Origin of the sequence: Acinetobacter sp. Gutcm_16 (assembly GCF_028649355.1) — a bacterium.
GTDB lineage: Bacteria > Pseudomonadota > Gammaproteobacteria > Pseudomonadales > Moraxellaceae > Acinetobacter > Acinetobacter johnsonii.
This window is the reverse complement of the sequence record NZ_JAQSUV010000024.1, coordinates 1-57,671: the sequence shown is the minus strand read 5'-3', so window position 1 is coordinate 57,671 and position 57,671 is coordinate 1. Positions and strand designations below refer to the sequence as shown.

Annotated in this window: 50 protein-coding genes and 2 pseudogenes (1 of these 52 running past the window's edge); 19 read left to right on the top strand and 33 right to left on the bottom strand. The window is 40.9% G+C overall.

Going from position 1 to position 57,671, the window contains the following annotated elements:
- Together PTT44_RS05455 and PTT44_RS05450 are read right to left on the bottom strand one after the other, a co-directional pair.
- Positions 1 to 589, bottom strand: partial view of a 2-hydroxychromene-2-carboxylate isomerase gene (locus PTT44_RS05455; protein WP_168159273.1) — the 5' portion only. It extends 8 nt beyond the left edge of the window; only the first 589 of its 597 coding nucleotides appear in the window; it begins with the start codon at positions 587 to 589; the stop codon falls past the left edge of the window.
- Between the two features lie 11 nt (positions 590 to 600).
- Positions 601 to 1,368, bottom strand: a complete 768-nt coding sequence (locus PTT44_RS05450) for an SDR family oxidoreductase (protein ID WP_168159274.1) — start codon at positions 1,366 to 1,368, stop codon at positions 601 to 603.
- Positions 1,369 to 1,463: 95 nt separating this feature from the next.
- Here PTT44_RS05450 and PTT44_RS05445 point away from each other — a divergent pair, with 95 nt between their 5' ends.
- Positions 1,464 to 2,027: a TetR/AcrR family transcriptional regulator gene (locus PTT44_RS05445; RefSeq protein ID WP_168159275.1), complete on the top strand. Its 564-nt coding sequence runs from the start codon at positions 1,464 to 1,466 to the stop codon at positions 2,025 to 2,027.
- Positions 2,028 to 2,143: 116 nt separating this feature from the next.
- Positions 2,144 to 2,848, top strand: coding sequence for a glutamine amidotransferase (locus PTT44_RS05440; RefSeq protein WP_168159276.1), 705 nt, complete (start codon positions 2,144 to 2,146; stop codon positions 2,846 to 2,848).
- 101 nt (positions 2,849 to 2,949) lie between these two features.
- Here PTT44_RS05440 and PTT44_RS05435 read toward each other — a convergent pair whose 3' ends face one another.
- The 4 genes and pseudogenes from PTT44_RS05435 to tkt form a co-directional block, all read right to left on the bottom strand.
- On the bottom strand, positions 2,950 to 3,546 hold the full coding sequence (locus PTT44_RS05435; RefSeq protein WP_168159277.1) for a YceI family protein: 597 nt from the start codon (positions 3,544 to 3,546) through the stop codon (positions 2,950 to 2,952).
- Positions 3,547 to 3,669: 123 nt separating this feature from the next.
- Positions 3,670 to 4,094 (bottom strand): annotated as a pseudogene (locus PTT44_RS05430) (GNAT family N-acetyltransferase).
- A gap of 138 nt (positions 4,095 to 4,232) precedes the next feature.
- Entirely contained in the window at positions 4,233 to 4,448 is a 216-nt protein-coding gene (locus PTT44_RS05425) for a hypothetical protein (RefSeq protein ID WP_004696769.1), read from the bottom strand.
- Positions 4,449 to 4,564: 116 nt separating this feature from the next.
- The gene (gene tkt / locus PTT44_RS05420) at positions 4,565 to 6,553 is read right to left on the bottom strand and encodes a transketolase (protein ID WP_168159278.1); all 1,989 of its coding nucleotides are present in this window, start codon (positions 6,551 to 6,553) and stop codon (positions 4,565 to 4,567) included.
- A 721-nt stretch (positions 6,554 to 7,274) separates the two neighbouring features.
- Here tkt and metK point away from each other — a divergent pair.
- Entirely contained in the window at positions 7,275 to 8,441 is a 1,167-nt protein-coding gene (gene metK, locus PTT44_RS05415) for a methionine adenosyltransferase (protein ID WP_004984924.1), read from the top strand.
- A gap of 95 nt (positions 8,442 to 8,536) precedes the next feature.
- On the opposite strand, the gene PTT44_RS05410 is transcribed toward metK, so the two are convergent.
- Positions 8,537 to 8,782: a hypothetical protein gene (locus PTT44_RS05410; protein ID WP_005401120.1), complete on the bottom strand. Its 246-nt coding sequence runs from the start codon at positions 8,780 to 8,782 to the stop codon at positions 8,537 to 8,539.
- 314 nt (positions 8,783 to 9,096) lie between these two features.
- Between PTT44_RS05410 and PTT44_RS05405 the strand changes: the two genes are divergently transcribed.
- Complete coding sequence (locus tag PTT44_RS05405) at positions 9,097 to 9,309, top strand: hypothetical protein (protein WP_168159279.1); 213 nt, start codon at positions 9,097 to 9,099, stop codon at positions 9,307 to 9,309.
- Here the strand turns inward: PTT44_RS05405 and PTT44_RS05400 are convergent.
- Complete coding sequence (locus PTT44_RS05400) at positions 9,271 to 9,912, bottom strand: LysE family transporter (RefSeq protein ID WP_168159280.1); 642 nt, start codon at positions 9,910 to 9,912, stop codon at positions 9,271 to 9,273. The genes PTT44_RS05405 and PTT44_RS05400 overlap by 39 nt on opposite strands.
- A 132-nt stretch (positions 9,913 to 10,044) precedes the next feature.
- Positions 10,045 to 10,626 (bottom strand): FxsA family protein, encoded by a 582-nt coding sequence (locus PTT44_RS05395; protein ID WP_168159281.1) that lies wholly within the window; start codon positions 10,624 to 10,626, stop codon positions 10,045 to 10,047.
- 122 nt (positions 10,627 to 10,748) lie between these two features.
- Here PTT44_RS05395 and ruvC point away from each other — a divergent pair, with 122 nt between their 5' ends.
- Entirely contained in the window at positions 10,749 to 11,294 is a 546-nt protein-coding gene (gene ruvC, locus PTT44_RS05390; RefSeq protein ID WP_004696760.1) for a crossover junction endodeoxyribonuclease RuvC, read from the top strand.
- A gap of 3 nt (positions 11,295 to 11,297) precedes the next feature.
- On the opposite strand, the gene PTT44_RS05385 is transcribed toward ruvC, so the two are convergent.
- The 7 genes from PTT44_RS05385 to PTT44_RS05355 all read right to left on the bottom strand — a co-directional run bounded on the left by PTT44_RS05385 (position 11,298) and on the right by PTT44_RS05355 (position 19,447).
- Positions 11,298 to 11,624 carry a hypothetical protein gene (locus tag PTT44_RS05385; protein ID WP_151836738.1) on the bottom strand — a complete coding sequence of 109 codons (327 nt, stop codon included), beginning with the start codon at positions 11,622 to 11,624 and terminating at the stop codon, positions 11,298 to 11,300.
- A 107-nt stretch (positions 11,625 to 11,731) separates the two neighbouring features.
- The gene (locus PTT44_RS05380; protein WP_252726139.1) at positions 11,732 to 12,412 is read right to left on the bottom strand and encodes a hypothetical protein; all 681 of its coding nucleotides are present in this window, start codon (positions 12,410 to 12,412) and stop codon (positions 11,732 to 11,734) included.
- Between the two features lie 303 nt (positions 12,413 to 12,715).
- A complete protein-coding gene (locus PTT44_RS05375) occupies positions 12,716 to 14,314 on the bottom strand; it encodes a bifunctional aspartate transaminase/aspartate 4-decarboxylase (RefSeq protein ID WP_168159282.1) in 1,599 nt (532 codons plus the stop codon).
- Positions 14,315 to 14,369: 55 nt separating this feature from the next.
- On the bottom strand, positions 14,370 to 16,055 hold the full coding sequence (gene aspT / locus PTT44_RS05370; RefSeq protein WP_168159283.1) for an aspartate-alanine antiporter: 1,686 nt from the start codon (positions 16,053 to 16,055) through the stop codon (positions 14,370 to 14,372).
- A gap of 528 nt (positions 16,056 to 16,583) precedes the next feature.
- On the bottom strand, positions 16,584 to 17,882 hold the full coding sequence (gene hemL / locus PTT44_RS05365) for a glutamate-1-semialdehyde 2,1-aminomutase (protein WP_004696756.1): 1,299 nt from the start codon (positions 17,880 to 17,882) through the stop codon (positions 16,584 to 16,586).
- Between the two features lie 42 nt (positions 17,883 to 17,924).
- The gene (thiE, locus tag PTT44_RS05360; RefSeq protein ID WP_168159284.1) at positions 17,925 to 18,545 is read right to left on the bottom strand and encodes a thiamine phosphate synthase; all 621 of its coding nucleotides are present in this window, start codon (positions 18,543 to 18,545) and stop codon (positions 17,925 to 17,927) included.
- Between the two features lie 518 nt (positions 18,546 to 19,063).
- On the bottom strand, positions 19,064 to 19,447 hold the full coding sequence (locus PTT44_RS05355) for a DUF962 domain-containing protein (RefSeq protein WP_168159285.1): 384 nt from the start codon (positions 19,445 to 19,447) through the stop codon (positions 19,064 to 19,066).
- A gap of 286 nt (positions 19,448 to 19,733) precedes the next feature.
- Here PTT44_RS05355 and PTT44_RS05350 point away from each other — a divergent pair, with 286 nt between their 5' ends.
- Both PTT44_RS05350 and PTT44_RS05345 read left to right on the top strand, forming a co-directional pair.
- Positions 19,734 to 21,194 carry a CYTH domain-containing protein gene (locus tag PTT44_RS05350; protein ID WP_168159286.1) on the top strand — a complete coding sequence of 487 codons (1,461 nt, stop codon included), beginning with the start codon at positions 19,734 to 19,736 and terminating at the stop codon, positions 21,192 to 21,194.
- Between the two features lie 398 nt (positions 21,195 to 21,592).
- Positions 21,593 to 23,053: a CYTH and CHAD domain-containing protein gene (locus PTT44_RS05345; protein WP_168159287.1), complete on the top strand. Its 1,461-nt coding sequence runs from the start codon at positions 21,593 to 21,595 to the stop codon at positions 23,051 to 23,053.
- Positions 23,054 to 23,123: 70 nt separating this feature from the next.
- Here the strand turns inward: PTT44_RS05345 and PTT44_RS05340 are convergent, their stop codons facing one another.
- Positions 23,124 to 23,756 (bottom strand): hypothetical protein, encoded by a 633-nt coding sequence (locus PTT44_RS05340; RefSeq protein WP_168159288.1) that lies wholly within the window; start codon positions 23,754 to 23,756, stop codon positions 23,124 to 23,126.
- A gap of 113 nt (positions 23,757 to 23,869) precedes the next feature.
- Here PTT44_RS05340 and PTT44_RS05335 point away from each other — a divergent pair, with 113 nt between their 5' ends.
- Both PTT44_RS05335 and PTT44_RS05330 read left to right on the top strand, forming a co-directional pair.
- Positions 23,870 to 24,265 carry a DUF3144 domain-containing protein gene (locus tag PTT44_RS05335; RefSeq protein ID WP_004696747.1) on the top strand — a complete coding sequence of 132 codons (396 nt, stop codon included), beginning with the start codon at positions 23,870 to 23,872 and terminating at the stop codon, positions 24,263 to 24,265.
- A gap of 121 nt (positions 24,266 to 24,386) precedes the next feature.
- The gene (locus PTT44_RS05330; protein WP_273795558.1) at positions 24,387 to 25,451 is read left to right on the top strand and encodes an amidohydrolase family protein; all 1,065 of its coding nucleotides are present in this window, start codon (positions 24,387 to 24,389) and stop codon (positions 25,449 to 25,451) included.
- Positions 25,452 to 25,541: 90 nt separating this feature from the next.
- Here the strand turns inward: PTT44_RS05330 and PTT44_RS05325 are convergent, their stop codons facing one another.
- The 3 genes from PTT44_RS05325 to PTT44_RS05315 all read right to left on the bottom strand — a co-directional run bounded on the left by PTT44_RS05325 (position 25,542) and on the right by PTT44_RS05315 (position 30,834).
- Positions 25,542 to 28,319: a M16 family metallopeptidase gene (locus PTT44_RS05325; RefSeq protein WP_168159290.1), complete on the bottom strand. Its 2,778-nt coding sequence runs from the start codon at positions 28,317 to 28,319 to the stop codon at positions 25,542 to 25,544.
- Between the two features lie 146 nt (positions 28,320 to 28,465).
- Positions 28,466 to 29,293: a PhzF family phenazine biosynthesis protein gene (locus PTT44_RS05320; protein WP_168159291.1), complete on the bottom strand. Its 828-nt coding sequence runs from the start codon at positions 29,291 to 29,293 to the stop codon at positions 28,466 to 28,468.
- Positions 29,294 to 29,445: 152 nt separating this feature from the next.
- The gene (locus PTT44_RS05315) at positions 29,446 to 30,834 is read right to left on the bottom strand and encodes an L-cystine transporter (RefSeq protein WP_168159292.1); all 1,389 of its coding nucleotides are present in this window, start codon (positions 30,832 to 30,834) and stop codon (positions 29,446 to 29,448) included.
- 159 nt (positions 30,835 to 30,993) lie between these two features.
- Here PTT44_RS05315 and PTT44_RS05310 point away from each other — a divergent pair, with 159 nt between their 5' ends.
- Together PTT44_RS05310 and PTT44_RS05305 are read left to right on the top strand one after the other, a co-directional pair.
- Positions 30,994 to 31,599 (top strand): flavin reductase family protein, encoded by a 606-nt coding sequence (locus PTT44_RS05310; RefSeq protein WP_168159293.1) that lies wholly within the window; start codon positions 30,994 to 30,996, stop codon positions 31,597 to 31,599.
- A 108-nt stretch (positions 31,600 to 31,707) separates the two neighbouring features.
- Positions 31,708 to 32,910 (top strand): YbfB/YjiJ family MFS transporter, encoded by a 1,203-nt coding sequence (locus PTT44_RS05305; RefSeq protein ID WP_216076743.1) that lies wholly within the window; start codon positions 31,708 to 31,710, stop codon positions 32,908 to 32,910.
- Between the two features lie 210 nt (positions 32,911 to 33,120).
- On the opposite strand, the gene PTT44_RS05300 is transcribed toward PTT44_RS05305, so the two are convergent.
- The 3 genes from PTT44_RS05300 to icd form a co-directional block, all read right to left on the bottom strand.
- The gene (locus tag PTT44_RS05300) at positions 33,121 to 33,672 is read right to left on the bottom strand and encodes a M23 family metallopeptidase (protein ID WP_168159294.1); all 552 of its coding nucleotides are present in this window, start codon (positions 33,670 to 33,672) and stop codon (positions 33,121 to 33,123) included.
- A 350-nt stretch (positions 33,673 to 34,022) separates the two neighbouring features.
- Complete coding sequence (locus PTT44_RS05295) at positions 34,023 to 34,196, bottom strand: hypothetical protein (protein WP_004696738.1); 174 nt, start codon at positions 34,194 to 34,196, stop codon at positions 34,023 to 34,025.
- Positions 34,197 to 34,479: 283 nt separating this feature from the next.
- Entirely contained in the window at positions 34,480 to 35,733 is a 1,254-nt protein-coding gene (icd, locus tag PTT44_RS05290; RefSeq protein WP_168159295.1) for an NADP-dependent isocitrate dehydrogenase, read from the bottom strand.
- A 197-nt stretch (positions 35,734 to 35,930) separates the two neighbouring features.
- On the opposite strand from icd, the gene PTT44_RS05285 reads away from it, so the two are divergent.
- A complete protein-coding gene (locus PTT44_RS05285; protein ID WP_168159296.1) occupies positions 35,931 to 36,719 on the top strand; it encodes a pseudouridine synthase in 789 nt (262 codons plus the stop codon).
- 35 nt (positions 36,720 to 36,754) lie between these two features.
- Here the strand turns inward: PTT44_RS05285 and PTT44_RS05280 are convergent, their stop codons facing one another.
- Positions 36,755 to 38,404: an LA2681 family HEPN domain-containing protein gene (locus tag PTT44_RS05280; RefSeq protein WP_168159297.1), complete on the bottom strand. Its 1,650-nt coding sequence runs from the start codon at positions 38,402 to 38,404 to the stop codon at positions 36,755 to 36,757.
- Positions 38,405 to 38,564: 160 nt separating this feature from the next.
- Positions 38,565 to 40,796, bottom strand: a complete 2,232-nt coding sequence (locus PTT44_RS05275) for an NADP-dependent isocitrate dehydrogenase (RefSeq protein ID WP_273795557.1) — start codon at positions 40,794 to 40,796, stop codon at positions 38,565 to 38,567.
- A 494-nt stretch (positions 40,797 to 41,290) separates the two neighbouring features.
- Between PTT44_RS05275 and uraH the strand changes: the two genes are divergently transcribed.
- On the top strand, positions 41,291 to 41,689 hold the full coding sequence (gene uraH, locus PTT44_RS05270; RefSeq protein ID WP_168159299.1) for a hydroxyisourate hydrolase: 399 nt from the start codon (positions 41,291 to 41,293) through the stop codon (positions 41,687 to 41,689).
- Positions 41,690 to 41,769: 80 nt separating this feature from the next.
- Here the strand turns inward: uraH and PTT44_RS05265 are convergent, their stop codons facing one another.
- Positions 41,770 to 43,473: a M61 family metallopeptidase gene (locus PTT44_RS05265; RefSeq protein WP_168159300.1), complete on the bottom strand. Its 1,704-nt coding sequence runs from the start codon at positions 43,471 to 43,473 to the stop codon at positions 41,770 to 41,772.
- 179 nt (positions 43,474 to 43,652) lie between these two features.
- Here PTT44_RS05265 and PTT44_RS05260 point away from each other — a divergent pair, with 179 nt between their 5' ends.
- The 3 genes from PTT44_RS05260 (at position 43,653) to slyD (ending at position 47,012) form a co-directional block, all read left to right on the top strand.
- Entirely contained in the window at positions 43,653 to 44,963 is a 1,311-nt protein-coding gene (locus PTT44_RS05260) for a D-alanyl-D-alanine carboxypeptidase PBP6B (protein WP_168159301.1), read from the top strand.
- A gap of 125 nt (positions 44,964 to 45,088) precedes the next feature.
- Entirely contained in the window at positions 45,089 to 46,390 is a 1,302-nt protein-coding gene (locus PTT44_RS05255) for an NAD(P)/FAD-dependent oxidoreductase (RefSeq protein WP_168159302.1), read from the top strand.
- A 139-nt stretch (positions 46,391 to 46,529) separates the two neighbouring features.
- Complete coding sequence (gene slyD / locus PTT44_RS05250; protein ID WP_004696728.1) at positions 46,530 to 47,012, top strand: peptidylprolyl isomerase; 483 nt, start codon at positions 46,530 to 46,532, stop codon at positions 47,010 to 47,012.
- A gap of 65 nt (positions 47,013 to 47,077) precedes the next feature.
- Here the strand turns inward: slyD and PTT44_RS05245 are convergent, their stop codons facing one another.
- Positions 47,078 to 47,260, bottom strand: coding sequence for a hypothetical protein (locus PTT44_RS05245; RefSeq protein ID WP_228716728.1), 183 nt, complete (start codon positions 47,258 to 47,260; stop codon positions 47,078 to 47,080).
- A 36-nt stretch (positions 47,261 to 47,296) separates the two neighbouring features.
- The gene (locus tag PTT44_RS05240; RefSeq protein ID WP_148825893.1) at positions 47,297 to 48,766 is read right to left on the bottom strand and encodes an NAD(P)H-hydrate dehydratase; all 1,470 of its coding nucleotides are present in this window, start codon (positions 48,764 to 48,766) and stop codon (positions 47,297 to 47,299) included.
- Between the two features lie 22 nt (positions 48,767 to 48,788).
- Here PTT44_RS05240 and queG point away from each other — a divergent pair, with 22 nt between their 5' ends.
- Together queG and bioB are read left to right on the top strand one after the other, a co-directional pair.
- Positions 48,789 to 49,883 carry a tRNA epoxyqueuosine(34) reductase QueG gene (queG, locus tag PTT44_RS05235; protein ID WP_168159303.1) on the top strand — a complete coding sequence of 365 codons (1,095 nt, stop codon included), beginning with the start codon at positions 48,789 to 48,791 and terminating at the stop codon, positions 49,881 to 49,883.
- Positions 49,884 to 50,184: 301 nt separating this feature from the next.
- Positions 50,185 to 51,174: a biotin synthase BioB gene (gene bioB / locus PTT44_RS05230; RefSeq protein WP_004981788.1), complete on the top strand. Its 990-nt coding sequence runs from the start codon at positions 50,185 to 50,187 to the stop codon at positions 51,172 to 51,174.
- A 67-nt stretch (positions 51,175 to 51,241) separates the two neighbouring features.
- On the opposite strand, the gene PTT44_RS05225 is transcribed toward bioB, so the two are convergent.
- A complete protein-coding gene (locus PTT44_RS05225; RefSeq protein WP_168159336.1) occupies positions 51,242 to 51,478 on the bottom strand; it encodes a hypothetical protein in 237 nt (78 codons plus the stop codon).
- Between the two features lie 603 nt (positions 51,479 to 52,081).
- Here PTT44_RS05225 and PTT44_RS05220 point away from each other — a divergent pair.
- The gene (locus tag PTT44_RS05220) at positions 52,082 to 53,719 is read left to right on the top strand and encodes a long-chain-fatty-acid--CoA ligase (RefSeq protein ID WP_168159304.1); all 1,638 of its coding nucleotides are present in this window, start codon (positions 52,082 to 52,084) and stop codon (positions 53,717 to 53,719) included.
- A gap of 68 nt (positions 53,720 to 53,787) precedes the next feature.
- Here PTT44_RS05220 and PTT44_RS16585 read toward each other — a convergent pair.
- The 4 genes and pseudogenes from PTT44_RS16585 to prpB form a co-directional block, all read right to left on the bottom strand.
- A pseudogene (locus PTT44_RS16585) lies at positions 53,788 to 54,721 on the bottom strand (alpha/beta hydrolase).
- 269 nt (positions 54,722 to 54,990) lie between these two features.
- On the bottom strand, positions 54,991 to 55,452 hold the full coding sequence (locus PTT44_RS05205) for a DUF2147 domain-containing protein (RefSeq protein WP_168159305.1): 462 nt from the start codon (positions 55,450 to 55,452) through the stop codon (positions 54,991 to 54,993).
- 185 nt (positions 55,453 to 55,637) lie between these two features.
- Positions 55,638 to 56,774 carry a bifunctional 2-methylcitrate synthase/citrate synthase gene (gene prpC, locus PTT44_RS05200; protein WP_058951806.1) on the bottom strand — a complete coding sequence of 379 codons (1,137 nt, stop codon included), beginning with the start codon at positions 56,772 to 56,774 and terminating at the stop codon, positions 55,638 to 55,640.
- A gap of 2 nt (positions 56,775 to 56,776) precedes the next feature.
- The gene (prpB, locus tag PTT44_RS05195) at positions 56,777 to 57,661 is read right to left on the bottom strand and encodes a methylisocitrate lyase (protein WP_062033198.1); all 885 of its coding nucleotides are present in this window, start codon (positions 57,659 to 57,661) and stop codon (positions 56,777 to 56,779) included.
- Positions 57,662 to 57,671: the final 10 nt, after the last annotated feature.

Below are 57,671 nucleotides of genomic sequence, written 5' to 3'. Positions count from 1 at the left end.
CTTTATTCAGTGCTTGCTCTACAAAATGTAAACGATCTTGGCCCCAATACATTTCATCACCCACAAAGAATGTCGGTGCGCCGAAAATGCCACGTAGAATGGCCTGTTCTGTTTCAGTGATCAGTTTTTGTTTCACCACATCCGACTGAACCATACTCATAATATCTTCTACAGAAAAGCCACTTGGTTTTAGCACTTCCGCCAAGACATTAGGTTCATTCAGATTTTGTGGTGTACCAAACATCGCATCGAATAAAAGTTTCAAAACTTGCTCAAACTTTTCTAGGTGCAACAATTGAACGCCTGTCAAAATGCGCATTAGGGTTAAAGTGTTCATCGGGAAATGCGGATTCATTTGCATTGGAATATGGTAATACTCCGCCCAGCGCTGCATATCTAAGATTGAATAAACCCCTTTGACAGGAATCTCTATCGGACTACGATTGCCTGTTGCTTTAAACACCCCGCCCAATAAAATAGGCTTATATACAATCTGAATCTCTTGCTGCTCTGCTATTTGCAGTAAACGATAGTAGGCCAAATAGCTATATGGGCTGCCTAAATCAAAATAAAATTCTACGCTTTTCATGCTTTGTCCTTTTACCACGTTTCCATCCAAGGTCTTAAATCTAACTCATGTGTCCATGCATCGCGCGGTTGCTGCGACAAATGCCAATAATTTTCTGCAATATGCACGGGATTTAATATGCCATCGTGTTCTTTGCGCGCGTACATGTCAGGAAAAGTGTCTTTAATAAAATCGGTATCAATTGCCCCATCCACCACCACGTGTGCCACATGAATATTTTTCGGACCGAGCTCACGTGCCATACTTTGCGCTAAGGCACGCAGTGCATGTTTCGCCCCAGCAAAAGCGGCAAAGTTTGCTGCACCTCTTATGCCTGCGGTTGCACCCGTGAAAATAATGCTACCGTGCTCACGCACGACCATACGCTTCGCCACTTCACGCCCTGTCAAAAATGCACCGAAACATGCCATCTCCCAAATTTTAAAATACTTACGTGCAGTTTCTTCTAAAATACTACATGGCACATTCGCTCCAATGTTAAACACTAAAACATCGATTTCACCAATATTGGCTTCAATTTCCTCTACCAAAGCGATGACTTGATCTTCTTTACGTGCATCAGACGCAAAGCCATATGCAATGCCACCTTCAGCTTCTATCTCTGCAATTAAGGGCTGGAGTTTTTCGGCATTTCTTCGCGTCATGCAGGCGATGTATCCACCACGTGCAAAACGTTTCGCAATTTCACCCCCTGTAGCATCTCCTGCGCCAATCACTAACGCGACTTTCTTTTTAGCATCAGCTTTTTGCAACTGCTGTTCTGGCTGTAGTCCATCCATAAATACACTCCCCCTTATAAAATAACGATCGTTATCATAACGATCACTATGTTATAGTTTTCAGCATCAGTCAATTTTATTTTGATGAAACTCCTATGCGCTATAAAACAGGCTATAAAGAAGAAAAACGTCAAGAGCTACTCAAAATCAGTGCTCAACTGGCCAAGAAACAAGGCTTTGCCAATACAGGTGTCGACGGTTTTATGAAAGCGGCTCAAATGACCAGCGGTGCTTTTTATTCGCATTTTTCATCGAAACATGAATTGTTTGAAGCACTGATCGAGTCCGAGTTACAACACAGCTTTCAAGCATGGCAAGCCAATCCGCATGACAATATCGAAGAGTGGATTGACTTCGAAATTGAACGTTATTTAGCGCTGTCTCATGTGCAACGTCCGGATCAAGGCTGTGTTATTCCCTCTCTTGCAGCCGAGGTAGCACGGAGTAGTGAAACAACAAAACTGTGTTTTCAACAGGAAATGCTTCGTGGTCACGCACTCTTTACACAACATCTAGGCAATGAAACACAAGCTTGGGCGGTACTGTGTCAACTGGTCGGTGCAATCGTCATGGCGCGCAGCATGGCGGATGAACATCTACAAAGAGAAATTTTAAGCTCAAGCAAATGGATGATTAAAAACATGCTACAGCTCAAGTAAAATCTTGGATTGAATTTATAGTTTTTTTCTACATCTTTTCTGATTTATTACCTTCAACTTCTACGCATTTCCCTGTACATTTTTACACTTCTTTAACCCCTGTGAACGAGCCAGCTATGACGACACTCCCCGATACCATATACGCGATTCAGCATCTTGCTTTTGAAGATTTGGGCGCATGGGAAGATGTGTTATATCAATTGGGTTATCGGGTACGATATTTTGAAGCCGGCAAAGATGATTTAGCTAAAGCATTGAACTACACAGGTCTAACCGTCATTTTAGGTGGGCCAATTGGGGTATATGAAACTGAAGACTACCCTTTCTTACAACAAGAAATAGACTTACTAAAAGTTCGTTTAGAAAAGAATTTACCCACTTTAGGCATTTGCTTAGGTGCACAGTTGATTGCACATGCACTCGGTGCAAAAGTATATGCAGGTCATAGCAAAGAAATTGGCTGGAGTCAGTTACAGCTCAATATCGTTGAACATAACCCATTACAAGCACTGGTAGGAACTGAAGTACTACATTGGCATGGAGACACCTTTGAACTCCCTGCTCAAGCTGAACTGTTGGCCAGCTCAGAAGTTTATCCCAACCAAGCTTTTCGTGTAGGCAAAACTATTCTAGGCTTACAGTTCCATCCTGAAGTCGCAGCAGACGGTTTAGAAAAATGGCTAATTGGGCATACTGCTGAACTTCGTCAAGCGAACATCAATATTCCAGCATTGCGTGCTGACAACCAACGCTGTGCAGCTCAACTAGAACATGTCTCTGGACAAGTTTTGGCAGCATATTTAAAAACCTTGGTTTCATAATTCAGCCATAATCCGCTCAATGCGTCTATTGCTCTAAATTTTAAGTTTACAGCAGACATAAAAAAGCACCTCTATGAAGGTGCTTTTTTTGGAGGTATGGCTTATTTTGCAACAGCTTTAGGCTGTGGAACTGATGCTTCAGTAGTGATATTCACAGTAATTATATCACCCACGTTAGGCACATATGCGCCTACACCAAAAGCAGAACGGTCAAATGAAGTGGTTGCGTTGAAACCAATTGACTGTGCCTTGGTCATTGGGTGCTCACCTTGTTTATTCAACACTGCATCTAAAACAACAGGCTTTGTCACATTTTTAATGGTTAAATCACCTGTGATTTTGTACTTATTCGCGCCAACAGCCTGTACTTTTGTACTTTTAAAGGTGATGGTTGGATATTTTGCTGCATCAAAGAAATCAGCCGCTTGTAAGTGTTCATCTAAAGCTTTTACGTTGGTGTTTAAGCTAGATAAAGGAATCGTTACATTCACCGATGAATTTGCAGGTTTTGCATTATCAACATTAATCACCCCCTGAATGTCGCTGAAGTTTGCAGATGGCGTTGAAAAACCAAAGTGACTCCATGTGAAAACTGTTGCTGTATGTGTAGGGTCAATTTGATATGCCACAGGTTTCGCCATAGCAAATGTAGTCGCAGTTGCAACAGCCAAACCGATTGTTAAAGCTTTAAAGTTCATGTTTTTATCTCACATTGGAATACTGCTTAGTCTATAGAGTTCTACAACGAATACATCTATAAAGATAAAACGATATGTTGCAACTTTAGAACGATATAATTGTTTTTAAATGTAGCAACTTACCTACACCCGATATTGAATGAAACCAGTCTTTTTCGCGACTTTATTATAAAGTTGCTGTGAGACTAAATTGTCTTGATGAGTGAGCCCAATAGACCCGATCACATGCTCGCTTTTCGGTATATATCTTAACGTGTTCGATTAAAGCTGTTGCACCCCCTAGCCCACGATAGTCCTCATGCGTAAACAAATCTTGTAAGTATGCGTAAGGCCTTAACGTCCAACAGCTATCATGCTCTATCACATGCACAATGCCTACAACCCGACTGCTATAAGTGCGGCAAACCATACATATGTTCACGCTTAGAATCAGTCAGTTTATGCCACGTATTTTCAGATATCTGCTCCAATAAATCAGCTTGATAAAATGCCTGATAAGCTTGCCACAATGTAACCCAGATCGACTGATCGATTTCTGTCAGTGGCACAATACGAATATTTGGTACTTACATTTTGTTCTCAAAGTGATATTTATTTTTGTAAGGCTTATATTTAAGCTGAAATCACCACAAAGAAAAAGCCTTATTGAATCGCTTCAATAAGGCTTCTTTTAGATGTGACAACCATCATAGTTTTTCAATTAGAATCCGATCAATTAACTTCATACCTGTCTGTTTTTCATGGTTTTTACGACGGATCTTAATTTGCTTATCTTCTGCTAAATCTTGCAATAACAGTTCAACAGCAACCATCGCCTCCAAAGGTAGATCTGGTCCAATCCACTTCTGTTCGCCCGCATCCATCAATACAACTTCATCATGAATTTGATCGTACAAGCTCATATCATCACCTAAAATTTATGCAGCTACTTCAGCAGCAGCTTGCATATTATATACATCATTCAAAATAAAAGACGCCCCTAAACTGGAGCGTCCTTCAAACAGTCAATTTTTAAAAATTAAGCTGTCAATTCTTTTACCGCAGCAACAACTGCTTCAGTGGTAATACCGAAGTATTGGTATAAGTCTTTCGCAGGTGCAGATTCACCATAAGTCGTCATACCAATTACACGACCATCTAAACCTACAAACTTCCACCAGTAGTCTACATGTGCTGCTTCAACAGCAACACGTGCACGAATGTTTGATGGAAGAACCGCTTCACGGTATGCTGCATCTTGCTTCACAAATTCTTCTGCACATGGCATAGACACGACACGCACACCTTCAAGTTGTGCATGCGCCTCCATTGCTAAAGATACTTCAGAACCCGTCGCAATAATAATCGCTTTTAATTCGCCTTTTTCTTCAGCCAATACATAACCACCTTTCGCTACATTTGCGATTTGTGCATCTGTACGTGTTTGGAATGGTAGGTTTTGACGAGAGAAGATCAACGCAGTTGGGCCTTCTGAGCGTACAAGTGCAGACTTCCAAGACACAGCTGCTTCAACCGTGTCACATGGACGCCAAGTATTTAAGTTTGGTGTACCACGTAAAGACGCAATTTGCTCTACAGGTTGGTGCGTTGGGCCATCTTCACCCAAACCAATTGAGTCATGGGTATATACATGGATTACACGTTGTTTCATCAACGCAGACATACGTACTGCATTACGCGCATATTCCATAAACATAAGGAATGTTGCAACGTAAGGAATGAAACCGCCGTGAAGCGCAACACCATTTGCAATGGCAGTCATACCAAACTCACGTACGCCATAGTGTACGTAGTTACCTGCAGGATTGTCCTGAACGCCTTGGCAACCTTTCCAAAGTGTTAAGTTAGAACCAGCCAAGTCCGCAGAACCGCCTAATAGTTCAGGCAATAATGGACCGAAAGCTTGCAATGTGTTTTGGCTTGCTTTACGCGTAGCAATGGTTTCAGCTTTTGCATTAGTGTCAGCAATAAACGCATCTGCTTGAGCAAGGAATTCAGCTGGCAATTCACCTGAAAGGCGACGTTTTAATTCAGCTGCTTCAGTTGGATATTTTGCTGCATATTGCGCAAATAATTCATTCCAAGCCGCTTCAGAAGCCGTCCCTTTTGCTTTTGCATCCCATGCTGCATAAACGTCAGCAGGAATTTCAAATGGACCTTCAGTCCAGCCCAATGCTTCACGTGTTAATGCGATTTCGTCATTACCTAACGGCGCACCGTGACAGTCTTCTTTACCTTGCTTATTTGGTGAACCTAGACCAATAATCGTTTTACAGATGATGATCGTTGGTTTTTTCGTTTCAGCTTTTGCTTGCAAAGTCGCAGCACGTAATGTATCTGCATCATGACCATCAGCTTTAAGTACTTGCCAACCATAAGCCAAGAAACGTTGCTCTGTATCGTCAGAGAACCAACCTTCTACTTCACCATCAATCGAAATACCGTTGTCGTCATAGTAAGCAATCAGTTTACCCAGACCTAGTGTACCTGCAAGTGAACATGCTTCGTGAGAAACACCTTCCATTAAACAGCCATCACCTAAGAAACAGTAAGTGAAATGGTCAACAACGTTCATCTCATCTTTGTTGAACTGCGCTGCTAAGGTTTTTTCAGCTAGTGCAAAACCAACTGCGTTTGCAATCCCCTGACCAAGCGGGCCAGTCGTAGTTTCAATACCTGGTGCATAACCTAATTCTGGGTGACCTGGCGTTTTAGAGTGCAGTTGACGGAATGCTTTTAAATCTTCAATTGATAAATCATAGCCCGTAAGGTGCAATAACGCATATTGCAACATAGAGCCATGACCATTTGATAGTACAAAACGGTCACGGTTCGCCCATTGAGGGTTAGTCGGGTTATGGTTGAAAAACTCACGCCATACCACATCAGCGATATCAGCCATCCCCATTGGCGCACCTGGATGTCCAGAGTTTGCTTTTTGCACAGCATCCATTGCCAATACACGAATTGCGTTTGCAATACGACGTTCGTTAAGCGGGGTTGTCATAGGTCAGAGTCCAAACAAATGATTTAAAGAGTAAGATGAATAGAATTCAAAGATAGGTGTATTGTCTTAAAAAAAGAGGAATGGGTAAAGCCTAATGGACAATATTTCGCTATTTATTCATCATCAATGTCTAATAAATGCGGGCATTGCCTAAAATCACAACAATTTCACTCAGAAATGCCTCTCTAGCTTTTCTCTGGGTCAAATTCTACACGATAGAATCACCAATTTTTTAAAAACAAAGCTCAGCCACCCTATTCATCAATCAGAACAAGCTGTTATCCTTGAGTATCAAATACTTCACAGGATACATTTGTATTTTTTACATACAATTAAACATTCATGGTGAATTTTATTCACTTTTTTAAATTATTCATGAATTACTACAGATTATCGATTATTTTCTGATGCTTATTTTGAGCATTTTTATTTACAAACTTAACACCCAAGCCAAAAAAAAACTCAAACAAACTATTGTTTTACAATTAGATATAACCAAAGCACAAAATCTCATGATACGGACCTATAGACTTTGAATCAGAACCCTGTACTTTATCATTTCGAACTAAAAATAAACGCTATATCAATTTTTTAGATGCTTATATCAGATAAAAAGTCGTTGAATTGAAATAAATTCAGTCATTTTGGTCGTGTAGAACTGGCTCAAACGGCTAAGTCGATGTACCATATTGCGTCTTTTAAATTAACTGTGATAGGACTTATGCGCGAGTACGCTGTATTTACCTCGGAATCTGTAAGCGAAGGCCATCCAGATAAAATGGCTGACCAAATCAGTGATGCTATCTTGGATGCGATCTTAAAAGAAGACCCATATGCGCGGGTTGCTTGTGAAACGCTTGTAAAAACGGGTGCGGTAGTACTTGCAGGTGAAATCACAACAACTGCAAATGTTGACTTCGAAGCGATTGTTCGTCAAACCGTAAATGGCATTGGTTACCACCATTCTGACCTTGGTTTTGATGGTTCAACATGTGCTGTGATCAATATGATTGGTAAACAGTCACCAGAGATTGCTCAAGGTGTTGACCGTCAAAAGCCTGAAGATCAAGGTGCAGGTGACCAAGGTTTAATGTTTGGTTATGCAAGCCGTGAAACTGACGTGCTTATGCCTGCTCCAATTTCATATGCACACCGTTTAATGGAAAAGCAAGCTGAACTACGTCGTAGTGGCGCTTTACCATGGTTACGCCCAGATGCAAAAAGCCAAGTGACTTTTGCTTATGAAAATGGCATGCCTGTTCGTTTAGATGCAGTCGTATTATCTACTCAGCACGATCCTGAAATTTCTCAAAGCAACTTAAAAGAAGCTGTGATTGAAGAAATCGTGAAAAAAGTGATCCCTGCTGAAATGTTCCATGCAGACACCAAATTCCACATCAATCCAACAGGAATGTTTGTGATTGGTGGTCCAGTAGGTGACTGTGGTTTAACAGGTCGTAAAATCATTGTAGACACTTACGGTGGCATGGCACGTCACGGTGGTGGTGCTTTCTCTGGTAAAGATCCATCTAAGGTTGACCGTTCTGCTGCATATGCAGGTCGTTATGTTGCGAAAAACATTGTAGCAGCAGGTCTTGCAGACAAATGTGAAATTCAAGTGTCTTATGCCATTGGTGTGGCTGAGCCAACGTCTATTTCGATCAATACCTTCAATACAGCCAAAGTATCTGAAGAGTTGATCATTGCGTTAGTCCGTGAACACTTCGACTTACGTCCATACGGTATCACTCGTATGCTTGACCTCATTCAACCGATGTATAAGCAAACTGCTGCTTATGGTCACTTCGGTCGTGAAGGTTCAGATACTGCATTTACTTGGGAAAAAACAGACAAAGTGGAAGCGCTTAAAGCTTCAGCTGGTCTATAAGTTTGATCCTAAAAGAAACCCGCTTAATGCGGGTTTTTTTATTTTAACTGATGGGCTATTTTCCATCAGTTCAGTCGTGAAGTCATTGAACCTCACTACTTAGGTTTGTTGTCATGATTGAGTACATCAAAGAGCGAAGTCACGGCAGCGGGTTCGCTGTTTCGGTCGGCCAAATAGACTTGTACAGATTTAACGATAATCGCTGCTGCAAGACATGCAACAATACAGAAAATCCAAAATCCAAAAGGACTTCGAATATTATGTGATCCACAGTTTGGACAGTCTTTATCTGTTGATGCGACAACTGTTTCACAACATGCGCAGTGGTATTGATAGAGCATGGCTTTACCCCCTTGTTTTTGTCCTTTCTTGTTTTTATTGTCCATCACCCTGCCTCACAGAATGTTAGATTCATTTATCTTATGTGAGTATTTGTTGAGACTCAAGCGCCATTCACCTGAAGTAATGTCAGCAACGGCTTACACTGAAAGATTAATCAATTGATTTAACGCATATTCCTCTTTATAACACCGAATCATGACAATTTCATTTTGTAACATAATAGTTTTTGACGTATTCCGTCATATTTGCTGAAAACCCTTTAGTTTTCTCGCGATTGTTTATTAAAATAAGATGCAACGATGAGGAAGAAAGAATGGTTCAGTTGATTAAAAAAGGCGGTTTACGCGAACGTGCCAACCGCAGTCGGAGCTATAAGGGCTCAGAAAATACCGAAGCGACATTGCAGCCCAACCGCTATGCGCAAAGTAAAAAAGACGAAGTGTCTATCTTGGAACAGACTCCATCATCTAAAGAGCTTAAAAATGACTTAGATGTAGATTGCGAAAGCATCGTACCAAAGCCATAAAGCAAAAATCAGAAACAACCCGCCAGAAAAAATGTCAATATAACTTCCTGAACGCTGATATGCCGCTTTAATTTTAGGTAATGATAAAAGCAGCATCAGCAGTGCAAAAGTCATAAAAGTTTGGATTGGAATAATGACCGCAAGTTGCATTTTTAAATAAGGACTTGCACTAGAACTTAAGGCTAGTGAAAACACACTACTGAAATAAATCAGCGTTTTCGGGTTAGACAAGTTCGTCAGTAAACCTGACATGAAATAATGGTTGGCCTTGGGTGTAGGCAGTTTTTGACCATCATCTAGCAAAGTTTCTTGCTGCATCGTGTTGAGGCCTGCTTTCAACATCAGCCACCCCATACGTGCAAGGAACACCCCACCAATCACCATCAATACCTGTTGAATCCATGGCATTTTTTCGATGAGTACGGTAAAACCTAACAAGGTTAAAACCACCCAAACTACAATGCCAACGGAAATACCTAAGATCGTTTTTAAAGTGTTTTTTTGTGTGGTCGAAGCTGAACTTTTGGCAATCAGTAAAACATCAGGACCAGGACTTAGCTGCGCAACAAAATGCAATGCGCAAATCGTGAAAAGCAATGACATAAAAAAGCGGCATAAATTTTAAAAAATAATTATATCGTTTGTTATATTTATTTTACATCATAAGCACTTAAAACATTTTCATAAAGATAAAAAAAGCCAAGTTAGAACTCGGCTTTAAAATTAGGCATGAAATTATTTATTCACATCTTTCATTTCAATTTTTTTCGCCTCTGGCGTAACTTCTCGTGCTTCACCATCAATAATACTCGAGTCACGATAAGCTGAACCGCCCTGCTGTTGCTGCATTTCTTGCATCTGGCGCATGATATCTGCAAATGGGTTTTGACCTTGAGCACCACCGCCCATGCCATTCATATCTCCCATCATGCCACCCATCATTTTTTCCATCATCGCTTGCTGACGTTTCATCATCACCTTCATCAGTGCACCTGTCATGGCTTTTTGCACCGCAGGAATAAGCAATAACACGGCAACCACGTCTGTCACCAAGCCAGGAATCAATAAAAGAAAACCCGCAATGATTTTTGGCAGATTGTTTGTTAATGCAGGATCTGCACCCATCTGGCCCGCTTGCATTTGCTGCATTTGTGGCATTAAACCTGCTGAATACTTACGAATCAGGCTCATACCAATAAAGAAAGCGGCAATAAACCAGAAGAACACGTACCACATGCTACCAACGAGGTCGCCCACGCCAATCCATACGAAGACTTCGAGAATGACACCAGCTAATATAAAAAGAAATAATTTCATGAAAATTAATCTAATCTCAACAAAATGAATAAGGTGCAAGAATCAAGTGCTCAATCTACATCAAGCTTTTTTGATACGCTTATGTAACAATATGGGCATATTATTTTTTTTAAAGGGCAAGCATGTCATTAATTATTGGTATTGACCCCGGTTCTCGCCTCACAGGCTACGGTATTATTCAAAAAGAAGGTCAAAAACTAATTTTTGTCGATGCTGGCACCATTCGTACCGAAGCTGCTGATATGCCTGAACGGCTAAAACGTATTTTTGCAGGGATTGATCGTATTGTAAAATTTCATGGCCCAACTGAAGCCGCAGTTGAGCAAGTATTTATGGCACAAAACCCTGACTCCGCACTGAAACTGGGGCAAGCACGTGGTGCTGCTATTGCTGCACTAGTCAACCTTGACCTACAAGTTGCTGAATACACGGCACGTCAGATTAAACAGTCGGTGGTCGGTTATGGCGCTGCGGACAAAGAACAAGTACAAATGATGGTGATGAAACTCCTAAACCTGAGCATCAAACCACAGCAAGATGCCGCCGATGCTCTCGCTGCTGCCATCTGTCATGCGCATGCTTCAGGCAGTATGACTAAGCTTGCTGTACTCAATGCTCTAGGTGGTATGGCACGCGGACGTAGCCGGAGTAGCTCTCGTCGACGCTAAGTGTTAAGTGACATAGTCTTTAAAGTCTTTACGCATTTCACGTACCGACGGTGCTTTGGGATAAGTTGCTATCAGCATTCTTCCCGAAATGCGTAAATTTTTCTTTTGAGCAGGATCGATACGTATAAAGACCAATTCTTCTGGCTCATTGCGATGGTTGATCTCACAAATCATAATGGTGTAGTTTTTTTCGATCACTTTATAACGACTAAATGCCTGCTGTACGATTTGCTTAAAATTTTTCTGTCCACCTGATGGTGCAAGTTGGGTATAAATCACCAACAGTATGCATGCACCAACCACCAAAGCCACCAGTAAGTATTTATCCATTCTTCCTCCCCACTTTTACCATTATTCGAAGTCTTTAAATTTTAGGCTTGATTGCGTTATATTGCGTTTTCTTACTACTCAATAGTTCTTATGCTACTTCAATATTCTTACTTGGAAGCATTTACTTTATTTTCTTCTATCTGAAAAGAATTAAATAATTTTAAAGAATCACGCTGAATTTTTTCCCAATGTGGCAGAAGCTCAGCATGGAAATCAATCTCTAAACTACTCGTGTTAAAGCCATAATTTGGTACATGACTATTTAATTCACACGCCGTAGCACCACTTGGATATGAAGCACACGCAATGACTACACCAATGCCTTTCCCTTTTTCTTCTTTCCAGTAAATTTTTTTAGAAATATTATCTTGCTCTCCCAAATCTATTTCATAAAGTGATAAACGTGAATTAAATTTCTTCTCCGAATTAATCTCACTTATGCTCATATCTTTTCGAGCACCCATTCGTTCACTTAAATAAAATTTCAACGAAGGCGTATAATCAAAAAGCGTTTTGTCGTCTCCCCACTCATCCTTCCAAATACTACGTTGTGATAAAGTGAAAGCGATGTCACTGATTTGAGGAAAGCCTAAAACCTTCTGAAGGATGCATTTCCGGCCATTTCGCAAGAAATGTGGCGTTACCGATTTGGTCATTACAATCTTTGGTATTATGTAGCTCTCTATAGCCTTTCTCCCAGTAACTGACATCTTGATATTCAACTCTTGCAAAAAATAAATATCGTCGATCAATACGCATTTTCTGATCGCCAAAACTTCCACACTCATATGGTTTTTCTTTTAAGCTCGGTACATCACTTGGTTCTAATACACTAACAATAACGCTCAAAATGACGATAATGATTGGTGACAATAGTATAAAAATCAAAAAATGTTTTATCTGAATAGGCTTTCTAAGAAAATCTAAAATCATAAGTCATCTTATTTAATTATTAATTTTTTTCATGTACTCCTAAAATTAACACAAAGTATTTGAGATATAGTATTTTTTATTCAAAATACCCATCATATAAAAAGCCCATCATATGAGATGGGCTTTTTTACAACTAGATTAATCTATACCTTTCAAGCTTATTTTTTCTTTTTAAAGTTTAGATATTCTTGATAAGACTCTTCCGCAAACCGTCGTAAGGAATCACCAATGGCTGCATATTGGAATTCATTCAGATTTGCCAAAGAAGCTCGTGCAGAAGGATGTTGTACACCAAAACCTGAGCCCGGAAGTAAAACGACCCCCGTTTCATCTGCTACACGGAAAAGTAACTCAGTCGGGTTTTTATTTTTCATAACCCAGTCTGCAAACTCGTCACCATACAGCGTCCGCGAAGTATTTTCCAAATTCACCAGCGTATAGTAATCGACGGCATTTGGATCTTGAGGAACATCAACACCCAGTTGTCGATACAGTGCTGCATCACGCTCACGAACCACAGATTTAACCGCTTTTTTATAGCTTTGGCGTGAATCCATTAAGTTAAATAGCGCAAATAATACCATTTGAACTTGTTGTGGTGTCGACAGTCCAGCGGTGTGATTTAGAGCGACATTACGACTATCTGCCACCAGACGATCAATAAACTTGATACTTGATGGATCAGTCGTTAGCGATGAATAACGCTCTTCTAGTTCTTTTTTATCTTTTTTAGATAATTCAGTAAGCTTCTTATCCAAAATATTATTGTTGGTCGTGGCGATGACACCTAGACGCCAGCCTGTCGCACCAAAGTATTTTGAGAACGAATAAACCAAAATGGTGTTGTCTGGACAAATGGCGAATAGTGATTTGAAATTATCGGCAAATGTTCCATAGACATCATCGGTCAGGATAATCAGATCAGGACGCTTTTTAACAATATCAGCCAAAATTGCCAAGCCTTCATCACTCATTTTGACCGAAGGTGGATTACTTGGATTCACCAAGAAGAAAGCTTTAATTGATGGATCTTCTAATTTTCGGAGCTCTGACTCTGGGTATTGCCATCCCTGATTTGGATCCGCCTCAATCAATACTTCTTCCAACTGATAATCATTGAGTTTTGGAATTTCTAAATAAGGGGTAAAAATTGGAGTGCCGATGGCAATTCGATCACCCTTAGCAATAATTTTATTCTCTTTAAGTGAGTTAAAGATATATGCCATTGCTGCTGTTCCGCCCTCTACGGCAAACAGATCTAAGCCATCCTTTGGCATACCTTGCACGCCCATTTCACGCAACACATACTCTTTAATGATGGTTTCACTCAAGCGCAACATGCGATCTGGAACAGGATAATTACAACCCAAAATACCTTCAACCATTTCCAATAAAAATGCATCAGGGTCTAAGCCCAACTGGTCTCTAACATAAGAAATCGCTTTTCCTAAAAACACTACGCCTGGTTTATCACGATTTTCAAGTATAAAGTTATCAAAGCGAGATTGCAGGCCTACAGGTCGTGGAAAACCACCGAGCCCTTCTGGCATATAAGAAAATGAAAACTCAGATTCGGTTGCAGAAAATAAACCCAGTTGGAAAAAAGCTCTACGAGGAACAGTTGCAAGGAAGTTTGGGTTTCCCCGGCCTGCGTTCAGCATCATACGGTCAGTTCGACTTTCTGCGAGCGCAATCAGTTTATCTTTTAATTCAAATGGGCTTAGTTTTGCGTATTTTGAGTAATCAACGTTCCCCATGGGAAGTCTCCTTTAATTATAGTGAAGCTAAAGATTTATTGTTAAACATCAATTTTTAAGCTAAACCCACAATCAGTGGACCCAGCAAGGTTAAAAAAACATTGGCCAATGCATAGGTAATTGCAAAGGGAACCGTAGGAATTGAATTGCCTGCTTTATCGAGCACGCCACCAAATGCAGGGTTTGCACTTCGTGAACCAGTTAAAGCACCAGCCATCACTGCGACATTGTCATAACGCAGAACATAACGTGCGAATAGCATCGAGAGAATCAGTGGCACAACGGTAACCACGACACCAATCATAAATAGTGATAAACCACTGTCTTTAATGGTTTGAATGGCTTGTAACCCCGACTGTAAGCCAACCGCAGCCACAAAACCTGCAAGACCTAAATCTTTAAGTAACTGCGAAGCTGCTAAAGGCATATTGCCATGAACTTGGTTTCGACTACGTAGCCAACCAAACAACAGACCTGATAAAAGTGCGCCACCGCCAGCACCAAGTGTCAGAGGAACATCACCGATACGCACAACAAATAAGCCAATCAGTAAGCCCACCACCAAACCAGCACCATGGAAGATCCAGTCTGTTTTTAAGCTCTCTGGTAAGGCCTTACCTGCTTCTTTGACTAAACGCTCAAGATCACTTTTGGTTCCGTATACAGTCACCACATCGCCTTGACGCAGGATGGTTTCATCACTTAAGAGCTGTGTTTCGTCCTGACGTTTAATGCCCAGCACATAAATGCCATGTTTAAGATAGTCAGGCGTATTGGCTTTGACATCACCTAATGTTCGATTGATGTATTTAGAGTTTCTTAAAATGACATCCGTCGTATCCATGACCATTTCCATACCCTGAGAAGATTGGAGTTCGGAGCCAATATTCTCTGCAATAGAAACGACACTTGCTCTGCGACCAACGATGAGAACTACATCATCCGTTTGCAAAGTAATTTCAGGCGATACATCGATAAACTGATCTTTACGTTTAAGCCGCTCAATGGTAATACCTGACTTTTGGGCTTCTAATTCTGCAATCGTTTGACCAGATGCTTGTTGAACTTTATAAATCCGTCCCACAATTTCTGGCATCGCCAGTTCCTGACCCGGTGCAAGTTCAAAAGCACCTTTTAAACGCTCAGACTGTGCTTTAAGTGCGTCATCATGAATTTCTCGCCCCATAAATTTCGGCAAGATATTCACACAAATAATAATCGCACCTAGAGAGCCAAAAATATAAGTCACAGCATAACCAATTGCGACATTGGCTTGCAGTCGTTGAATCTCTGCCATTGGCAAATCTAAGCGCGAGATAGCATCACCTGCCGTACCAATAATGGCAGATTGTGTCATCCCGCCTGCGGCTAAGCCCGCAGCCAAACCCTTGTCTAGATCGAATATTTTCGCCATAGCGAGGACGGTAATAAGCCCGCAAATGGCCATAAAGGCAGCCAGTAGAATTTCTTTAATCGACTGAGGTCCGAGAGATTTGAAAAATTGCGGACCACTTTCAAATCCAACTGCATAAATAAATAGTGCAAATAGAATGGCTTTCACACCATTGTCAACAGGTACACCTATCAGACTTAGAATCACTGCAACCAATAATGATCCAGCGACACCACCAAATTGGAACTTACCAAATTGAAATTGACCAATCCAAAAACCTATTGCCAATGACAAAAACAATAGAATTTCGGGACTATGTTTTAATTCACCTTGTAGCCACTCAATCATATTATGGACTCACTTTATTATTAGATTTATCATTAAAACTAAAGTTTATTTTTCCATTTGATAAAATACTCCTCAGAATATATAAATGCAAATATATTATTTTATCTATAAATAATGACAATTAACTATTTCAAAATAATTTAAAGATATATAGATTTTTTATTTTCGTATAACCAGACTAAAAGCATCGGAATTAATATTTCATACTGTAACAAAAATCATTTATTTTTATTTAACATAGTTTATTTAATCTTTATTTTCTTTTCAAAATTAATATAAATAACTGATTTAACTATTTTTATAAATCCTGTTTTTAATAGAATCGATCTCTTTAATTTGTGATCCGTGTCACAATTATGAATTCAACATATCTCAGCTTTATTTGAACCTATTGATAAGTTTAATGAACTATAAATTCGGTAGCTACTAACAATAAGTAGCGCTTAATTTTCATATTGAATTCCACAGTTAAAATGCTATAAAAAAAGCCCATCAAATGAGATGGGCTTTTTTAACAAGGACAAATACTTACTTCATACTTGCAAAAACTTCTTTCGCTGCTTGCAGGGTAAATTCAATGTCTTCATCAGAATGGGCAGCTGAAATAAAGCCAGCTTCAAAGGCAGATGGTGCAAGGTTCACACCACGGTCTAACATGCCATGGAAGAACTTACGGAATGCATCAATATCACACTTCAACATCGAGTCGAAGCTAGTAATGTCTTCTTGATCGGTAAAGTACAAACCAAACATACCCCCTACTTGTTGCGTTTTAAAAGCAATACCCGCTTCATCAGCCGCGGCTTGTAAACCCACAAGCAGTTTTTCTAGCTGCGCTGTCAATTTTTCATAAAAACCATCTTGGCGCAGGTGTTTAAACATCTCAATCCCTGCACGCATTGCAAGTGGATTCCCCGACAGTGTTCCAGCTTGGTAAACTTTACCCAGTGGAGCAATACACTCCATCACTTCTCGTTTCCCACCAAAAGCACCGACGGGCAAGCCTGCACCAATAATCTTACCTAAGGTGGTTAAATCAGGAGTCACGCCATAGTGAGCTTGCGCACCACCCAATCCAACACGGAAACCAGTCATCACTTCATCAATGATAAAAACAGAACCATGTTCATCACATACATCACGAATCGCTTGTAAGAAGCCTTCGATTGGTTTCACAAGGTTCATGTTCCCTGCCACAGGCTCCACAATCACGCCTGCAATCTCTGAACCAAACTTAGCAAAGCACTCTTTCAAAGTAGCAATATCGTTATATGGAAGAGTCAGTGTGTGTTTGGCAAAGTCGGCAGGAACACCTGCCGAAGTCGCTTCACCTTCGCCGCTGGTTAGCAAGCCAGAGCCTGCTTTTACTAGCAGTGAGTCTGAGTGACCGTGGTAACAGCCTTCAAATTTTACAATCTTGTCACGACCTGTATAACCACGTGCAAGACGAATGGCTGTCATGGTTGCTTCAGTACCTGAGTTGGTCATACGAACCAGCTCAATTGACGGCATAATTTCGCAAATAATGTCAGCTAAAGTTGTTTCATGTACGGTAGGTGCACCGAAACTTAAACCATCCACTGCAGCATTTTGAACTGCTTTAATAATTTCAGGATGTGCATGACCTAAAATCATTGGTCCCCATGAGCCCACATAGTCTACATAGCGCTTACCATCCACATCGTACAAGTATGCACCTTGTGCCTTTTCAATAAAGACAGGCGTTCCACCTACGCTATTAAATGCACGTACAGGTGAGTTCACTCCACCCGGAATATGTTTGCTTGCTTGTTTAAACAATTGTTCTTGCTTTGGAGATAAGCTCATGAAGTTACTCAACTCAAAAAATAAAAAAACATCTAAAAACACTTAAGCTTTAGATGCAAATAAATCAGCCCACTGTTCTATACGATCAGGAATCGCAGACATTGATAGCCCTAATATATCACTAATCACTGCGCAAAGGTCGGCACCAGCTTCGATCACTTCACCTGAATTTTCAACTGTTAAGCCACCAATCGCACAAATCGGCACATTCAATTTGGCTTTGGCTTCTTTTAAAGTCTCTAAGCCAATATTGCCAGCCTCTGGCTTGGTTTCAGTTGCGTAAATTGCACCAAAAGCGACGTAAGTTGCACCTTCAGCAATCGCCTTTTCAGCCAGCTCAATCGAGTTCAAACACGTACGACCAATCACCGCACCTTTTGGCAGGCGTGCGACAGCTTCGGCAACTTCGCCATCTCCTTGCCCTAAATGCACACCAACGCCGTATTTGACTGCCATTTCTAAGTCATCATTGATCACAAAAGGAACACGATACTCAGCGCACATCGCTTTCATATACTCGACTTCGTAAGCCTGTTCTTCTTTGGGTACTTTTTTTCGGCGATACTGTAAAATGGCTACTTCACGTGTTGCCATTGCACCTTCTAACTTAGCCAAAAGTAGCTCTAAAGGATCATCATTTGTAATTAAATATAAACCGCGCATTTAACTCTACCTTTGGGTTATGTCGTTCTATTATAAAGCTAAAGGCGACTAATGCTTTAATGAATTGGAACTGAAAATGCTTTGCTTTGCACAAAAATCCCGCGACCAAGCCTAGGCTATATAAAAATACCTATTTTCAGTGATAGTCGCCCCACCGCTTTCGCAGTTTAATGGATACAGAAAGCAACAAGAATAAAATAAAAATAACAACTTTATAACAAGAATAAGAGACACGCAGCGATCTGATACGGCTTTTTAGCTTTTTAAACCAGTGGTGTTTGAACAACATCATAAAAGCTAAAAAGCCGCATATTTTATTTAAAATCCACATAAAAAAAGCCTAGAGAAGGTCGCTCTAGGCTTGGAAAACTAAAAGCACTTTAAAGTTCAAAGCACTTATATATTATTTGGTGAAAATATAAACAACGATCTCATTATTAGAACATTAACTCATACTTTGCAACTGTTAATTTCAAGCTTTTCATAAAACTTTCATGATGAAGTCACAAAGTGCTTCACTAACTTGGAATTTTATCCAAAGCACGATCTTGTAAGCTTAAATTTCCACGGAAAACATCGGAAAACATGCGCCAGTCAGAAATAAAACTATACAAAGGCTGTTTAAAACTAGCTGGCTTATTTTTTTCAAAAACAAAATGACCTACCCACGCACAGACATAGCCAGAGACTAAGCCGTATATAAAATAACGCGGCTTGCGTTTAAGTATGGCTTTAGAGAAAAAGTACAGTGCAATCGAACTGCCCGCGACATGTAGCCGACGACTCATGATGTTGCGGTGCTCTGTTAGATAAAAACGATAAAACTGGTGATAGTCCTTAATCGGCAACTGAAAATTAGGTTCAGCGTCGTGTTCCTGTTTCGGTTCAACCTGAGCATTCATCTGTCATCATCCTGATGTTTTTCTATCAACATAGCTGAAAATATGCAATCTGCAAAGTGCAATCGCCTCTGGGAGCGCGTCCACTAAAAACAGAATTGTTTTTTGATCAATCTCGCACTGCAACTTTGTTTTATTGTGTCGTCAAGTCTTACAAACTGTCTCTTTTTCGCTACAATCCAGTGGTCCATTGGTGTGCCTTTAGCGCACATAAAAACAAACTACAGATCATGCATCTAAATACATAAAGGCTTGGCACTGACCTAGCCCCTCGAATTAGGAATTTTTCATGGTTGAAATTGAATTAAAATTTCAGATTAGCGAAGCACGACGTACCGCCCTTCTTAAAGCTTTAGATCCTAAAAAATCTGAAACGATTCAACTTCAAGCCAAGTATTTTGACACGCCTGATCGCCTCTTGGCCCAACACGGCGCTGCTTTGCGTCAGCGTCTTGAAGGTACTTGCTGGATTCAAACACTCAAAGCCGCAGGTAAAAGTCATTTACACCGTTTTGAACATAATCATAATTTGGGTGAGTTAGAGTCATCTCCTGAACTAGACTTAAGCATTTATGAAGTTATTCCAGAAGCTCAACAGATTTTAACCCAAGCTTTAGGAGTGGACGCGGCTGCGTTAAAGCTCACTTTTGAAACGGACATCCAACGTACCTATCGCGTCATTGAGTTTGAAGATGCTGAAATTGAAGTCTGTTTGGATGTTGGTGTGGTTCGTGCATCTGGTCGAGAACAGACCATCCATGAGGTAGAGTTTGAACTCAAATCAGGCTCTGTTCAGTCACTTTTGGCTTTTAGTTTTGAATGGGTGAAGAAGTATCAACTGTGGTTAGATGTCCGCAGCAAAGCCGAAATGGGTAACTTACTGGCACTTGAGCAAACAGTGAGTCCAGCACGTTTTGAAAAAGAGTTTGTCCTATCGAAAAAAGAAAGTGCTGCACATAACCTGAGTTTGTTGATTGGTCAGCAAATGCAGCATTTACTACCGAATATTGCTGCAATTTCAGCAGGTGTTGCTGAGCAAAACCATATTGATCAGGCACAAACCGCTTTAGAGCACTTACAACTGACCTTAGCTTTGTTTAAAGACTGGAATAGTAATATTTCTGATAAATGGGCGATGCAACTTGCTGCATTTAAGCATCAGTTTGATCATTTACAACATTTGCAGCATATGCAAAGCACTCTAGGCGCTTTTCTTCAAAACCCAACCACTACTGAAAATCTAGCCAAAGACATTTTATATGCTCAAGAAAAGCTTGGAAATTTAGTTAAATCGACGCAGAACGTGCATCATTATCTTGAATTATTGACCTTTAGTTTAAGTTCACATGATCAGGTACAAAAGCAGGATTTAAAAAGCTATGCACACAATACCCTACAAAACCAATATCGACAGCTACAAGAAAGCTTAAATGCTGCAGATATTAGTCACTTTGAAAGCTTAGATGTATTGGCGCAGAAAATTAAGGAATTAAAGTTTAGCTTTCCTATTTTAACGTCAATTTATGATGTGAAAAATTTGCAGAAATACAGTAAAGCGTTGAATGATGCCCAACAAGCTGCACATGAATATCAAATCTTGGCGACTTCAGCTGCATACATTCAACAGACCGAACTTGAAGCCAGTGATTGGTTTGTTTTGGGTTGGCTCACGGCAAAGCTTGAAGTTTATGCCGATAAACTTTTAGAAGCGACAGAACAGTTCTTAGTTAGCCGTAAATTCTTAAAATAACGCTCTGTATACCAAAGCAGTCATGTTAAATACATGACTGCTATCGTCCCTCCACAAGGCCTGACAAGCCGCAAAACCATGATAGAAAATCATAGTTGGTCGCTTCAAACCGCTAATTTATCTGTGACAAAACGGCCTATTATCAAAACAATACAGACTTTATATTCATTTTTATTCTTAAAAAGTAAGGCTATACATTCCTACTCAATGTAGATTTATTATCACTTCGATGTAACCATCTGTACTTATTAACTCTGCATATTTCTAACCACTATCTTCATTTTAAAAGTGACATCTAGCACACTATTTCTGCTCTTTTAGCTTATACCTATTCAAATCTGGTCTTTTTTTACTCAATTTAGCATATAGTAAAACGTAGGTTGTCATGAGTCAGGGCTATGCAAGAGATTGAGTTTAAGTTTCAAGTTCCAGTTAAGAAGCGTAAGGCCTTGCAAAAAGCTTTTACACTGCTCAAGGCTGAGCCGATTCATTTAGCAGCCCAATACTTTGATACAGCGGATCAAACACTTGCTAAGCATTGCATCGCGATTCGACGGCGGCAGGAAAATGATGCATGGAAACAAACCTTCAAAGCACTGAATACCGCAAAAGTATTGAGTCGCTTGGAACTTGAATTTGATATAGCGCCACCTGAGACGACTACACTCGACTTACATAGCTGCGAAGCTTATCCTGCTGCCTACAAAAAATTAAAACGCGCTTTGGGGCTTCCACTTCCAACCCTTGAATTGCTCTTTGAAACCAACATCCAACGTTTACGCATTTTGCAGGATGTTGGAAGTAGTACAGTTGAAATTGCTCTCGATATTGGCAAAATTTTTAAAGAACAAAGCAGTGTGGATATTTTCGAAATCGAATTTGAATTAAAACAAGGATCGATAGAAGATCTGATAGTATTTATACAACCTTGGGTTCAAAAATACCAACTGAGTCTCGACACACACAGTAAATCTGACTATGGCCTTCTAGCTGTTCGTCAGCAAAGTTCCTTTTCTGCGCAGTATCAAACACCTCTTGTACTGAACAGAAGCTCAAGCGAAGTTGAGGCTCTACAAAGCATAGTAGCCAATTGCTTACAGCACTTACTTCCCAATGCCAGTTCAATTGCTCGACAGCAGTACTCCAGTGAGCATGTCCACCAAGCCCGCGTGGCAATCCGCCGCTTACGTAGCGCACTGAAAAGTTTTGCTGCATGGTCGGACGTCATTCGACCACATTGGAAAGCGGAACTCACCACTATTTTTCAAGCCTTAGGTGGAACACGCGACATTGATGCCTTAAATGAAGATTTACTTCCTCAACTGATTGAGGCTGGTTATCTATTAGACCATCTTGCTCCAAGTACAGAAGCCATCACTGATGTCTGTGCCCTGTTCCAACGACCAGAAACGACGCAACTTTGGCTTGAATTGATTTTATTTACAGAGCAAGAACTAGATTCGCCTTCAAAAACCAAACTGAAAAAACATGCACTCAAAGTGATACAGGCTTTACACCATAAAATATGCGCACATGCCGAGCACTTTAGCCAGCTTGAGGATGAAGAAAAACACCGTATTCGTAAACAAGTCAAACAACTGCGTTATAGCATTGAGTTTGTGGCATCTTTACTCGATTCAAAAGCATTAAAAACCTATTTAAAAAAACTCAAAGCAGTTCAGGAAAGCTTGGGGCACTATAATGATTTGGTGGTTGCAGAAGCTTTATTTCAACAAGCCCCTGAACCAGAAGCCGCTTATAGTTTTGCCACAGGATGGATCGCCGCGGAAAAAAATAGAATGCTGAAATTGGTTGAACAACAGCTGATACAGTTTAATCAAACCAAAAAGCTGAAATAGTCTTTTAAATTAAAATATAGATCAGCAGCGAAAAGTTCTTCTATAGGTGAATTCCCTGTCTATACTTAAGTTAACGATACTTTCCATACACTTTCCACGTATTGTTATCTGCTAAGGGGTCGTTATAGCTATCACTGCGCTGCTTACGTGGTTTGTCTCGTGCATCGACCAGTTCAAAGTGTGCTTCAGTACTTAACACGATACCATTTACATAAAATCGGGTACGGGTATATTCACTCTGTCCGTGTTGAAAGACGTAGGTTCTGAGATCAATAAACTCCCTATGCGCAACCAAGGCGGCATTATCATCGCTGTCCAACCAAGCGCGCATAGCCTGTACCTGTTCTGGTTCAAATTGTCCACATTTTTCAATTAAGCTCGCAATGCCGCGAAAACTTTTAGACTCTTTGGCGCGGGTTTTATTAATCCGAATACGATCGACATGAAAATAAAATAGCGGTAAGTTCAAATGACTGGGTAAATGAATTGCATCCAACACTTCATCTTCCATAAAAGGTTGGAACAAGTCTTGTGCCCGCTCAATCAAACCCGTCCACTGGCGGTAGTAGTCCTCGACTTCCGCTTTCGTGCCGTAATAGATTGGTAAGCCTTCAACATGGGCTAGATTTTGTGGTGGCCAAATGTTTTGACGCAATAGGGCAATATCACTTTTTAAACTTTGTACCGCAATCGCGTCTTGCATGGATATTCTCTTTTTACTGCTTAGGCTATTTTTAGATTAAGGCAAAGGTTTAGTTTCTGCAAGGCTTTGCCTATAATGCAGTCTGAGTTATTTATGTATTTTAGGACAAGTTCATGGTTCAGAAGATTGAAGCAACAGATGTAACCGAAGAAGAAGCGTTGAATGCTGCTTTTTTTGAACGTGCAGATGAATTTATTAAGCAAGCCAACGATTTTTGTCGCACTGAAAAAGGTTCACAAGTGAAACCTGCTGAAATACGTGGCCAAGTGAGTGCTGCGATGTTGTTTGGTACAGCCCGTTTTAACACATGGGTGGCAGCTAACAACTTTAAAGATGGCGATGAAATGCGTGATGCCAAAGAACAAGTGATGTCTTATATTTTGCAGCAGTTCCAAATGATGCTTGAAGACAACTATGACGAATACTGTGAACAGTTTGAAAACTACCTTCGTTTCCGTCATAACGAAGAGTTTCATGCCAACAAGCATGACCACAAACACGATCACTGATCAATCAAAGCCTGCTTCGTGCAGGCTTTTTTCATTTCGTCGTATTTGAAACGAAATACAATGTTGCAACACCTCAATTTACAGTATGGTAATCGCTAAGTAATATGACTTAGGGAAGAACATGCAGCATTTGGACTTTGCACTCATCGATCCACACATCCACCAGTGGGACCCCTATAATACGCCACATGCAGCGGCTTTGGCAGTCAAATTATTGGGTAAGCATCCTAAGCTTTTGGACAAAATGGTTCGTTTGGTGAAACCTAAAGACCTGATTGAAACCATCGGTCTAACCCGTCATATTACACGTCCTTATTTACCTCATGATTATAAACGCGATACTGGCCCATACACAGTAGAACAAGTAGTGCATGTCGAAGCCAGTTGGCATCACAGCAAAGGCAAAGGTGTGATTGAGGAAACTCAGTTTATCGAGTCTTTAGCTTTTGGTGCGGATACCGTCAAATTGGGTGGCATCGTCGCAACTGCTGACCCACGTGATGGTAACTTTAAAAAGATCCTAAAATTACACCATAAAGCTTCACCACGCTTTCGTGGTATTCGTAAAATGGCATCTTTTCATGAAGACAAAGAAATCCATGCGTGGACAGATGAGCCACACTTATATCGCAATAAAAAATTTCTCAAAGGCTTCGACGTGCTGTCCCAATACAACTTGAGTTTTGATGCTTGGGTTTATTCCACACAGCTTGAAGATGTGATTTATCTGGCCAAGCAGTTCCCTGAAACTTCCATTGTGCTAGACCATTTGGGTACACCCGCAGGTTTATTTGGTCCAATTGGTGCAAATACAGGGATGACACAAACAGCGCGGGAAAATATTCTCTTTCGTTGGAAGGACGACTTAGCTGAGCTTGCAAGCTGTCCAAACGTCTATACCAAAATGTCAGGTCTCTTCATGCCTGTATTAGGACATCGTTTTCATAAAGAAGGCCGACTGGCTTCCAAACAAGAAGTCTTTGACCTTGCACATCCCATGATTACACATGCCCTCGCCTGTTTTGGCACCTATCGGGTAATGTTTGCCTCTAACTTTCCGATGGATTCGGTGAGTACCTCATTGATCAATATTATTGATGCCTTTAGTGACGTCGTCGCAGCCTATGACCCTGATGCTTTAAAACGCGTATTCCATCACAATGCCAAACAGTTTTATCGGCTTTAATTGAAAAAATAAGAAAACTAATTTCTAAAAGCTATAACAAAAAGAACCCCTCAATTTTGAGGGGTTCTTTTTAAATGAAAACCGAAATCTTTACTTTTTCAGCGCTGGTTGCGCTTTGCCATATTGGTCAGCCATCACTTCAACCAACTGATCCAGCTTAATATACTTCTGAATCACCGCATCAACATCGGCTTTACTAATTTTTGCCAATGCTAAATCACGCTGTTCGCGATCCAGTAAAGTACGATTACGCTTCATTTGTGGAATCAGCATGCGATGGATATTGCGACTATCTTCAAGTGCAGTCACACGCTTTTTCAAAATATCAGCCTTGGCAGCTTCCACTTCCTGTTCAGTAACGCCTTTTGCCAGTAACTCATTCAACACTTTATACACCGCTTGAGACACTTGAGCCGATTTGCCTGCGCTATAGTTCGCATCAATCGTCAGCGCTCCTGACTCCGTCCAGTCATCCAGCGAAATACTGCTACCAAAACCATAGACCAAGGCATTCTTTTCACGTAACTCTTGTGCCAAACGAGAAGATAACTGCGACTCACCTAAGATGTGCTCGAGTACTTGTAAAGCAGGTGCATCTGGGTGGTATGTGCCCACAGGGAACGTCATAATGCTCTGATAGCTACCAAACTCACGCTGCTCTGACAGTGCATGTACACGCTGTGCTTTATATGCAGTAAAGTCAGAAGTAATCCGCTGATAAGGCGCTGCCGAATTCCAGTTTGCAAAAGCCTGATTTAAAGTCTTTTTCATCTTTTTCGTATCAATCACACCCGTCACCGAAATTTGTGCATGATTCATCGCGAAAAACTGCTGATACAGCTGTTTCACCTGTCCTTGTGTTGCGGCCTGATACTGTTTCTTGACATATTCAGGCTCGAAGTGATGTCGAATATCCCCTATTGGATAAGTTTCAAGTAAACGAGCAATGGTTAAAGCTGCTACAGTTTCAGGTTCTGTATACGGTCGATCTAGACTTGCTAAGCTTTGTGACTTAATCAAATCAAACTGGCTTTGTTCAAAGGTTGGATTTTTAAGGACATCAATCACGAAGTTAAAAAATTCATCAAACTTTTCTTTCTTCGCCACGATTGAAATATTAATCCCATTGCCATTATTTGCTGCACTTGCACCACCACCCGCATCTATAGAATGATCGGCAATATCTTGCAAACTATATTGAGTTGAAGCTCTGAGCAGTAAATAAGAAGTCAGATCTAACAACTCTGCTTTATTAAACAAACTTTCTGCAGTACCAAAATCAATCGAAATGGTGGCATAAGTCTTATCATCACGCGTGGTACTTGAGTACAGCGCATATTGCATGCCATTTTTTAACTTGCCACGCTGAATTTGTTTTTCAGCACTTTCTAAATACTGCTTTGAGCTTTTTACATATCCAGCCACTTCTGCCTTATACGCACTGACATCTTTTAATGGTTCTTCAGCAACGGCTTGTTGGTCTAAAGTTTTTGCTGGGGTCGCTGCTGCCGCTTGTTCAAGTGCTTTTTTCTGATCTTCTGGGGTCGGTAAAATAGTGCCTGAAATACGATGCTCAGGCACTAAAAAGTCATCTAAACGTTGGTTCACATCAGTAACGCTGAGCTGTTGTAATTGTTGCTGATCTTTAAAGTATTGTGTCCAATCACCATTGGCAGAAACCACATAGTCACTGAGCATGCCACCGACTGCTGTTGCACTGCTGAACATGCTTTCTTGTGCATTTTTAATCATACTCTTCACGCGGTTGAGCTCAACCTCGTTGAAGCTTGGTGTTTTTTCTACACCAGTAACCAAAGCTGACTCGACTTTTTTCACATCATGGTTCGGTGCATAAACTGCGCCCGTAAACACCATATTAAAATCTTGGTCTAACCATGTAGTTGACTGAACTGCTGTCGCCGTTCCCGTTTCTACAATGCTTTGGTACAAATGCCCACTGGGTTGCATGGTGTATAAATACGGTGACACCGCCAGCGCGGTCTTAATGTTCTCGTTTTTACCATTCAGGTAAATATTGTATTTGGCAAAGTTACTGCCTTTTTTCACCACAAACTGGCGATCTTTAATCTTGCCGGCATCTAAGACAGGTACTTTAACTTTCGCAGGCACAGCACGCGCTTTAATCGCGCTAAACTTTTCGTCAATCTGCTTCAGTACAGCTGCTTGATCAAACTTCCCCGAAATGACAAACACCGCATTATTCGGTGCATACCAGTCACGATAAAACTTATTCAGTTCAGCCATTTTGATTGACTGTAGCTCGTTTAAATCACCAATCGGTAAACGCCCTAAATATTGATTGCCATAAGCGGACTTCCACATCTGATCCATGAGTACTGAAAAAGGCTGATCCATGCGGACTTCACGCTCACGTTTCACAATCGCGATTTCAGACGGTACATATTTTTCTTGGAGCACCAAGCCATCCATACGCTCGGCTTCAAGATGAATCAGCTCATTAATCGCATTTTGTTCAGGACGAACCACATTAATATATTTGGTTGAATAATAGTCCGTGCTGGCATTATTCATTAAACCGTATTGATCTAAACGGCGTTGAAACTCCTCCCCTGGAACATTTTTAGTTCCCTTGAACGCTAAATGTTCCAATAAGTGCGCTAAACCGCCCTTACCTTTTGGGTCGTTCAATGAACCAGTCAAATAGACCATATTCATATACACTTTATTTTCTTTATCGTTTGGCGCAAGAATAATGCGTAAACCGTTATCTAATTTATATTCTTCAATTTTCTGTTCCGATTTTACCAATACGGGTTGTGCCCATACTGTGCCCCCAAAGCCAAGTAGCAATACCGACAAACTCAATGTTTTAAAACGCATTAACATTATTTTTCCAAATAATTCGACAAAATATGAATGATTCTCAACATCATAGAGGAAAGTGAAATTATTTTTATAGTAATTTGGTGAAAAATAGCATTTTAATCAATGCTTATTTTTCACCAGCAGTTTTAATTTAAAAGAATTACAACTTAATCTAAGTAAAGTTCAGCCGTCATATATAACTTGGCATAGCCAGAAATTTGGATCCGCGTTTCAGACTGAATATCACAGTAAAGCAATCCTCCACGGCTCGATGCCTGATAGGCAATCAATGAGGTTTTACCCAACTTCTCCGCCCATAGTGGTGCAAGACCTGTATGCATGGAGCCTGTCACAGGGTCTTCATTGATGCCTTTATGCGGTGCGAAATAACGCGCGATATAATCATAGTCTTGAGATGTTGAGGTCAGGGTAACATCCAAGTTTTCAGCAGTAATAGCAGTACTGACTTTATTCTTTTCTGCCAGTTGACGAATTTTATCTAAGTTCGGTTTGGCATCCTTAACGGCCTGCTCAGACTCACACACTAAAATATAAGCCTGTGGGTTTAAATAGACTTCTTTAATTTCACAATCGACCAATTCATGAATTTCCGCAGGATAGTCTTCTAACTTTTGAGGTGCACGAATTGGAAAATTCATATGAATCTTGCCTTCAATGTCTTGATCAATGATAAAAATACCCAAGTCTTTCACATGGAACTTGATACGTTTGGCATCGGTATAATCCCGAAACAGGACGAAACTACTGGCTAAAGTCGCGTGCCCACAAAAGTCCACTTCAACCTGAGGAGTGAACCAACGAATTTCATAGTTTTCAGCATCAATCACTTTCACAAAAGCCGTTTCTGCCAAATTATTTTCCAAGGCAATATTCTGCATCAAATCTACTGCTAACCATTCATCACGCACAATCACAGCAGCAGGATTACCTTTGAATAATTCAGTTGTAAAGGCATCGACTTGATACATTTTCATCGTTTTTCTCCTAAATTGAAGCTTTATTTTGCAAAAAACTGAGTAAAAAAGTAGATACAGTTTTTAGTCATTTATGGATACACGCCCAATAAAAAGAAGCCTAATCATGAAGATAGGCTTCTTTTCAGTTCATAAGCTATATATTTCTCAGCTTAGACTTCTTTTAAGTCCACATTGTCTTGCTCAAAAATACGCTTATCCGTTTGACCTAAGACTTGACTGGTCACAACACCTGCGGTCATAGAACCATTCACATTCAAAGCCGTACGCCCCATATCAATTAAAGGTTCAATTGAAATAAGCAGTGCAACCAAAGTCACAGGCAAGCCCAGCATCGGCAGGACAATCAGTGCTGCAAATGTTGCTCCACCACCTACACCAGCCACCCCAATCGAGCTCAAGGTCACGACACAAACCAAAGTCAAAATCCAAAGTGGATCGAGCGGATTAATACCCACTGTCGGTGCAACCATAACGGCTAACATTGCAGGATACAGCCCCGCACAGCCGTTTTGCCCAATGGTCGTACCAAATGATGCTGAAAAGCTGGCAATCGACTCAGGTACGCCCAGACGTCTTGTTTGCGCTTCAATATTTAAAGGAATACTGGCAGCACTTGAACGGCTGGTAAACGCAAAGGTCAGCACAGGCCAAACCTTTTTAAAGAACTGAATTGGGCTCACGCCTGTGAGCGCCAAAATCACGGCGTGCACGATAAACATAATCGCCAAACCTATATAAGACGCAACCAAGAAGCCACCTAAGTTTAAGATGTCTGCCATTTTAGAGTTGGCCACAATATTGGTCATGAGTGCGAACACACCATAAGGCGTGAGCATCATAATTAGACGCACCAACTTCATGACCCACGCTTGCAAGATGTCAATTGCAGACAACAGCTTTTGCCCTTTCTCAGCATCCGCTTTCATGAGGTTCAAGCCTGCAATGCCTAAAAACACTGCAAAAATGACTACACTGATAATTGAGGTTGGATGTGCCCCTGTCAGCTCGGCAAAAGGATTGCTCGGAATAAATGATAGAAATAAATCAGGCACTTGCAAGTCAGCCACTTGCCCGACATAATCAGTTTGAATCGTATTTAAACGTTCAGTTTCTTGTGTACCTTGCACTAAACCTGCCGCAGTTAAGCCGAACAGATTGGTCACCACCACACCGACAAATGCAGCAATCGCGGTAGTAAATAACAAAGTCCCAATACTGATAAAACTAATTTTACCCAATGAACCCGCATCGTGCAGCTTAATCACAGCGCCTAAAATGGAAACAAATACCAAAGGCATCACCACCATTTGTAGTAGTTTGACATAGCCTTTACCGACCAAATTAAACCACTGTACCGACTCTTGCAGTACAGGCGAATTCGTACCATAAAACCCATGTAAAGCGAGACCAAAAACAATACCGAGACAGAGACCTGCCAGTACCTTCTTCGCTAAACTCCAATCGGTTTTACGGGTTCGGCCCAGTAAAAAAAGCAATGCAATAAAAATGATGACATTGACGATTAAGGGGATATTCATATTGTTTCCCTAAATGATGCTGTCATAATTATAAATCAAAATTTAAACGGGCTTACTGTTTTGCGCCATATTCCACGCTGAATGTACAAATTTAGACTGAATTGGCAGTTTTAGAATGTGGTATAAAGCATTTAAACGGCTGTTAAAGTGTTCTTTTACATGAATCAATCTTTGCTTAATTCTCACATTCTGCCCGTCCCTTTAGAAAAAGCATATCGGCTACTCAACCACGGCCCAACCGTGCTGGTTTCCAGTCAAGATGATGAAAGCACCGATGTCATGGCCGCGGCTTGGGCATGCGCTCTAGAGTTTAGCCCAGCCAAAGTGACGGTCGTACTCGATAAATCGACAAAAACCCGCAGTATTATTGAAAAATCAGGTTTGTTTGCGCTGCAAGTACCCACACTTAAACAGCTGAAAATGGTCTACGCACTGGGCATGATCAGTCAATATGATGCTCCTGAAAAGTTACGTCAGTGTGGGGTCGAACTTTTTCAGTTTGGTCACAGCCCAATTCCAGTGGTTGAAGGCTGTAGTGCATGGATTCTGTGTGAACTCATTCCTGAACCACATAATCAGCAACAGCATGACTTGTTTATTGGCAAAGTCATTGCTGCTTATGCCGATGATCGGGTTTTTAGAGATGGGCATTGGTACTACCATGAAGCCGCAGATGAATGGCAAAGCATCCATCATGTTGCAGGCGGACACTTTTATACCATTGGTGATGCAGTGGATATCAATGCACTTAAAGATACTGATTAAATTGACTTCGCCTTTACTCCGCTCGACTAAAGGTGGACATCACCCGATTGTTTTATTGTAAATTTCATCTTATAGTTCAAGTGTATTTTTTAAACAAATAGTCAAATTATGATGAACAGGACGTTCTCAAGCACCGTACAACTGAGTCTCTTTCTCTGCCTGAGTATGTGCTTGGGAATTGGCATCTTACGTTTTTCTTATACCGCTCTACTGCCGTCCACTCGCGAAGCCTATGAATGGTCACACAATTTCGCCAGCCTACTCGGTAGCGCCAATCTGCTGGGCTATCTGATCGGCGCATTTTGGGCGATGAAGTTGCCACAAAATGCAAAAATGCCGATCTATATCATTTTTGCTGCGCTCTTTGGTTCAATCAGCCTGTTTGCCTGTGCATTTGCGCATTTTAACGAAGTTTGGTATTTGGTGTGGCGCATCATTTCAGGTATCGGCGGTGGTTTGCTGATGATTCTATCGCCCAGTATTGTGGCGCAGTGCAGTGAGTTACAGCGCCGTTTTAAAATTAATCTAATTGGATTTAGCGGAATAGGAATTGGTGTATTGGCAGCCACGCTGTTTATGCCGTATTTAGACCGTATTGCAATCAGTAGCGCATGGTTCATTCTCTGTGGCTTTGCATTTGTCATTACATGGTTATTATGGATACTGGTTCGCCCTTTCCAAAAGCAACTACACAGTATCCCTACAAGCCAGCCCCAAACTCATACAGTGAATAAAATTTACTATAGTTTACTCATTGTTTATGCCTGCAGCGCCTTTGCCTATATTCCCCATTCTTTGTTTTGGATTGATTATTTAAGTCATGTTTTAACGCTAAATTTATATTGGATCAATTTTAACTGGATTTTATATGGCTTAGGCAGCGCTTTGGGTGCAGCGACAGCTTATACTTTAGCACGTAAATTTGGTAACTTTCTGGCTTTAAAGATTTTATACAGTGTCTATATTGCGGCAGTTTTTATTGCAGTTCTGAGTTTCTCGCCTGTATTTACGCTCCTGTCTTCATTTCTCACAGGTCTACTGAACCCTGCGGTGGTCTTCCTCACCTCCTACACCATCTTACAACTCTACGGCTTGGCCTATAAAAAACTGTGGAGTATGGCAACACTCAGCTTTGCAACGGTCCAGCTGGTCGGTGGTTTAAGTTTTAGTACCTTGCAGCATTTGGGTTGGTCATATCACTTTCAGTTTATGCTTGCTGCGGGAGTTCTCGGTTTAGGAACATTGCAACTATTTTACTTTACCCGTACGACATCCACCTCCAATTCAACAACTAAAAAAGAGTACTTATAATTCATATAAAAGATAGTCAAAAATAAACTACTTATGTTAGTAAGTTACCCTTGTAGAGGGTTATTTGTTTAATGGGTAGTGATCTTTTTACTCGCATCTAAATACTACAAATGTACGGTTTAAGAATAAGAAAAGAACCCAATTGATGTGCCTTCCATAACCAATACAATTCACGCATTCGAACTTTTACATCTGTAGATCAAAGCTCGGTTATTTCAATGCATTTAAAGTTAAATACGGATAAGGATTCACAGCTCCTTTCCCAGTCCTATAAATTCCATAGTGCAAATGTGGTGGCGTATTCTTGGCATTGCCAGTGTTCCCGACATAACCCAATACTTCTCCTACTTCAACCCAATCACCCGTTTGAATATCAGGTGCATAAGCATCTAAATGTGCATAGTAGTGACGGCTTAAGTTTGGTCCCATTACCCATACCACTTGTCCACCTAGACTATTGATACCGACATCCAAGACAATGCCTGATGTAGCGCTTAAGACAGGTGTACCACGTTTAGCGAAGATATCTATACCTTGATGTTTTCGTCCCTGACCACGTGCAGCCCCCCAAGTATCTTGTATCTGCTTATGGCTTACACCTTGTACAGGCACATTTAAGTTTTTTGTTAAAGGCGTCTTATATAACTGCCAATATAAATATGGATAACTCAAACCTGCTGCTTCACCCGAAGCCGGTGGCTGACATCCACTCATCAGCAGACTTATACTTAAAATAGCTCCACTCAGAACTAAACGAGGCATGATTCAACTACTCAGGTAATTTTTAGAGATTAAAATAAGATAAAGTTACCTTTTCATACTAAATGCCTCATATATTGAAAGATATCCTATATATGTAACGACAAAGCCCTCATATAAAATGAGGGCTTTGCTTCAAATAAACCACGTAAAACTACTTACGCTTCTTCAGTTTTTTCTCCAAGGCTTTCAGCTTAGACTGATGCTTAGAGATCTTTTTTAAACGTGCTTTGATCTTCTGTTTTAATGTTTTCACAACATTATTCGACATAGGGTCCTCCTTTGGTTCAACTCCCTTTGATCGATTCTTCCTTGAAATACCTTTAACATTCGTTCATGAAATAGCAATACGCCTAGCGTTGTTGCTGATCTGGGTTCGGTTGGTTTTGATTCGGCTGTTTTTGCTGACCTTGATTTGGTTTGGGTTGTTGTTGCTGTTGTTGCTGGTCTGGTTGTTCTTGTGGTTGATTTGGTTGTTGTTGACGTTGCTGCTGATTGTTCTGCTGTTGATTTTGTTGATTAGCCATGAGACTACTCCTTTATCATCTGCCGTAACATTCGACAAAGACCACCATACATCACTCAGCTAAAAACCCAAGCTATAAGCTGTATCAAAGTACTTCATTGTAATTACATATATAAATTATGATTAAGAATCAACTCTCCTTTTTATTTAACCTTACCTATACTCACTGAAAGCACAAATCCTTTAACCTAGTTTTACATTGCAAACCTATTTCCAGAGCTATTTTCAAGCCAACAAAAGAAAACCCGCAGTATGTGCGGGCTTCTACCAATTCAGCTTAAAACTTATTCCATATTCGCAATAATGGCTTCACCAAACTCCGAACAACGCAATAAGGTTGCATTCGGCATTAATCGCTCAAAATCATAAGTGACTGTTTTCGCATCAATTGCCCCTGAAATCCCCTTAATGATCAAATCTGCCGCCTCTACCCAGCCCATATCTCGTAGCATCATTTCAGCAGAAAGAATAATAGAGCCTGGGTTGACTTTATCTTGACCGGCATATTTTGGCGCTGTTCCGTGCGTGGCTTCATAAACAGAAATCGCCCCACCAATATTCGCACCCGGCGCGATACCAATCCCTCCGACTTCAGCAGCCAGCGCATCAGAAATATAGTCACCATTCAGGTTTAAAGTCGCAATCACTGAATAGTCCGCAGGACGCATTAAAATCTGTTGCAAGAATGCATCGGCAATCACATCTTTAATGATGATGTCTTTACCATTTTTTGGGTTTTTAATTTTTACCCATGGCCCGCCATCAATGAGCTCACCACCGAAACGGTCCATCGCAAGTTCATAGCCCCACTCTTTAAATGCCCCTTCGGTATATTTCATGATATTGCCTTTGTGAACCAAGGTCACACTCGGCTTATCATTATCAATCGCAAATTGAATCGCTTTACGCACAAGACGCTGCGTTCCCTCTTTCGATACGGGCTTAATCCCAATACCACAGTTATCTTCAAATCGGATTTTAGTCACGCCCATTTCTTCTTTGAGAAACTTAATCACTTTCTTCGCTTCAGGAGAATCGGCTTTCCACTCAATTCCAGCATAAATATCTTCTGAGTTTTCACGGAAAATAACCATATCGGTCAGTTCAGGATGCTGAACAGGTGATGGTACCCCTTCAAACCAACGTACAGGACGTACACAAACGTACAAATCTAATTCTTGGCGTAGCGCCACGTTCAAAGAACGAATGCCCCCACCGACAGGTGTGGTTAAAGGGCCTTTAATTGAAACCACAAACTCGCGTAGCGCATCAAAAGTTTCTTCTGGCATATAGGAGCCATAAATTTTATTGGCTTTTTCACCGCAGTAAACTTCCATCCACTCAATCGAGCGTTTACCGCCATATGCTTTTTGTACTGCAGCATCTACTACAGTTTTCATGGCTGGTGTAATGTCGACACCAATACCATCGCCTTCAATAAAAGGAATAATCGGTTGATTTGGAACATTTAATGATAAATCTGCGTTTACGGTAATTTTACTACCATCCGCAGGAACGATGATCTTCTGATAACCCATTTTGCAGGCGCTCCCTTTTATTATAATTGGCAAATTTAAAAAATAATTGCCGATAGACAATACTTTCCACTCTTCTTATCGCATAATAGCTTAATCGAATTCCGCTGTTTTTGAGATTTATACGAGAAATAACTACATTTCTCTATTAAATAAATCTTGATATTTCTTATTTTATGTAATTACAGAAGTTATTGACTATGAAAATCGTCATCCTGAATAAGCCCTATGACGTCCTCTCCCAGTTCCGTAAAGATGAAGCACATATGACGATGTCTGACTTTGTCAGCGACTCTACTTTGCGATTGGCTGGTCGTTTGGATATGGACTCTGAAGGCTTGGTATTTTTAACCGACCATGGTGGTTTGAACCAATACATCACCAACCCTGCCAATAAAAAATTTAAAACGTATTTGGTTCAGGTCGATGGTGATGTCACTGAAGAAGCCCTTGAGCAGTTGCGTAAAGGCGTGGAACTGAAAGATGGTATGACTTTGCCTGCTGAAGCATCTAAAGTTGAACAACCTGAGTGGTTATGGGAGCGTGATCCTCCTGTACGTTTTCGTGCGTCTGTGCCGACTTCTTGGGTCGAAATTTCAATTTGTGAAGGCCGTAACCGTCAAGTACGTCGTATGACTGCTGCTGTAGGTTTTCCTACTTTACGTTTAATCCGTACTAAAATTGGTGCAATTGATTTGGTTCAAATGGGTTTACAACCAGGTGAATCCAAAGAAATCGAGCCACTTTTATACCCTGACTTTCAAAACATTCCTGCGGAAGCACCTTACCGTTCGCGCTCTTATGTGAAAAAACCGGGTGGTACAGGTGGTAAGCCTATGGTTCGTAAGAACAAAGATGGTTCTGTGAAAAAGTCAGGTACAAAGCGTATTTGGCAAATGGATGATAGTGAGAAACCAAAGCGTAAAACCAATGGTACAACACGTCCAAATACGAAAGCACCACGTGGTCGCGGACGTAATGGTCGTTAAAAATTAAGTATTTTAAAGCCCACGAAAGTGGGCTTTTACTTCAGAGGAACTTCTCTTTGTAAAATAAATTTATCACTTACAGATTTATTTTTTTCTTCATAATGCACAACCAACGATAAATACATTAAAGAGTTTCTAACAAGTCTCGCTATGTGCATTACACACTCTTCAAATTCCGAAAAAGGCATTTCGAAAATATACTTAGATTTTATCTCTTTTTCTTTTATGTAATTTATAACTTCTATATATTCATCAGAACTTTGAAGGTTTTTCTTCTCCAACTCCTCTTTTTTCTCTAATAACTCTTGATACCAAAACACTTCACTAGAATTATACTTTGTATTTAATTCATAGCCAAAATCATCAATCACTCGAAAAGACCTATGCTCCAAATGGTTCCTAATTTTTGCTAATCGATGTTTTTCTAAATTTGCAAGATTTTCCATCTTATTCATATTTTCAATCGAATCTCTGTTTTTCCCTTTCGGTTCAGTCTCAATCTCTTTTAATATATAAAATAAAGCATGCAAGAAATAGTTTTTAGATTCAAAAAATCTACCACGAATCTTATCTAATTTTCCTTCATAAAATATTCCTTTAATGCTAATCTCATGATCTTTAATAGATAAATCAAAATACTTTGCAATAAAATATGAAATCTTATCAAAAATTGAATATAAAATCCTAAATGCAGATTTCATATGTGAAGTCTTTAAATTATCTAGAGCATGCAATGTATCGTAAATATGTGAATAAGTCCTGTTATAAAAATGCTCAGAATCCCCCTTTAGTTCAGAAGCTTGAAAAATTAAGTATCTAGCATATGTGTACTCATTTCGTAACTCATCAAAATTTGAATGAAATACTAATGATTCTTTTAAACTTAAAGCACTATTAATTTTTTGAACCATAGATGGAAGACCTAACACATCCTGAAAAACTATTTGCTCATTCAAAAGATCATTCAAGTCATTAATAAATAATTTATTCTGAGCAACCCAATTCAAATAACGAGACTCAGTTTTTGTAATTGTTTTCTGTTTATACTCCATTAAATAATTAAATTCATTTTCTTTAAAATTCTGTGCATACCATCGCTGAAAAATATACAATTGACGACCTTGCATAAGTGGTATTTTTTGCTCTTCTTCCAATCGATCAATATTTAAATAAGCATCTGATATCAACTTATTTGCAAAATGATAATGAATAAATTTATGGGAATCATCATATAATTGTTCGGCTCTAAACAGAATATCAGTTGCTTTAGATACTAAAGCAACTGGATTTCTATTAATATCAATTGCTTTATCCCAGTAATACTGGGCACAAAAACCCCGCCCTTGCGAAGAAAGAAAATTTCCTAAATTTGTTAATGCATCAGAAAGCAAACCAATATTTTTAGTTTCATTCCTTAAAAAGTGAACAGATTTTTGATACAAATTAACCGTATCAATTAAGTTTTTTGAATACCAATCTTGATCTCTATATTTATAAAGACCAGAACTACAATTTCCTAAAATATAATAAAAATATCCTTTACAAGTATCATTTTCAAATGTAAAAGATGTTTGTAAATGTACATTTAATAATTCTACTAACTCTTCTTCTCTATTTGTATCTAATAATAATTCATCAGCTAACTGAGCTAATGCATTTAGTTGCTTTATATTTAATTTAAACATTCTAATTAAATGTGAGGTTGATACTATACTTTCTACATGAATTCCAACTGAGTTACAAATTCTTCCTCGGTAAAATATATAGTATTTAGTTATAAAAAAGCCGATGCATTCGCATCGGCTTTTTTCACTTCATCGGTAAATTTACCGACTTCATTTTGACTTAGATCGCTTCCAGTGCAGCATTCAAAGTCTCGCTTGGACGCATTACAGCATTTACTTTAGCTGTATCTACAGCATAGTAACCACCGATGTCAGCAGCTTGACCTTGAACTTGAGCAAGTTCAGCAATGATTTTGTCTTCGTTTTCAGCAAGTGCTTTCGCAAGTGGAGCAAACTTCGCTTTCAACTCAGCATCTTCATCTTGTGTAGTAAGCGCTTCAGCCCAGAACTTCGCTAAGTAGAAGTGGCTGCCACGGTTATCTAACTCGCCAGTACGACGTGATGGAGACTTGTCGTTATCAAGTAATTTACCAGTCGCTTGGTCTAAAGTCTTCGCAAGAAGTTTCGCCTGAGCGTTATCTTCTTTAATGCCTAGCTCTTCTAAAGAAACAGCAAGCGCCAAGAACTCACCTAAAGAATCCCAACGTAAGTGGTTTTCTTCTACAAGCTGCTGTACGTGTTTAGGTGCTGAACCACCCGCACCAGTTTCGTACATACCACCGCCCGCCATTAACGGAACGATAGACAACATTTTCGCTGAAGTACCCAATTCCATAATTGGGAACAAGTCAGTCAGGTAGTCACGTAAAATGTTACCCGTTACAGAAATCGTATCTAGGCCACGCGCTACACGTTCAAGTGTATAACGCATTGCACGTACTTGAGACATGATCTGAATATCTAAACCGGCAGTGTCGTGGTCTTTCAAGTATTTTTGTACTTTCTTGATCACTTCATTTTCGTGCGGGCGGTATGGGTCTAACCAGAAGATTGCTGGCATACCCGAGTTACGAGCACGGTTTACTGCAAGTTTTACCCAATCTTGAATCGGTGCATCTTTCACCTGACACATACGCCAGATGTCGCCTTCCTCAACATTTTGAGTCATTAACACTTCGCCAGTTTCTAGGTCAGTGATGTTTGCAACACCCGCTTCAGACATTTCGAAAGTTTTGTCGTGCGAACCGTATTCTTCAGCTTTTTGCGCCATCAAACCAACGTTAGGCACAGTACCCATCGTACGTGGATCGAAGTTACCATTCCACTTACAGAAATTGATCATTTCTTGGTAGATACGCGCAAAAGTTGACTCAGGCATTACTGCTTTACAGTCATAAGGTTTGCCGTCAGCGCCCCACATTTTACCACCACCACGAATCATTGCAGGCATTGAAGCATCTACAATTACGTCGTTTGGTGAATGGAAGTTTGTGATGCCTTTCGCCGAATCAACCATTGCAAGTGCAGGACGGTGTTCTTGGCAAGCGTGTAAGTCTTCGATGATTTCTTCACGTAAAGATGTCGGTAAAGTTGCGATCTTCTCATAAAGACCAGCCATACCATTGTTTACGTTAATGCCTAGCTCATCGAACAATTTACCGTGTTTTTCAAAAGCATCTTTGTAGTAAATTTTCACACAGTGACCGAAAACGATCGGGTGTGAAACTTTCATCATGGTTGCTTTCACGTGTAAAGAGAACAAAATGCCCGCTTCTTTACAATCATCAAGTTCTTTTTCATAGAAATCGCAAAGCGCTTTCTTGCTCATGAACATTGAGTCGATGATTTCGCCGTCTTGAAGTGCAACTTTTGACTTCAGAACAATCGTTTCACCAGACTTGGTGATGAGTTCCATTTTCACATTACGTGCACGATCTAAAGTCATCGATTTTTCACCGTGGTAGAAGTCACCTTCATCCATGTGAGAAACGTGAGTTTGAGACCATTGCTTCCACTCGCTCATAGAGTGCGGGTGTTTTTTCGCATAGTTTTTCACTGCAGCTGGTGCACGACGGTCAGAGTTACCTTCACGCAATACAGGGTTTACAGCTGAACCAAGACATTTGCCATAGCGTGCTTTAAGCGCTTTTTCGTCTTCAGTGGTTGGGTTTTCAGGGTAGTCAGGAATCGCGTAGCCTTTTGATTGAAGCTCTTTGATACATGCTGTTAACTGAGCAACAGAAGCACTAATATTCGGGAGTTTGATGATATTAGTATCTGGATCTTGAGTAAGACGACCTAGTTCTGCAAGATTGTCTGGGACTTTTTGCTCTTCTTTTAGGTATTCAGAGAATTCTGCGAGAACACGTGCGGCAACAGAGATATCAGTTTTAACGATCTCTACACCAGCAGGTTTAGTAAAGGTCTCAATGATCGGCAGTAGCGAATAAGTCGCTAGCAATGGCGCCTCGTCGGTCAGTGTGTAAATGATGGTTGACTTTCCACCAGCCATATATAGCCCCTTGCGTTAGATTGAGTTTTTTAGGGTGATGAGCTTCTGGCTCAACCCCTGCGAACCGATGTGCTTGAATAAAACCCTGAAAGTATCGTCCCTCAGGGCTTTACAGTCAACGTAATATCCAGTGATAACGACATTTCGCCAGAAAATACCACTACAGCCTTCGTTTTTCAAAATCACCTCTTTCCACAAGGCTTTAGCTTTTGCTTAGCAAATAAACAAATTTTTTAGCGAAATGTGTTATTTACCTCATTTAAGCCACAACAACAGATATTTTTCACATAATACAGTCTTGTAGCCCTACATGCATAAGCATGACTTTTCTCAGCGCTAAATTTAAATCGGCAGAGCCATTCATCATGCCGCAGCTTAAATATTGATACATAAACCCTCTACGCGTACTCCTCCATTTTTACATTTTTAAACCTATGATTTTTATATGGTTGGTTAAACTGAATCTTTTTCCTGCAACGGTAAGGGTCAATTCAATGCTAAAAATGCTGCTTCCGCTCATTGGACTTGGTTTTTCTTCTTGGTGTTTTGCTCAAAATCCATTGAGCGTTCATGTGCTGAATTTGGAAAATGGTCTTCCTTCTGCCAATGTCAAAGTGACACTTGAAGCCCAACAAAATGATAAATGGACAGAAATCAGCTCAAGCACGACCGATGACCAAGGTCGAATCAATGATTTATATCCCAAAGATACGGCCTTACAAAAAGGTGTATACAAAGTTATCTTTAAAACGGGTGATTGGTTTCGCCAAAAAAATCAGCGCTCATTCTTTCCAGAAGTGCCCGTGGTATTTGTAATTGATGGCTCATTAGATCATTACCATATCCCGCTGTTAATTAGCCCATATGGCTATTCCACTTACCGTGGTAGTTAATGCAATACATAAGCGCATAAAAAACCGATGTCTAGGCATCGGTTTTTATCTCAACAGAATCAAATAAAGTGGCTTAGGGATTAAGCCTTGAACCACTTCTCTGCTTTCGCTTGGTCTTCAACTTTTAATTCAACTTCAGTCAGTTCTGAGCCAGCAGCTTTTACGTCAAAGCTCATCAACTCATCACGGCGGAATGCCAAAATGTTATACGTACCTTCTTGCTTGGCATACTTTTCTACCAGTTTCACCGTTGCTTTGAGACCATCAATCGCAATGATCACATCATGGGCAGAAAGGCCAGCTTGAGCAGCAGCACCATCACGACGTGCGCTTTGCACCAACACGCCTTCTGGCTTATCTACAAGCTTTAAACCTAACGGTAATGACTTATCATTTTTCAGGCTATAGCTTAAACCAAACTCAGGGAAAAGTTGATCCAGCGGCAACTCATCTGTGGTGTTAATTAAGTGATTGATTTGCTCAATCCAGTTATCACCCGTCAGCTCATTACACAACTCAACAATCGTACGCTCATGTACTTGTATGCCCTTTTGCGCGTTCTCATAAAGTTTACGCATAAGCGCGTCTAAACTTGAACCACGTAAGCGCAAACCTAAGTCTAAGCATAGTGCAACCAAACAGCCTTTGTTGTAATAGCTGGTGCCTGCATTGTTCGAGTTTTCATCCTGACGGTAAAATTTCACCCATGCATCGAAGCTAGACTCAGACACAGACTGAACAAAACGACCCGGATTTTGCAAATAACGATCAATCTGAGTTTTGAGTAGTTTGATATATGAGGCTTGGGAAATCACACCACTACGTAGCAAAATCAGGTCATCATAATAAGACGTGAAACCTTCAAAAATCCAAAGCAAAGAGGTATAGCCTTCTTTATTTAGATCATAATTGACAAAGTTTTCAGGACGAATGAATTTGACCAACCATGAGTGGAAGTATTCATGACTACATAAACCTAAGAAACGTTGATAGTCTTCAGACGGCTCTTCAGGCTCATTGGCTTTTGGTAAGTCTTCACGTGGACTAATCAAACTGGTTGAATTTGGATGCTCCAAACCACCATAACTATTTGCTGTTGCCATCGTCATAAAGGTGTAGTTTGAAAATGGTGCTGAGCCAAACATTGATATTTCTGTTGCACAGATTTTTTCAATGTCTTTCTGCATACGTGCAGCATTCATGGCATGTTTACCTGACACCACAAACTCGTGTGGAATGCCATTAGCTTCAAAACCAAAACGCGTCTGCTCTGCCAACTCAAATGGTGCATCAATCAACTCGGCATAGTTTTTGGCTTTTAAAGTAAAACGACCTTTAACGAGGCTTTTTGAAGCCATACCAGTGGCCAATTGGAAGTGTTTTAGCTCATCAGGAAGGAACAATTCAACTTCAACTGCTTTGTCCTCTTGACCCTCCAAACCTAAGCAAGCACATGCGGGGTTTACATATAAACGGGTTTGATCTACATACGCACCGCGCACCGACAGATCATAGGCATAGACATCATACTCAACCGTAATCAGTTCATGATCGGTATTAAAAAGACGCCATTTATTCTTTTCAAATTTTTGAATTTCTAACAAACGCCCTTCTTCATCATAAGCACGAACCGACTCTATATGCTTTGAAAACTCGCGAATGAGGTAACTACCCGGAATCCAAGTCGGTAATGAAAGTACCTGTGTTGGGTCTGCTACAAAACGTAAAGTCACGTGTATAAGGTGCTGACGATAATCGTCAAATTCGATCTGATAATGCAACATAATGGGCGATACAAAATAAAATGAAATGAGTTATAACTTAGCTTAGCATTATTTACGCCAGTTTTGCGTCACAGTCACATTTGTCTGCATTTTTGACTGGTCATTGAGGAAAAAAAGGCATAGCATTTGCAGCTGTTTTAGGTTTAAAAGTCACGGAATGGCTTGGTTAGGGAATTTCATTGAAAGCTGTCATCTACTTCATCGCTACACTCTTCGCCTTATGTTCAAGTTTCACTCAAGCGGCATTGCTCAATATTGTTCCTGAAACAGTTGAAGCTCAAGCTTGGACCGTTTTTGACAGCCAATCGGGGCAAGTCATTGCAGAGCATAATAGTCATGTTCAACGTGCGCCCGCTTCGCTCACCAAAATGATGGTGGCATATATTGCACTCAAAGAAATTAATGCAGGGAAGCTCAATAAGAGCGAAATTCTTACCGCGACACCTGTGGTCAGTACAGTGATGTGGGATGAGTCCCAAATGTACTTAAAACAAGGTGAACAGATTTCTGTGGATCAGCTTTTAGCGGGTTTAGTGGTCATGTCTGCCAACGACGCAGCAGTGACTTTAGCGGAACGCATCTCAGGTGATATTCCAAACTTTGTTGCACGAATGAACCAAGAAGCCAAAGCACTGGGAATGACTGAAACGCATTTTCAAAACCCTGCGGGTATCACCATGCCAGAGCACTATTCGACCGCTCATGATTTAGCGCTATTAGGCCAAGCCTTGGTGAATGAAACGCCAGACTATTTATACTATTCAAAACAGCAAAGTTTTAGCTACAACCAACGCTTTCACCGTGCAACCAATGTTCTGTTAAAACAAGACCCGACAGTAGATGGCTTAAAAACAGGTTATACCAAAGCAGCGGGATACAATTTAGCGCTGACAGCAAACCGCCCGACCATGAATACAGATAATCCAAACCGTCGCTTAGTGGTCATCGTTTTGGGTACAGAAAGCGCAGCAAAACGCGCTGAAGTTGCACACAACCTCATGAATTTGTCTTATACCTATACTCGCAATGAAGTTGCACTGAAAGATAAGCAAATTATCGCAGAGCTGCCTGTAGTCAAATCGACGTTGAAAATGTTCAAAGTGGAAAGTAAGCAACCGAAAATTGTGACCACATCACTGTACGATCAACCATATGCCATTGACTTACATGCCTTTGACCAGACCAACCAACGGATTATGCTCAATACAGGCAATGGCACTATTCAACGCATTGATCCATTAGAGTCTACAAAAACGCATTTCAACATTGAAGTGTTGCAAAACAAGCTGACCGCTCCGCTGGCTGAAGTCATGCAACTTGCGAAAGTACAGGTCTATCAAAACAATCAGCTCATTCAAACGTTTACCATTGAAGAAGATGTACAAATTGAAGAAGCCAATATTTTCCAGCGACTGATGTTTTGGTTCAAAAGCTTGTTTCCATTTTTATCAAGCGATGAACCTAAAGCAAAAACCTACACACTCGGTTAAGTTCGAGCAGTATCCCGAGTTTTATACTTTATGTAACTTGTAAGACAATCTAATTATCAATAAATCAAGAAGATGGCATATTCAATGTCATCTTCTTTTTTTTAATAATAAATAGGTTGCTTCATATGGCTGTACAAACAGAACAAGTGCCACACCATATTGTTATTATTGGCGGTGGTGCTGGTGGTCTAGAGTTAGCAACGCAACTCGGTGACAGCTTCGCAAAATCCAAGTGGGTGAAAATAACCCTCGTCGATCAAAACCTCACTCATATCTGGAAACCCTTACTCCACGAAATTGCAGCAGGTACACTCAACCCAAGTGTTGAAGAAATTAATTATTTTGCACATGCTTCTAAACATCACTATGAGTTTGTTTTGGGTCGTTTTGTCGGCTTAGACCAAGAACATAAACAAGTAAAACTTGAAGCACGCCAATATGCCAAACAAAGCACTGAAACCACGCAGTTTGAACTCAACTACGACACCTTAGTCCTTGCAGTCGGCTCGACCTCTAACGACTTTTCGACCGAAGGCGCTAAACATTACTGCCACTTCCTCGACAGTCGCCAGCAAGCTGAAATTTTCCAGCAAGACCTTCTACATTTGTATTTAGATGCACAAAACCGCCCCGAAACACGCGCACTCAATATTGCGATTATTGGTGCAGGTGCCACAGGAGTCGAGCTTGCTGCCGAATTGGTCCATGCGAAAAGTACCTTTTTTAAATACGGTCTCAATAAAATTGACCCAAACAAAGTCAAAGTGACCTTGATTGAAGCAGCGGATCGTATTCTTCCCGCCCTCTCCACCAAAATGGCAAATCACACACATACCCAATTGGAAAAACTTGGCGTTGAAGTCCTCACCCATCACCGTGTTGCCAAGTTAGATAAAGACCATGTCTATTTTGCTGACGGCACACAAATCGATGCCGATCTAAAAGTTTGGGCGGCAGGCATCAAAGCGCCTGTCGTTTTAAATGCGCTTGAAGGCTTTGAAAAAGATGCGATTGGACGTCTTAAAGTCTATGCAACTTTGCAAACCCGTTCCGACCCCAACATTTTTGCCTTTGGCGATTGTGCTCACTGCCAGCCCGCGGCCGATGAACCAGTCCTTGGCCCACGTGCTCAAGTGGCCAGCCAACAAGCAACCTTTTTGGTTCGAGCGCTCAAAGCGCGCATTCGTGGTCAGTCTTTGCCGATGTTTAAATTTTCTGACAAAGGCTCTTTGGTTTCCCTCAGTCAATATAAAGCTGTCGGCGAACTACTGGACCAAGTTAATGTGCAAGGCGTGCTGGCAAAAACCATGTATGTTTCTTTATATCGACTCCATCAGGCCACATTACATGGCTATACCCAAGCTGGGCTGATGACCGCAAAAGACCTGATGAATAAAAAAGTCGGTCCGAAAATAAAATTGCATTGAAATCTAAAAATGCGTCCCCACTAATAAAAAAACGCCATAAGAACGTGGAAAATGCAGTTTTTTTGCTAAATTTAGTCTACAAAAGCTGCTTTTCACTTTATGATATACCCCTTAAATTCTAAATGAATGGACGAAAAACATGACTGCTATCGCAAATGATCACGTGGTTTCTTTCAACTACAAATTGACTAACGCTGAAGGCGAAACGCTAGACCAATCACAAGGTGAACCACTTGCATATTTGCACGGCGCAGGTAACATCATCCCAGGTTTAGAAAATGCATTGCTAGGCAAAACTGTAGGTGAAAAATTCACTGTTACTGTTCCTGCTGCTGAAGGTTATGGCGAATACAACCCTGAACTCGTTCAAGAAGTTCCAGCGCAAATGTTCCAAGGCGTAGACAACATCCAAGCGGGTATGCAGTTCCAAGCTCAAACTGATGATGGCGTTCAAATCGTAACTGTAAAAGCAGTTGAAGGCGAAAACGTAATTGTTGATGCGAACTTCCCACTTGCTGGTCAAGACTTAACTTTCGAAGTTGAAATCGTAGAAATCCGCGATGCAACTGAAGAAGAATTACAGCACGGCCATGCGCACGGTGCTGGTGGTCACCACCACTAAGATTTAACATCTTAAAAAAGGGCGAAAGTTAAACTTTCGCCCTTTTTTTATTTTTGAATACTTAGTCATTCGCGACGTATTTGAAAATCTGTAAATTTTTGCTGTTCTGAAGCCAGTTCTACGATGACCACATCCGTGACTACCGCATGAGTTGGCCCGACTTTAGCGCGACTCACCAGTTCGGCAACCATACCATCATCCCCCAAAAGCAACAGCATATTGTGCAAACCAGCGTCGATATCGAACACCCTGAACTTTTCCCGATATGGTCAGTTTTACTGCTTTCATACTGTATACTCTCGGTTCACGACCGTATAAATAGCCTGACTCATTTGCTGCGCTTGTAAACCACGTTCACCTTGCTGAGCCAAAAGGTCACCTGCTTGGGCATGCAAGGTCACAATTTGATGTAACGTAATGTCATCTTGCAACTGTGCTTTTAAACTGGCAATCATGCCTGCCAATACGTCACCCATTCCACCTGTCCCCATCCCCGGATTACCTGCGGTACAAATCCAAAGTTGCGTATCTAAAATCAAGCTTCCCGAACCTTTCAGCACCCATTGTCCTGCATATTTTTTTTGTAAAGCATAAATAGCTGCAATACGGTCGGACTCCACCGCTGAAGTACTGATACCGAGTAAAGTCGCGGCCTCCCCAGGATGCGGTGTTGCGTACACCTGTTTACCAAGCTTTACTGGCTTCTCAGCCAAAAACCATAAAGCATCCGCATCCAATACCACCTGTAAAGTACTAGTTTGAATGAATGGAAACCATGCATCAAACTGCTGCTGAGCCCACGAGTCTCTTCCCAAGCCCATACCAAAACTGACTGCATCCACATGTGCCACCAACGCTTCACGCTCTTGGAGCGACATTTGGTTAATATCGCGCAGCATAATATTGGGTGCACGGGCTAGAATTGCAGTATGGTGTTTTGCATCACATACCACGGTCACCTTGCCTGCACCGGCATGAAAGGCAGCTTCTGCGGCTAACATCACCGCACCGCCCATCTGTGCATGTCCCCCAATAACCAGTACATGCCCATAACTTCCTTTATGCCCAAAGGCTTGACGCGGTACAAGGTGCACATGCTGTGGAGCAAGTGAAGCTAAAGGTTTTAAAGCATTGTCTACAGGAAGTAGCGAAATAAGCTCAACGACTCCTGCATAAGCTTTACCCTGCCCAGTAAATAAACCAGCCTTCAAGCCCAGAGCCGTAAAAGTATAATCGGCGACAACTGCACAAGGTAAAGCTTGCCCTGTGTTGGCCTGTAAACCACTTGGAATATCAACCGCGATTTTTAAACCTGTTTGACTATTGATCTGCTGAATCACCGCCTGCCAGTCTGAACTGAGCTCACGGTTTAACCCGATGCCAAACAAAGCATCAATATAGGCATCATATGAATGTTGAAAATCAAAACCGGTATGAATCGTTATCCCCAGTTGCACAGCTGCTGCATGTGCTTGTTGCAGTGAAGTAGACTCTCCCAAAGCAGCTGCATAAATTTCAACGTCATAACCTTGCGCGGCTAGATACGATGCAATCAAGTAACCGTCACCTGCATTGTTGCCTTGACCACAACACACCGCAACGCTTTTGACTTTCTGCTGTTTAAGCCTAGGCAGCATCTGTTCAGTTGTTGACCATGCGACTTGTTGCATCAGCCCATAAGCACTATTTTGCTGCGCGAACCAACGCGCTTCCCATGCTTGAATCTCGCTGCTGTGGTACACTTGCTGATGCATGATTTTTCCTTTGTTCTTGGTTATGACAACATCCACATCTTCCTCAAAAATCCCTGTAGATCAATATGATCCAGAGCAGCTTAAGGCTTGGATTAAAGCTGAAGCACTGGCTTTGGGGTTTTCTGATTGTGTCATCGCCAAACCAGATGCTCAAGCTGAATTGCCGCGTTTTAAAAAATATTTAGAACTTGGTTATCATGGTGACATGCATTTTCTTACTGAAAACTTAGAAAAACGCGCAGATCCAACACTGCTTGTTCCGGGCACCAAAAGCATTATTTGTGTGCGTATGGATTATTTGGTTGCCGTTCCTGAACCACGTCTTGTGCCTTTTGCACCAAATAGCGCCATCATTGCGCGTTATGCACGCGGACGTGACTATCACAAAGTCATGCGTGGGCGTTTAAAGACCCTTTCTCAGAAAATCAAAGCCAAAGTTGGCGATTTTGAATCTCGCCCATTTGCAGACTCAGCACCCATTTTTGAAAAATCATTGGCTGAAAATGCAGGGATGGGATGGGTCGGTAAACACACCTTACTCATTCATAAAACATCAGGCTCATTTTTTGTTTTGGGTGAGCTCTTTACCTCTTTAGAGCTAACTTTTGATCAAGCCACCACCAAACACTGTGGTTCATGTAGCGCTTGTATTGATATTTGCCCGACCCAAGCCATTGTTGAGCCTTATTTATTAGATGCACGTAAATGCATTGCCTATTTAACCATTGAGTTCCAAGGCATTATTCCTGAAGAACTACGCCGTGGTATTGGTAACCGTGTGTTTGGTTGCGATGACTGCCAGCTCATTTGCCCGTGGAATAGCTTTGCCAAAACTACACCAATTGATGATTTTAACCCGCGTCATGGCTTGGATGACATTCAACTGATTGACCTTTGGCAATGGGATGAAAACACCTTTATGGCAAATACAGAAGGGAGTCCCCTACGTCGTACAGGCTACCAAAGCTTTATGCGTAACGTCGCGATTGGTCTAGGTAATGCACCATTTTCAGATGAAATATTGCAGCAATTACAAGCTTCTCGCCCAGAGCTTAACGATATTGTGCAAGTCCATATTGACTGGGCCATCCAAGAGCAACTGATGAAAAAGCACTAAAACTTGCGTCAAACAGACTCAATCAATAAAAGTTCAATCAAATAGCCATTTGCTTGCATAATTTTATTTATTTTATCTATTTAGCTGCATTTTCAGTGTAACTCAAAATCCAAATAAATAGAATTTTGCGGCCAAATTTATGAAAAAACGCTCAACTTTGCAACTATTTTTACAATCTCATAAAAAGATAAAATTAAAAACATAATCGGGAGATACTATTAAAACTGAGCAATAATGCCTTTTAAGTTGGCACGTTAAATGTATGATGTATACAAGTTAGAATTAAAAATGGATCGCCATTATGAACCTACGCAATGATTGGACGCGTGAAGAAATCGAAGCTTTGTATGATCAGCCTTTTCTTGATCTCGTCTTTCAAGCGCAGACCGTACATCGCCAACATTTCCAAGCCAACACCATTCAAGTCAGTACTTTATTGTCGATTAAAACAGGAAAATGTCCTGAAGACTGTAAGTACTGCTCTCAGTCAGCACGTTATGACTCAAAACTTGAAGCCGAAAAGCGAATTGCTGTAGACAAAGTGATTTCAGAAGCCAAAGAAGCTTTAGCCTCAGGCTCATCTCGTTTTTGTATGGGCGCAGCTTGGCGTAACCCACATGAACGTGACATGCCTTATGTACTAGAAATGGTTAAAGAGGTGAAAGCTCTTGGTTTAGAGACTTGCATGACTTTAGGGATGCTGAATGAGTCTCAAGCTGGACGTTTAAAAGATGCAGGTTTAGATTATTACAACCATAACCTCGACACTTCACGCGAGTATTATTCACATATTATTAGTACACGTACCTTTGACGACCGTTTAAATACCTTAGAATATGTCCGTCAAGCAGGCATGAAAGTGTGTAGCGGTGGTATCGTTGGTCTAGGTGAAAAGAAAGAAGACCGTATTGGTTTATTGCAAGAGCTTGCAACAATGCCAATTCACCCAGAATCTGTGCCAATCAACATGTTGGTTCCAATTGAAGGCACGCCACTGGCAGATGTTGAAAAACTCGATGTGACGGAATGGATTCGTACCATTGCTGTTGCGCGCATTATCATGCCGCACAGCTATATCCGCCTATCTGCAGGTCGTGAAGCACTTTCTGACTCAGACCAAGCACTTGCATTTATGGCGGGTGCAAACTCATTGTTCTCAGGTGAGAAATTACTGACCACACCAAATGCAGGCGAAGGTAAGGACCGTCAACTGTTCACCAAATTAGGTTTAGTGGCAGAAAAGCCAAAACCAACGGTTGCAGACCTTAGCCTAGATGCCATGGCAAGCTAATTCACAAGATTTGCTAAGCACAAAAAAGCCCCTTATTCAGTATGGGGCTTTTTTAATGTCTATCTATTTAACCTTCAGGCGACCGAGCAAAATTATGCGCAGTAATTAAAATGCCATAACTGGCATTCAGATAATCGCCTTGGAATATCTCATCTTCACCATTGGCATGGCATACGGTTAAGGTTTGGCGAATCGCGTCATAGTGAAAAGAATCAAAACACTCTTGATGCTGACACAGCCAGCTTAAGGTATCAGTCAGATTATCATCAACAATATAAGTCTGTGCTTGAAAATTTTTAGTCATCATCCGAATACGCTAAACACTGTTATTCGGCTATTGTAAGTCGTTCTGAGTCAATTCAGTCAAACTAAGCCATAAAAAATAATAGACATTAAAAAGTGAGCCTACGCTCACTTTTTCTTAAGATGATTAGTCGGTTTTAGAATCACCGCACTTTCGGCATTCCATATGCTCCCCTATTTCAGTCATTTGTTCATATTCATAAACGTGGATGCAAAATAATTTTTTAAACAACTGAAGCATTTTTAACTCCTGTAAATGATTTTTTAAAAATTCGCTTCTTAAAATAGGTATATCTTCCTGAAATACCCACAACTCATATCTCATGAGCTATACACAGTTTTAAACATACTTTTTATAAATTTCAAGTGCCTTTTGTCGAATAACAACATAAAGTGATAAATGGTCATTTACTTTTTTAAATGATGCTTTTTATTTACTTATCGTTCTGCTTCACATCGCTTTTAAAAATGCGGCTGAGAATAAAACAATGCTTGATTTAAATTTGGATCAAGCTAGGATAAAAATACAATCAATGCTCAAAACAGATGTTTCGAGCAACCAATAAAGAGTTTGATAAAAAAGCAACGATAAGGATATTTATACATGCTTGGACGTATGATGTTTCAACCGCTATTAATTAGCAATCTTATTGATCACGCAGAACGCTACCATGCGGATACAGCTATTATTTCTAAAAATACAGACGGTAGTATCACTGAAACCAACTGGGCCAAAGTCGCAGTCAATTCTAAGCGATTTGCTAATGTACTCAAAGATTTAGGACTTTCGCAAAGTGACCGCGTGGCGACCATCGCATGGAACAATCATCGTCACCTAGAATCTTGGTATGCGATCTCTGGCAGTGGCTATATTTGCCATACCATCAACCCACGTTTATTTCCAGAACAACTGATTTTTATTATCAATGATGCCCAAGACCGTGTGGTGTTATTTGATAAAACCTTTGCACCACTCATTGCTGCGGTAAAAGCACATTTACCCCATGTAGAGCACTTTATTTGCTTAGATGCTGCAGATGACGCTATTGCAGAAAAAATTGCCGATGTAAAATTTTATGATGACTTGGTCAGCAAAGAGTCTGAACAATTCACATGGCCAAGTTTTGATGAGCAAACTGCAAGCTCTTTGTGCTATACCTCGGGCACAACTGGAAATCCAAAAGGCGTGCTATATAGCCACCGCTCTACCATTTTGCATAGTTTTGCCATCAGCCTACCCGATTCTCTTAATCTGTCTGCAAATGACATTATGTTGCCTGTAGTGCCCATGTTCCATGTCAATGCTTGGGGTACGCCTTATGCAGCAGCTATGGTCGGTTGTACCGTTGTATTGCCTGGGCCAGGCTTAGATGGGCCAAGTTTAGTGAATATGATTGACACCTATAAAGTCACTGTGGCTTTGGGTGTACCCACCATTTGGCAAGGTTTACTGGCAGCAGCCAAACAAACAGGCAGCCAGCTGGCAAGTATGAACCGTAACGTTGTTGGTGGTTCTGCATGTCCGCCATCCATGTTAGCGGCCTTTAAAAATGACTATAACTGCGACACCATCCATGCATGGGGCATGACCGAAACCAGTCCACTCGGTTCTGCCAACCAACTTAAAGCCAAACATCAACAGCTCTCTGAACAAGAGCGTTTCAAGCTACATCTTTCTCAAGGCCGTCCGCCTTTTGGCGTAGATTTACGTCTTACCGATGAAGAAAAAGGCAACCATGAAATTGCCCGCGATGGTGAACAGATTGGAAATCTACAAATTAAGGGCCATTGGATTATTGACAGTTACTTTGGTAAAGATGAATCTGCCCTCACGACCGATGGCTGGTTTGACACAGGTGATATTGCGACCTTAGATGAGGATGGCTTCTTATGCATCAGTGACCGCTCTAAAGATCTGATCAAGTCTGGCGGCGAATGGATTTCATCGGTTGAACTTGAAAACCTTGCGATGGGACATTCAGACATTCTTATGGCAGCCGTTATTGCAGCCGAACATCCAAAATGGGATGAACGTCCTATTGTCATCGCTGTGAAGAAACCCGATAGCACGGTCACTGAACAAGGTGTCTTAGACTACTATACCGACAAAATTGCGAAATGGCAGATCCCTGACCGTGTGATTTTTGTCGACAGTATTCCATTGAGCGGTACGGGTAAAATGCTAAAACGTGAACTCCGCGCCCAATATGGCCAAGTACTACTAGAACAAAATTCTGTTTAACATTGTTTAAAAGAAAAGCCTGATCTTATGCTCAGGCTTTTCTTTATGTTCGGATAATTTAAATACCATCAATATAATTTATTTGAAAGCACATCCAATAAAGACACTTTAAAGACCTCACCATGCTTTAGATTTGGATAGATTAAAAATTTAGCCTCTACGCCTTGCTGATCAAATATAGACAAAATTTCTCTATTTTTATTAATGCCATTTGCATCAAAATTAGCGCTTTGCTCTGCTCCAGTATGTGTTAAAAGATCACCTTCCATCAGCAATACATGTTTTTGTGGCTCTTTGACTAATTTTACAGCTCTAATTTTTTGCATCATGCGCTCATCTGCCCAAGAAAGTGATGGACTTGCAGCAAAGAAATGGCTGAAATAACGACCATCGAGCAAGCTATCAAGCACGAAAAGCCCTCCATAGGAATGCCCCCATAACGCTCTTTTTTGCGCATCCAGCTTTACATTCTGCTCAACCCAAGGGGCGATATCCTTCAAAATCACATTTCTAAAATCAGCACTTCCCCCGCTCATCCGCTCTGGATTTCTTGGGTCTTGAGCGGGTTTCCCCATTAATAAATCTGCTGGAGTATAGTCAAGTGAACGAAAAGCTGTGGCAAATGGCAAATGGCAAATTGGTTTTATAACCAATGGCAACCAATACAGGGGCATCATTTTCATACAAAGACTTAAGTATTTCTTCATTCAGATGGGACATCGCAGCGTTCCCATCCAGCATAAAGACCGATGCATACGCGTTCCGCTTCTTCTGTACTGTCTTTGGAATACCTAACCAAACGCGATAAGTTTTATTTTGATCTGTAGTTGTAAATTCTTTGACTTTAAAACTGTAATAAGCCGAGCCGATTTCTGCAATATTGGCAGGTAAAGGTTTCATTTCAGGTTTCGCATAAATACTTAAACTGGCACCCAAAATCAATAACGAGCCAAAAATTCGCAAAAGCACAGTAGTAAAAATCTTTCTATAAAGATGAGTCATTTTTCGTATATACAGCCATGAGATACCGAAGCTTAACACACAATAATAGTTATCATTATCAATTAAGTAAATCTTAATCCTCTCTCTGTCATGACGTACATCTCATCGATTAAATAGACTACATTTTCTTTGACCACACACTCCGAAAGATGATTTTTCCTTTTTATACGGATTCAACAAGTCTAGGAAATACCCTTCCAACTTTTTTATCCATAAAAAAGCCACCGCACTATGAAAGTGCAATGGCTTTATCGACACAATCAAAAGACTTAAAGCTTTTTCCATGTCATGTTGCTCAAACCTTTCGCATCTTTTGCTGAGGCTTGTACCTTCATCTGATCTTTACCTGCATTTAACTGCGCAGTATTGATGTTATACACACGGCCATCTTGAGGATTCAGCCATTGGCCTTTTGCGAATTTTTGACCTGTTGCATCACCCATTAAGCCATTCAGCACTTGCATACCAAAAATCGGTTTATCCTTGAGTCCACCCTGACACTTACTGCACACATCACTCACAGGCGCTCCAGCCAAAGGATAGCACTTGGTCACTACTGCGCTATATTGTGATGTTTTAGAATTCTTACGAATCACAATATCTGAAATATAATACCCGGTCCGATCATCAATCACTTTCCATGTTCCAATAAGCGGGTCAAATGGCATGGCGAAAGCAGAATGAGACAACCCCAAAAACAGTGCTGATACACACAAAAACTTATGTTTCATAAAGTAAATTACAATATAAATGAAGAAATAAACGGTCGCGATTATAGCAATTCTATTCTTTTAATTATCTATTATTTCATTAAAATTAAATATTTATCTGAATTAACCCGTGAGAAAAATCAACAAAAAATTGCATATAAAAAAGCCTCCGAAGAGGCTTTTTTATAATGTATCAGAGCTTCATATTAAGCCGCTGAACGCTCCTCAATCGGCACCACTTTACGCAGCTCAGGCCCCGTATAGTCCGCACTTGGGCGAATGATACGGTTGTCTGCACGTTGTTCCATCACATGCGCTGCCCAACCTGTCACACGGCTCATCACGAAGATTGGGGTGAATAATTTGGTCGCAATATCCATGAAGTGGTAAGCCGATGCATGGAAGAAGTCTGCGTTACAGAATAATTTCTTCTCACGCCACATCACTTCTTCACAACGTACTGATACTGGATAAAGAACCGTGTCACCGACATCTTTGGCTAAGCGCTCTGACCAGATTTTGATGATGCCATTACGTGGGTCATTGTCTTTGTAGATTGCATGTCCAAAGCCCATGATCTTTTCTTTACGTTCCAATTTGCCCAGCATTTCTCGCTCAGCTTCTTCAGGGGACGTCCAGTTTTCAATCATTTCCATCGCTGCTTCGTTTGCTCCACCGTGTAATGGACCCCGCAGTGAACCAATTGCACCGGTGATGCATGAATGCATATCGGATAAGGTTGATGCGCATACACGTGCGGTGAAAGTCGATGCGTTGAATTCATGCTCTGCATAGAGGATCAGTGATACGTTCATCACTTGTTCATGCAGTTCATTTGGTTTTTCACCACGCAGCAGGTGTAGGAATTGAGCACCGATTGAATCGTCATCAGTGTTTTCTTCAATGCGTACGCCATCATGGCTAAAACGGTACCAGTAGCAAATGATTGCTGGAAGCGTTGCGAGAATTCGGTCTGCAACATCTTGCTGTTCGGCAAAGGATTGTTCTGTTTCTAGGTTGCCCAGCATCGATACGCCTGTGCGCATCACATCCATTGGGTGTGAATCTGCTGGGATACGCTCAAGGACTTCTTTGAGTGCTTGTGGCAGTTGGCGCAGTGATTTGAGTTTAGCTTTGTAAGCGGTGAGCTGTTCTGCTGTGGGTAGTTCACCAAAGAAGATCAGGTAGGCCACTTCTTCAAACTGGCAGTTTTCAGCGAGGTCTTGGACGTCATAACCACGGTAGGTTAAACCTGCCCCGCTTTTGCCTACGGTTGATAGTGCTGTCTTTCCTGCGACTTGTCCGCGCAATCCTGCGCCTGTGAGGACTTTTCCTTCAGCCATTTTTAATTCTCCTGTTTAAACAGCTTGTCTAATGTGTTTTCAAAGGTGTGGTAATCGAGAAATTCGTAGAGTTCTTTGCGCTGTTGCATTTTGTCGAGGACGTTGACTTGGGTACCGTCATTGCGAATGGCATGCATGACTTCCAGTGCTGCCTTTTGCATGGCACGGGTCGGTGACAGTGGGTACAGCACCATCGAGATGCCTTGTTCTGCCAGTTGTTCTTTGGTGTAGTATGGGGTATCGCCAAATTCGGTGATGTTGGCTAGTACAGGGACACCAACTGCATCACAGACGGTTTTGTACATGGTAATGTCAGTCATTGCTTCAGCAAAGATCGCATCAGCACCGGCTTCTACACAAGCACAGGCACGGTCAATCACCGCTTGTAGGCCTTCTTTTTGTAGAGCATCGGTACGTGCCATCACCACAAAGTTTGCATCGGTTTTGGCATCGACAGCCGCTTTGACGCGGTCGACCATTTCTTGTTGGGTGACGATTTCTTTATTTGGGCGGTGGCCACAACGTTTTTGGGCCACTTGGTCTTCGATGTGAACTGCGGCTGCCCCTGCGGCAATCATTTGTTTCACAGTGCGGGCAATGTTAAATGCCCCACCCCAACCCGTGTCGATATCGACCAGTAACGGGGTGTCTACACGTTCGGTAATCCGGCGTACATCTTCCAAAACATTATCCAGACTGGTCATGCCTAAGTCAGGCAATCCATAAGAGTAGTTGGCTACACCAGCACCCGAAAGGTAGATGGCCTTGTAGCCCACCTGTTTCGCCATCATTGCTGCATAAGCATTGACTGTACCGATAATTTGTAATGGTTTTTCCACTTCCAGTGCTTGTCTAAATCTTAAGCCTGCAGATTTTTGTTCTGTCATCGTCCTTTCC

Coding starts and splice junctions, on each gene's coding strand:
- PTT44_RS05225 (WP_168159336.1), bottom strand. CDS start 51,478: ATGACTAAAAATTTTCAAGCACAGACTTATATTGTTGATGATAATCTG.
- PTT44_RS05375 (WP_168159282.1), bottom strand. CDS start 14,314: ATGGGGAACGTTGATTACTCAAAATACGCAAAACTAAGCCCATTTGAA.
- icd (WP_168159295.1), bottom strand. CDS start 35,733: ATGGGTTATCAGAAGATCATCGTTCCTGCGGATGGTAGTAAAATTACC.
- PTT44_RS05320 (WP_168159291.1), bottom strand. CDS start 29,293: ATGAAAATGTATCAAGTCGATGCCTTTACAACTGAATTATTCAAAGGT.
- metK (WP_004984924.1), top strand. CDS start 7,275: ATGCGCGAGTACGCTGTATTTACCTCGGAATCTGTAAGCGAAGGCCAT.
- PTT44_RS05445 (WP_168159275.1), top strand. CDS start 1,464: ATGCGCTATAAAACAGGCTATAAAGAAGAAAAACGTCAAGAGCTACTC.
- PTT44_RS05355 (WP_168159285.1), bottom strand. CDS start 19,447: ATGAATGCTCAGGTTGAACCGAAACAGGAACACGACGCTGAACCTAAT.
- PTT44_RS05340 (WP_168159288.1), bottom strand. CDS start 23,756: ATGCAAGACGCGATTGCGGTACAAAGTTTAAAAAGTGATATTGCCCTA.
- PTT44_RS05400 (WP_168159280.1), bottom strand. CDS start 9,912: ATGTCATTGCTTTTCACGATTTGCGCATTGCATTTTGTTGCGCAGCTA.
- PTT44_RS05255 (WP_168159302.1), top strand. CDS start 45,089: ATGGCTGTACAAACAGAACAAGTGCCACACCATATTGTTATTATTGGC.
- PTT44_RS05285 (WP_168159296.1), top strand. CDS start 35,931: ATGAAAATCGTCATCCTGAATAAGCCCTATGACGTCCTCTCCCAGTTC.
- ruvC (WP_004696760.1), top strand. CDS start 10,749: ATGTCATTAATTATTGGTATTGACCCCGGTTCTCGCCTCACAGGCTAC.
- PTT44_RS05310 (WP_168159293.1), top strand. CDS start 30,994: ATGAATCAATCTTTGCTTAATTCTCACATTCTGCCCGTCCCTTTAGAA.
- thiE (WP_168159284.1), bottom strand. CDS start 18,545: ATGCGCGGTTTATATTTAATTACAAATGATGATCCTTTAGAGCTACTT.
- PTT44_RS05205 (WP_168159305.1), bottom strand. CDS start 55,452: ATGAAACATAAGTTTTTGTGTGTATCAGCACTGTTTTTGGGGTTGTCT.
- queG (WP_168159303.1), top strand. CDS start 48,789: ATGACAACATCCACATCTTCCTCAAAAATCCCTGTAGATCAATATGAT.
- PTT44_RS05275 (WP_273795557.1), bottom strand. CDS start 40,796: ATGGCTGGTGGAAAGTCAACCATCATTTACACACTGACCGACGAGGCG.
- PTT44_RS05345 (WP_168159287.1), top strand. CDS start 21,593: ATGCAAGAGATTGAGTTTAAGTTTCAAGTTCCAGTTAAGAAGCGTAAG.
- PTT44_RS05295 (WP_004696738.1), bottom strand. CDS start 34,196: ATGGCTAATCAACAAAATCAACAGCAGAACAATCAGCAGCAACGTCAA.
- PTT44_RS05300 (WP_168159294.1), bottom strand. CDS start 33,672: ATGCCTCGTTTAGTTCTGAGTGGAGCTATTTTAAGTATAAGTCTGCTG.
- PTT44_RS05395 (WP_168159281.1), bottom strand. CDS start 10,626: ATGAAATTATTTCTTTTTATATTAGCTGGTGTCATTCTCGAAGTCTTC.
- PTT44_RS05450 (WP_168159274.1), bottom strand. CDS start 1,368: ATGGATGGACTACAGCCAGAACAGCAGTTGCAAAAAGCTGATGCTAAA.
- bioB (WP_004981788.1), top strand. CDS start 50,185: ATGAACCTACGCAATGATTGGACGCGTGAAGAAATCGAAGCTTTGTAT.
- PTT44_RS05435 (WP_168159277.1), bottom strand. CDS start 3,546: ATGAACTTTAAAGCTTTAACAATCGGTTTGGCTGTTGCAACTGCGACT.
- PTT44_RS05350 (WP_168159286.1), top strand. CDS start 19,734: ATGGTTGAAATTGAATTAAAATTTCAGATTAGCGAAGCACGACGTACC.
- PTT44_RS05325 (WP_168159290.1), bottom strand. CDS start 28,319: ATGTTAATGCGTTTTAAAACATTGAGTTTGTCGGTATTGCTACTTGGC.
- PTT44_RS05385 (WP_151836738.1), bottom strand. CDS start 11,624: ATGGATAAATACTTACTGGTGGCTTTGGTGGTTGGTGCATGCATACTG.
- PTT44_RS05335 (WP_004696747.1), top strand. CDS start 23,870: ATGGTTCAGAAGATTGAAGCAACAGATGTAACCGAAGAAGAAGCGTTG.
- PTT44_RS05410 (WP_005401120.1), bottom strand. CDS start 8,782: ATGCTCTATCAATACCACTGCGCATGTTGTGAAACAGTTGTCGCATCA.
- prpC (WP_058951806.1), bottom strand. CDS start 56,774: ATGGCTGAAGGAAAAGTCCTCACAGGCGCAGGATTGCGCGGACAAGTC.
- uraH (WP_168159299.1), top strand. CDS start 41,291: ATGCTAAAAATGCTGCTTCCGCTCATTGGACTTGGTTTTTCTTCTTGG.
- slyD (WP_004696728.1), top strand. CDS start 46,530: ATGACTGCTATCGCAAATGATCACGTGGTTTCTTTCAACTACAAATTG.
- PTT44_RS05305 (WP_216076743.1), top strand. CDS start 31,708: ATGATGAACAGGACGTTCTCAAGCACCGTACAACTGAGTCTCTTTCTC.
- PTT44_RS05315 (WP_168159292.1), bottom strand. CDS start 30,834: ATGAATATCCCCTTAATCGTCAATGTCATCATTTTTATTGCATTGCTT.
- PTT44_RS05265 (WP_168159300.1), bottom strand. CDS start 43,473: ATGTTGCATTATCAGATCGAATTTGACGATTATCGTCAGCACCTTATA.
- PTT44_RS05280 (WP_168159297.1), bottom strand. CDS start 38,404: ATGTTTAAATTAAATATAAAGCAACTAAATGCATTAGCTCAGTTAGCT.
- PTT44_RS05220 (WP_168159304.1), top strand. CDS start 52,082: ATGCTTGGACGTATGATGTTTCAACCGCTATTAATTAGCAATCTTATT.
- PTT44_RS05330 (WP_273795558.1), top strand. CDS start 24,387: ATGCAGCATTTGGACTTTGCACTCATCGATCCACACATCCACCAGTGG.
- tkt (WP_168159278.1), bottom strand. CDS start 6,553: ATGACAACCCCGCTTAACGAACGTCGTATTGCAAACGCAATTCGTGTA.
- PTT44_RS05380 (WP_252726139.1), bottom strand. CDS start 12,412: ATGAGTGTGGAAGTTTTGGCGATCAGAAAATGCGTATTGATCGACGAT.
- PTT44_RS05440 (WP_168159276.1), top strand. CDS start 2,144: ATGACGACACTCCCCGATACCATATACGCGATTCAGCATCTTGCTTTT.
- PTT44_RS05240 (WP_148825893.1), bottom strand. CDS start 48,766: ATGCATCAGCAAGTGTACCACAGCAGCGAGATTCAAGCATGGGAAGCG.
- prpB (WP_062033198.1), bottom strand. CDS start 57,661: ATGACAGAACAAAAATCTGCAGGCTTAAGATTTAGACAAGCACTGGAA.
- aspT (WP_168159283.1), bottom strand. CDS start 16,055: ATGATTGAGTGGCTACAAGGTGAATTAAAACATAGTCCCGAAATTCTA.
- PTT44_RS05425 (WP_004696769.1), bottom strand. CDS start 4,448: ATGAGCTTGTACGATCAAATTCATGATGAAGTTGTATTGATGGATGCG.
- hemL (WP_004696756.1), bottom strand. CDS start 17,882: ATGAGCTTATCTCCAAAGCAAGAACAATTGTTTAAACAAGCAAGCAAA.
- PTT44_RS05405 (WP_168159279.1), top strand. CDS start 9,097: ATGGTTCAGTTGATTAAAAAAGGCGGTTTACGCGAACGTGCCAACCGC.